This window comes from Pontibacter sp. HSC-14F20, assembly GCF_019599265.1.
Taxonomy (GTDB): domain Bacteria; phylum Bacteroidota; class Bacteroidia; order Cytophagales; family Hymenobacteraceae; genus Pontibacter.
Window position 1 is genome coordinate 1 of sequence record NZ_JAHZTC010000017.1, and the last position, 57,671, is coordinate 57,671.

Annotated in this window: 52 protein-coding genes and 2 tRNA genes (1 of these 54 running past the window's edge); 27 read left to right on the forward strand and 27 right to left on the reverse strand. The window is 49.1% G+C overall.

What is annotated here, in order from left to right:
• Nucleotides 1-161: 161 nt before the first annotated feature.
• Nucleotides 162-2,537, reverse strand: a complete 2,376-nt coding sequence (locus K3G39_RS15545; RefSeq protein WP_220627101.1) for a BamA/TamA family outer membrane protein — start codon at nucleotides 2,535-2,537, stop codon at nucleotides 162-164.
• 75 nt (nucleotides 2,538-2,612) lie between these two features.
• Between K3G39_RS15545 and K3G39_RS15550 the strand changes: the two genes are divergently transcribed.
• Entirely contained in the window at nucleotides 2,613-3,371 is a 759-nt protein-coding gene (locus tag K3G39_RS15550) for an RNA methyltransferase (protein WP_220627102.1), read from the forward strand.
• Nucleotides 3,372-3,431: 60 nt separating this feature from the next.
• Here the strand turns inward: K3G39_RS15550 and K3G39_RS15555 are convergent, their stop codons facing one another.
• Genes K3G39_RS15555 through K3G39_RS15565 form a run of 3 tightly spaced genes read right to left on the reverse strand, consistent with a single transcriptional unit; the run spans nucleotide 3,432 to nucleotide 6,008 of the window.
• Nucleotides 3,432-4,559 carry an outer membrane beta-barrel protein gene (locus tag K3G39_RS15555; RefSeq protein WP_220627103.1) on the reverse strand — a complete coding sequence of 376 codons (1,128 nt, stop codon included), beginning with the start codon at nucleotides 4,557-4,559 and terminating at the stop codon, nucleotides 3,432-3,434.
• A 12-nt stretch (nucleotides 4,560-4,571) separates the two neighbouring features.
• A complete protein-coding gene (locus tag K3G39_RS15560; protein ID WP_220627104.1) occupies nucleotides 4,572-5,456 on the reverse strand; it encodes a hypothetical protein in 885 nt (294 codons plus the stop codon).
• Nucleotides 5,457-5,471: 15 nt separating this feature from the next.
• Complete coding sequence (locus tag K3G39_RS15565) at nucleotides 5,472-6,008, reverse strand: sigma-70 family RNA polymerase sigma factor (protein ID WP_220627105.1); 537 nt, start codon at nucleotides 6,006-6,008, stop codon at nucleotides 5,472-5,474.
• 258 nt (nucleotides 6,009-6,266) lie between these two features.
• Between K3G39_RS15565 and K3G39_RS15570 the strand changes: the two genes are divergently transcribed.
• The 3 genes from K3G39_RS15570 (at nucleotide 6,267) to K3G39_RS15580 (ending at nucleotide 12,267) form a co-directional block, all read left to right on the forward strand.
• Nucleotides 6,267-6,590: a DUF6660 family protein gene (locus K3G39_RS15570; RefSeq protein WP_370627267.1), complete on the forward strand. Its 324-nt coding sequence runs from the start codon at nucleotides 6,267-6,269 to the stop codon at nucleotides 6,588-6,590.
• 105 nt (nucleotides 6,591-6,695) lie between these two features.
• Complete coding sequence (locus tag K3G39_RS15575; protein ID WP_220627107.1) at nucleotides 6,696-11,093, forward strand: CusA/CzcA family heavy metal efflux RND transporter; 4,398 nt, start codon at nucleotides 6,696-6,698, stop codon at nucleotides 11,091-11,093.
• Between the two features lies 1 nt (nucleotide 11,094).
• Nucleotides 11,095-12,267 carry an efflux RND transporter periplasmic adaptor subunit gene (locus K3G39_RS15580; RefSeq protein ID WP_220627108.1) on the forward strand — a complete coding sequence of 391 codons (1,173 nt, stop codon included), beginning with the start codon at nucleotides 11,095-11,097 and terminating at the stop codon, nucleotides 12,265-12,267.
• A gap of 185 nt (nucleotides 12,268-12,452) precedes the next feature.
• Here the strand turns inward: K3G39_RS15580 and K3G39_RS15585 are convergent, their stop codons facing one another.
• On the reverse strand, nucleotides 12,453-13,172 hold the full coding sequence (locus tag K3G39_RS15585; RefSeq protein ID WP_220627109.1) for an arylesterase: 720 nt from the start codon (nucleotides 13,170-13,172) through the stop codon (nucleotides 12,453-12,455).
• A 145-nt stretch (nucleotides 13,173-13,317) separates the two neighbouring features.
• Between K3G39_RS15585 and K3G39_RS15590 the strand changes: the two genes are divergently transcribed.
• The gene (locus K3G39_RS15590; RefSeq protein ID WP_220627110.1) at nucleotides 13,318-14,037 is read left to right on the forward strand and encodes an ABC transporter ATP-binding protein; all 720 of its coding nucleotides are present in this window, start codon (nucleotides 13,318-13,320) and stop codon (nucleotides 14,035-14,037) included.
• A 112-nt stretch (nucleotides 14,038-14,149) separates the two neighbouring features.
• Nucleotides 14,150-16,660, forward strand: coding sequence for an ABC transporter permease (locus K3G39_RS15595; protein ID WP_255594414.1), 2,511 nt, complete (start codon nucleotides 14,150-14,152; stop codon nucleotides 16,658-16,660).
• A gap of 143 nt (nucleotides 16,661-16,803) precedes the next feature.
• On the opposite strand, the gene K3G39_RS15600 is transcribed toward K3G39_RS15595, so the two are convergent.
• The 3 genes from K3G39_RS15600 to K3G39_RS15610 form a co-directional block, all read right to left on the reverse strand.
• Nucleotides 16,804-17,166, reverse strand: a complete 363-nt coding sequence (locus K3G39_RS15600) for a CoA-binding protein (RefSeq protein WP_220627112.1) — start codon at nucleotides 17,164-17,166, stop codon at nucleotides 16,804-16,806.
• A 91-nt stretch (nucleotides 17,167-17,257) separates the two neighbouring features.
• Nucleotides 17,258-18,835, reverse strand: coding sequence for an NAD(P)/FAD-dependent oxidoreductase (locus tag K3G39_RS15605; RefSeq protein WP_220627113.1), 1,578 nt, complete (start codon nucleotides 18,833-18,835; stop codon nucleotides 17,258-17,260).
• A gap of 224 nt (nucleotides 18,836-19,059) precedes the next feature.
• Nucleotides 19,060-20,028: a tryptophan 2,3-dioxygenase family protein gene (locus K3G39_RS15610; RefSeq protein WP_220627114.1), complete on the reverse strand. Its 969-nt coding sequence runs from the start codon at nucleotides 20,026-20,028 to the stop codon at nucleotides 19,060-19,062.
• A gap of 347 nt (nucleotides 20,029-20,375) precedes the next feature.
• Here K3G39_RS15610 and sdaAB point away from each other — a divergent pair, with 347 nt between their 5' ends.
• From sdaAB to K3G39_RS15645, 7 genes are all read left to right on the forward strand, one after another.
• Nucleotides 20,376-21,053, forward strand: coding sequence for an L-serine ammonia-lyase, iron-sulfur-dependent subunit beta (gene sdaAB / locus K3G39_RS15615; protein ID WP_220627115.1), 678 nt, complete (start codon nucleotides 20,376-20,378; stop codon nucleotides 21,051-21,053).
• A gap of 14 nt (nucleotides 21,054-21,067) precedes the next feature.
• Complete coding sequence (locus K3G39_RS15620; RefSeq protein WP_220627116.1) at nucleotides 21,068-22,546, forward strand: TolC family protein; 1,479 nt, start codon at nucleotides 21,068-21,070, stop codon at nucleotides 22,544-22,546.
• 9 nt (nucleotides 22,547-22,555) lie between these two features.
• Complete coding sequence (locus K3G39_RS15625; RefSeq protein WP_220627117.1) at nucleotides 22,556-23,941, forward strand: efflux RND transporter periplasmic adaptor subunit; 1,386 nt, start codon at nucleotides 22,556-22,558, stop codon at nucleotides 23,939-23,941.
• 9 nt (nucleotides 23,942-23,950) lie between these two features.
• Entirely contained in the window at nucleotides 23,951-24,940 is a 990-nt protein-coding gene (locus K3G39_RS15630) for an NAD(P)H-dependent glycerol-3-phosphate dehydrogenase (RefSeq protein WP_220627118.1), read from the forward strand.
• Between the two features lie 84 nt (nucleotides 24,941-25,024).
• The gene (locus K3G39_RS15635; RefSeq protein WP_220627119.1) at nucleotides 25,025-26,014 is read left to right on the forward strand and encodes an acyltransferase family protein; all 990 of its coding nucleotides are present in this window, start codon (nucleotides 25,025-25,027) and stop codon (nucleotides 26,012-26,014) included.
• Between the two features lie 35 nt (nucleotides 26,015-26,049).
• Nucleotides 26,050-26,454 (forward strand): (deoxy)nucleoside triphosphate pyrophosphohydrolase, encoded by a 405-nt coding sequence (locus K3G39_RS15640; protein ID WP_220627120.1) that lies wholly within the window; start codon nucleotides 26,050-26,052, stop codon nucleotides 26,452-26,454.
• 82 nt (nucleotides 26,455-26,536) lie between these two features.
• The gene (locus K3G39_RS15645; RefSeq protein ID WP_255594406.1) at nucleotides 26,537-27,916 is read left to right on the forward strand and encodes an rRNA methyltransferase; all 1,380 of its coding nucleotides are present in this window, start codon (nucleotides 26,537-26,539) and stop codon (nucleotides 27,914-27,916) included.
• Nucleotides 27,917-28,041: 125 nt separating this feature from the next.
• On the opposite strand, the gene K3G39_RS15650 is transcribed toward K3G39_RS15645, so the two are convergent.
• The 4 genes from K3G39_RS15650 to pdxH form a co-directional block, all read right to left on the reverse strand.
• Nucleotides 28,042-29,229 carry a class I SAM-dependent rRNA methyltransferase gene (locus tag K3G39_RS15650; RefSeq protein ID WP_220627122.1) on the reverse strand — a complete coding sequence of 396 codons (1,188 nt, stop codon included), beginning with the start codon at nucleotides 29,227-29,229 and terminating at the stop codon, nucleotides 28,042-28,044.
• A gap of 332 nt (nucleotides 29,230-29,561) precedes the next feature.
• Nucleotides 29,562-30,143, reverse strand: coding sequence for a Maf-like protein (locus tag K3G39_RS15655; RefSeq protein ID WP_220627123.1), 582 nt, complete (start codon nucleotides 30,141-30,143; stop codon nucleotides 29,562-29,564).
• A complete protein-coding gene (locus tag K3G39_RS15660; RefSeq protein WP_220627124.1) occupies nucleotides 30,109-31,407 on the reverse strand; it encodes a DUF1015 domain-containing protein in 1,299 nt (432 codons plus the stop codon). The genes K3G39_RS15655 and K3G39_RS15660 overlap by 35 nt, the downstream gene beginning before the upstream one ends.
• A gap of 29 nt (nucleotides 31,408-31,436) precedes the next feature.
• Complete coding sequence (gene pdxH / locus K3G39_RS15665) at nucleotides 31,437-32,087, reverse strand: pyridoxamine 5'-phosphate oxidase (protein ID WP_220627125.1); 651 nt, start codon at nucleotides 32,085-32,087, stop codon at nucleotides 31,437-31,439.
• Between the two features lie 277 nt (nucleotides 32,088-32,364).
• Here pdxH and K3G39_RS15670 point away from each other — a divergent pair, with 277 nt between their 5' ends.
• The 10 genes from K3G39_RS15670 (at nucleotide 32,365) to K3G39_RS15715 (ending at nucleotide 42,770) form a co-directional block, all read left to right on the forward strand.
• Complete coding sequence (locus K3G39_RS15670) at nucleotides 32,365-32,934, forward strand: YqgE/AlgH family protein (protein ID WP_220627126.1); 570 nt, start codon at nucleotides 32,365-32,367, stop codon at nucleotides 32,932-32,934.
• Between the two features lie 26 nt (nucleotides 32,935-32,960).
• The gene (locus K3G39_RS15675) at nucleotides 32,961-35,117 is read left to right on the forward strand and encodes a DUF349 domain-containing protein (protein ID WP_220627127.1); all 2,157 of its coding nucleotides are present in this window, start codon (nucleotides 32,961-32,963) and stop codon (nucleotides 35,115-35,117) included.
• 130 nt (nucleotides 35,118-35,247) lie between these two features.
• Nucleotides 35,248-35,320, forward strand: a tRNA-Thr gene (locus K3G39_RS15680).
• A gap of 23 nt (nucleotides 35,321-35,343) precedes the next feature.
• A tRNA-Thr gene (locus K3G39_RS15685) sits at nucleotides 35,344-35,416 on the forward strand.
• A gap of 167 nt (nucleotides 35,417-35,583) precedes the next feature.
• Complete coding sequence (locus tag K3G39_RS15690; protein ID WP_220627128.1) at nucleotides 35,584-36,750, forward strand: hypothetical protein; 1,167 nt, start codon at nucleotides 35,584-35,586, stop codon at nucleotides 36,748-36,750.
• Between the two features lie 8 nt (nucleotides 36,751-36,758).
• Nucleotides 36,759-37,787: a metal-dependent hydrolase gene (locus K3G39_RS15695; protein WP_220627129.1), complete on the forward strand. Its 1,029-nt coding sequence runs from the start codon at nucleotides 36,759-36,761 to the stop codon at nucleotides 37,785-37,787.
• On the forward strand, nucleotides 37,784-38,557 hold the full coding sequence (locus K3G39_RS15700; RefSeq protein WP_220627130.1) for an SDR family oxidoreductase: 774 nt from the start codon (nucleotides 37,784-37,786) through the stop codon (nucleotides 38,555-38,557). The genes K3G39_RS15695 and K3G39_RS15700 overlap by 4 nt, the downstream gene beginning before the upstream one ends.
• A 147-nt stretch (nucleotides 38,558-38,704) precedes the next feature.
• A complete protein-coding gene (locus tag K3G39_RS15705; protein WP_220627131.1) occupies nucleotides 38,705-38,947 on the forward strand; it encodes a hypothetical protein in 243 nt (80 codons plus the stop codon).
• A 67-nt stretch (nucleotides 38,948-39,014) separates the two neighbouring features.
• Entirely contained in the window at nucleotides 39,015-41,567 is a 2,553-nt protein-coding gene (gyrA, locus tag K3G39_RS15710) for a DNA gyrase subunit A (RefSeq protein ID WP_220627199.1), read from the forward strand.
• A 69-nt stretch (nucleotides 41,568-41,636) separates the two neighbouring features.
• Nucleotides 41,637-42,770 carry a lipopolysaccharide assembly protein LapB gene (locus tag K3G39_RS15715; RefSeq protein WP_220627132.1) on the forward strand — a complete coding sequence of 378 codons (1,134 nt, stop codon included), beginning with the start codon at nucleotides 41,637-41,639 and terminating at the stop codon, nucleotides 42,768-42,770.
• A 207-nt stretch (nucleotides 42,771-42,977) separates the two neighbouring features.
• On the opposite strand, the gene K3G39_RS15720 is transcribed toward K3G39_RS15715, so the two are convergent.
• From K3G39_RS15720 to K3G39_RS15740, 5 genes are all read right to left on the reverse strand, one after another.
• Complete coding sequence (locus K3G39_RS15720) at nucleotides 42,978-43,412, reverse strand: phage holin family protein (protein ID WP_220627133.1); 435 nt, start codon at nucleotides 43,410-43,412, stop codon at nucleotides 42,978-42,980.
• Between the two features lie 93 nt (nucleotides 43,413-43,505).
• Entirely contained in the window at nucleotides 43,506-44,138 is a 633-nt protein-coding gene (gene msrA, locus K3G39_RS15725) for a peptide-methionine (S)-S-oxide reductase MsrA (RefSeq protein ID WP_255594407.1), read from the reverse strand.
• Nucleotides 44,139-44,277: 139 nt separating this feature from the next.
• Nucleotides 44,278-45,291: a cation diffusion facilitator family transporter gene (locus tag K3G39_RS15730; RefSeq protein WP_220627135.1), complete on the reverse strand. Its 1,014-nt coding sequence runs from the start codon at nucleotides 45,289-45,291 to the stop codon at nucleotides 44,278-44,280.
• 117 nt (nucleotides 45,292-45,408) lie between these two features.
• A complete protein-coding gene (locus tag K3G39_RS15735; RefSeq protein ID WP_220627136.1) occupies nucleotides 45,409-45,690 on the reverse strand; it encodes an excinuclease ABC subunit C in 282 nt (93 codons plus the stop codon).
• Nucleotides 45,691-45,739: 49 nt separating this feature from the next.
• On the reverse strand, nucleotides 45,740-46,150 hold the full coding sequence (locus tag K3G39_RS15740; RefSeq protein WP_220627137.1) for a hypothetical protein: 411 nt from the start codon (nucleotides 46,148-46,150) through the stop codon (nucleotides 45,740-45,742).
• A gap of 179 nt (nucleotides 46,151-46,329) precedes the next feature.
• Between K3G39_RS15740 and K3G39_RS15745 the strand changes: the two genes are divergently transcribed.
• Together K3G39_RS15745 and K3G39_RS15750 are read left to right on the forward strand one after the other, a co-directional pair.
• On the forward strand, nucleotides 46,330-46,749 hold the full coding sequence (locus K3G39_RS15745) for a hypothetical protein (RefSeq protein ID WP_220627138.1): 420 nt from the start codon (nucleotides 46,330-46,332) through the stop codon (nucleotides 46,747-46,749).
• 21 nt (nucleotides 46,750-46,770) lie between these two features.
• Entirely contained in the window at nucleotides 46,771-47,034 is a 264-nt protein-coding gene (locus K3G39_RS15750) for a hypothetical protein (RefSeq protein WP_220627139.1), read from the forward strand.
• 2 nt (nucleotides 47,035-47,036) lie between these two features.
• Here the strand turns inward: K3G39_RS15750 and K3G39_RS15755 are convergent, their stop codons facing one another.
• The gene (locus tag K3G39_RS15755) at nucleotides 47,037-47,237 is read right to left on the reverse strand and encodes a hypothetical protein (RefSeq protein ID WP_220627140.1); all 201 of its coding nucleotides are present in this window, start codon (nucleotides 47,235-47,237) and stop codon (nucleotides 47,037-47,039) included.
• Between the two features lie 91 nt (nucleotides 47,238-47,328).
• Here K3G39_RS15755 and K3G39_RS15760 point away from each other — a divergent pair, with 91 nt between their 5' ends.
• The gene (locus K3G39_RS15760; RefSeq protein ID WP_220627141.1) at nucleotides 47,329-48,078 is read left to right on the forward strand and encodes a pseudouridine synthase; all 750 of its coding nucleotides are present in this window, start codon (nucleotides 47,329-47,331) and stop codon (nucleotides 48,076-48,078) included.
• Here K3G39_RS15760 and K3G39_RS15765 read toward each other — a convergent pair.
• The 7 genes from K3G39_RS15765 to K3G39_RS15795 form a co-directional block, all read right to left on the reverse strand.
• Nucleotides 48,064-48,420, reverse strand: a complete 357-nt coding sequence (locus tag K3G39_RS15765) for a hypothetical protein (RefSeq protein WP_255594408.1) — start codon at nucleotides 48,418-48,420, stop codon at nucleotides 48,064-48,066. The two genes, K3G39_RS15760 and K3G39_RS15765, sit on opposite strands and share 15 nt — an antisense overlap.
• A gap of 30 nt (nucleotides 48,421-48,450) precedes the next feature.
• The gene (locus K3G39_RS15770; protein ID WP_220627142.1) at nucleotides 48,451-49,386 is read right to left on the reverse strand and encodes a DnaJ C-terminal domain-containing protein; all 936 of its coding nucleotides are present in this window, start codon (nucleotides 49,384-49,386) and stop codon (nucleotides 48,451-48,453) included.
• Nucleotides 49,387-49,512: 126 nt separating this feature from the next.
• A complete protein-coding gene (locus K3G39_RS20960) occupies nucleotides 49,513-50,115 on the reverse strand; it encodes a YqaE/Pmp3 family membrane protein (RefSeq protein ID WP_255594409.1) in 603 nt (200 codons plus the stop codon).
• Between the two features lie 156 nt (nucleotides 50,116-50,271).
• The gene (locus K3G39_RS15780) at nucleotides 50,272-50,979 is read right to left on the reverse strand and encodes an N-formylglutamate amidohydrolase (protein WP_220627143.1); all 708 of its coding nucleotides are present in this window, start codon (nucleotides 50,977-50,979) and stop codon (nucleotides 50,272-50,274) included.
• Nucleotides 50,973-52,229, reverse strand: coding sequence for a glutamate-cysteine ligase family protein (locus tag K3G39_RS15785; protein WP_220627144.1), 1,257 nt, complete (start codon nucleotides 52,227-52,229; stop codon nucleotides 50,973-50,975). Before K3G39_RS15785 ends, K3G39_RS15780 begins: the two co-directional genes overlap by 7 nt.
• Nucleotides 52,219-53,697 (reverse strand): RimK family protein, encoded by a 1,479-nt coding sequence (locus K3G39_RS15790; RefSeq protein ID WP_220627145.1) that lies wholly within the window; start codon nucleotides 53,695-53,697, stop codon nucleotides 52,219-52,221. Before K3G39_RS15790 ends, K3G39_RS15785 begins: the two co-directional genes overlap by 11 nt.
• A gap of 3 nt (nucleotides 53,698-53,700) precedes the next feature.
• Nucleotides 53,701-54,423, reverse strand: coding sequence for a peptidase-C39 like family protein (locus K3G39_RS15795; RefSeq protein ID WP_220627146.1), 723 nt, complete (start codon nucleotides 54,421-54,423; stop codon nucleotides 53,701-53,703).
• A gap of 197 nt (nucleotides 54,424-54,620) precedes the next feature.
• Here K3G39_RS15795 and K3G39_RS15800 point away from each other — a divergent pair, with 197 nt between their 5' ends.
• Nucleotides 54,621-55,307, forward strand: a complete 687-nt coding sequence (locus tag K3G39_RS15800; RefSeq protein WP_220627147.1) for an MCP four helix bundle domain-containing protein — start codon at nucleotides 54,621-54,623, stop codon at nucleotides 55,305-55,307.
• A 93-nt stretch (nucleotides 55,308-55,400) separates the two neighbouring features.
• Here K3G39_RS15800 and argH read toward each other — a convergent pair whose 3' ends face one another.
• Together argH and K3G39_RS15810 are read right to left on the reverse strand one after the other, a co-directional pair.
• Entirely contained in the window at nucleotides 55,401-56,732 is a 1,332-nt protein-coding gene (argH, locus tag K3G39_RS15805) for an argininosuccinate lyase (RefSeq protein WP_220627148.1), read from the reverse strand.
• A gap of 139 nt (nucleotides 56,733-56,871) precedes the next feature.
• Nucleotides 56,872-57,671: the 3' portion of a M20 family metallo-hydrolase gene (locus tag K3G39_RS15810; protein WP_220627149.1), read on the reverse strand. It continues 265 nt past the right edge of the window; the window shows 800 of its 1,065 coding nt (coding positions 266-1,065); its start codon lies off the right edge, out of view — the gene reads right to left on this strand; its stop codon occupies nucleotides 56,872-56,874.

Here is a 57,671-nt window from a genome sequence, read left to right on the forward strand (position 1 = left end):
ATACAAGTGATCGTTCGGTTGGCCAGCACGACTTCTGATAATAAAAGAAGCGATCAGGTAAAAACATGGTTTTACCTGATCGCTTCTAAGGGTTGCTCCTAAATGAGGGACTTTTTCAGTGCCCTCCTGTTTCATGGCGGGGCTTTTTGGTGCATCAGGTTTTAGAAGGGATAACCGATGCCAATGTTCAGGTTCGTACGCCGCTCAGCAGGGTCCGTTTGACGGAAAACGTCAGAGAAGCGGAAGTCACGGATTACGAATTTGTTGCCGTTAACATCGCCTGCCGGATCGTATACCTGTGTGGCAATGTCAAAACGCAGGATTACGACAGAAAAGTTGAGACGCAGGCCAAAGCCGGTTCCGACAGCCAGCTCTTTGTAGAAGCGATTAAACTGAAACTCTGAGCCCGGGCGGTTATCGGGTTTAAGCATCCACACGTTGCCGGCATCGACAAAAACAGCCCCATTCAGGAAGCCGAACATGTTAAAACGATACTCCGCACTGGCTTCCAAAAGCACCTCGCCGGGCTGTTCTGTTACGTAAGGTCGCACGTTTCCTTCATCGGTACGCAAGGTACGGTAGGAGCCAGGACCCAAACGACGGGCTGTCCAGGCACGCACACTCGAAGCGCCGCCTGCAAAAAAATACTTGTCGTAAGGCAAAGCAGTCGATCCGAAAAGCGGGCTGCCCACACCCGCATTAACTCTATAAACAAAGTAACGCTGCCCACCCAACGGTATGTAGCGGCGATAATCCGGGTTAATCCTGGCGTATTGAAATTGACGCAGGTTGGCGAATTCCGGCATTATACCAAGCTTGGAAGAGAGCCCACCTACCTCGCTGAGCACACGTAGGTAACGGGCGTTGCGGGACTGAATAAAATCGTTGGTATTATAGATCAGGTTGAAGCCAATAAAAGAAACAAATCCACTCCGGAAACTTTCAATAAAAGAGCGGCTCATATCACTCAACTCTCTTAAATCAGCTTCGAAGGTAGAATCGAGGCGACCAACCTGGATCACATTCACGTTCACAGGTGAAAACACATACTGCACCGTAGGCGTTTGCAGCGGACGCGGGTATTTGAACCAGATATAGTCGAGTGAAGCCTCATGCAGCGTACGCTGAAATTCTAAACGGTTCACGTTGGTGTAACCGGCATAAAGACGGGTGCGCGGATTAAAATCCTGCAGTATGTTTTTGCCCCCGAATGGCAGAATGAATAACGGAAATGTCAGGGCAGCATCGCCACCAAATTCCCGTATCATCACTGTCTGCTCCGGATTAGAGAAGTTATATTGTCCTTCCAGGCCTCCGCGTATACCTAGCTCCAGGTTTTCGGCTCCCCCAAATACGTTTCTTATTTTTAATCGGACGGTGGAAAAAGGCCCCGGTCTGCGTTCGGAGTAAGTCAAACCCAACTCTGTCGTTTCCTGAAACTTCTTCGAAGGCACAGCATTGATATATGCGTCTAACCGGTTCCCAGCGAGTGTGTCAGTCGGGTCTGCTACCTTACTATAGCTAACGTTGTTGAACTGAAACACGTCCATTTCCGCCAACCGACGTTGCGTGAGAGAGGTCCTGAACTGGCTGTAGCGCTCACCAGGGTATACAGAAACTTTTTTGTCCAGGATGTTAGGAGAGAATTTCTGGTCGTAGGCCAGGTACTTCAAATTGTTGTACTCCAGGGTATCCCGCACCAGGCCAAAGCGGTCTGCGTCTGTTTTAAAATATACGTTCCGGATGGTATAAGCTTTGTGAGCAGCCCGATCCTCAGGATTCTGGATAATGGTATTTACCCTGACCGTATTGCCTCCAAAACTAGTGTCTACTTCAAACTCAATATAGGCACGGATAAAGTCAAAATAACCGTTGTGGCGAACCATTTCGTACAGCCGGTCTCGCTCCGCGCTAATCAACTGCTCGTCGTACACGTCACCGGCTTTGAGCAAAGACCTGCCTTCGTACCGCTTCACAACCTTCAATAGGGAATCGTCGGGTATAGTGTAGTTGAACTCGCTGTAGCGGTAGGGCTCATTTTCGTCGATATTGAGCGTGATGTATACCTTCTTGCCCTTTTCCTGCTTTTCGTAGCTTAGTTCGTGATTAAAAAAGCCTTTGGTATTCATGTAGATGTTCACCTGCTCCATGGTACGCTCCATCAAAAGTGAGTCGTAAATAGCAGGGGGCTCGCCGATCTGCATCAGCAGGTTACCTTTTTCCTTGCGATCGCGCTGGCGAGCGATGCGGCGGTCAAAGCGGTCCTGTATCCGGCGCGATTTGGTGGAGTCGCCGGCTTCGGCAACTTTATTCGCGCGCTTGGTGCGCAACTCTTCAATACGTTCGTCAATACGGGAGGGGCTGTAGAATCTTTTCCCGAAATTATAAATGGCCAGGTATGGGGTAGAGGCCAGAAAAGTGCGGTTGGGCTGTTGCTGGTAAACGGCCTCAATATCAGTCTGACTGACATTGCTTATCCCTTTGGGCTCTATACCTAGCAGGAGTTGCTCGTTCTCGCCCAGATTTTTGGTGGGCACACAGGCAGCTAAACTAATAATTGTAATTACCAGCCCGAATATGTAACATCGTGTTCTCAAACGATTCTCTGCTCTATGTTGTCGAAAGCAATTGTAAAGTACGTTAACGCTCTGCAAGTAAAAAAATACCGCAACCAACACCAAGCCTTTGTGGTGGAGGGTGCCAAAAGTGTACTTGAGCTACTCAACTCAGACTTTGAGCTGCAGCACCTGTTCATTACCGAAGAATTCTTGCAGGAACATGGTAACAGGCTAAACAAAGGTACACGATACGAACTTGTTACGGAACAGGATTTAACAAAGGCGGGCACTTTTTCAAGTAATAATGCCGGATTGGCTGTAGCCCGCATGCGCCAGCTCCCAAAACTGCCGTTTAAATCCGGAGATTTCACGATCGCACTGGATGATATACGCGATCCGGGCAACATGGGCACCATCATTCGTATTGCGGACTGGTATGGTATCCAGAATATTGTCTGCTCTGAATCATGCGCTGATTTCTACAACCCCAAAACCATTTCAGCTACTATGGGCTCTTTCACGCGTGTCAAAGCCTATTACCTGCCGCTGGCTGACTGGTTACACGACCTCCCTGAAAGCGTTGCGGTATACGGGGCTTCGCTGGAAGGGGTGAACCTGCACCGTATGCAGTTGCAGCCAAATGGCGTTGTGGTGATGGGAAACGAGGCCAACGGTATACGACCGGAGGTTGCCAGCGAAGTGACCCATCTGATCAAGATTCCGGCTTTCGGCAAAGCCGAGTCGCTGAACGTGGCTACTGCCACTGCCATTATCATCGATAACTTTATGCGCCACAAAGGGCATTTAAAATAGAAGTAGCCTCTTAATGGAGGCTTCTTCTGAAAACAATATAATCACCTAATTAACAGCTTATTAATTCAGTAGCCTTAAACCAAAGCTGATCACGTTGGCGTCCGGACCGCGGTTGTCTTTGAACAGGTCGTTCATGTTGTATTTCACGAACAGGTCCAGGTTGCCGTAGCCTACCACGCCGGTCAGGCCATACTGAAAGTCGCTCAGGTTATAGCTACTCCGTACTTTTTCTTTCTGGGTCTTGCCACCGTCTTCAAATTTAAACTTGGAGTGAGCGCCCAGGCGGTAGCCTACAAATGGACCGGCAGCAATCTTGAAGCCTTCCTTACCATTCTGACGCTTGAATTGCAACATTGGCATGAGCGGCACATTAACAGAGGAGTGAGTCAGCTTTGACTTATCAAAATCAATTTCCATTTCTCGTCTGAAAAAAGTCACGTCGTTTACATCCTCTTCAATCACGAAGTTGCGGTCAAACATGTAGTTGTTGAAGGCAAACTCCAGGCCCGACATCAGGTATAGCGGACTCTTACGACCACCGATCTGCGATTTAAGGTGCCAGTTGAGGCTTACATAGCGGGAACCGAGCGGCTTTAGATCCGGTACCTGCTGGTTGTCGGTGTTCAGGAAATTATTCAGACCCAGGTCGAGATCAAAATTAAAACGAGTGGCTTTATAAGGCTTCTCTTTGTTGCTGGTGCGTATGCTGTCGCGCTCAGCACGGTTCGGCACATTCACATCGACTTTGGTACTGCCATCCCTTTCTTCTATTTCTACATCAATCTTGATGTTCTTGTTGATGCGGATCTCGTGTTTTTCCTTGCTTATTTTGCCGTCCTGATCCGTTTCCTGCACCGTGATGGTTACCGTCTCGGGGTCACTGCTGTCTTTACCAAACACGACCGTCGTTTCCTGCGACTTCAGCTCCTTGTTGGCGCCGTCCATTCGGTCTACCTGGTCTACATATTTATTCAGGACCCGCATCAGGGAGTCGAGACTGTAATTTTCAAAAGCTTTGAGCTGCTCGATATTCTCCAGGTATAGCACCATTTTGGCGCCATTGGCCATTTTTACAACAATTGTATCTTGTTGACCGAGTCGATCGCCTATGGTTTGACCGCCTTTGGCAGACGCACCTGTGGCTGCAGCCATGATGATGGCTGTTACGAGAAGTAGTATCTTTTTCATGGTTTTAAAAGATTAGAGTTGAATGACTTTTGATATTTTCTGTTTCCCAATTTGAGTTTCTAGTGCAATTCTGTCTGTGTTGATGCCGAGTTCCGACAGTTCCACCCGCTCCCCGTTCGACAGGTTGCGAACCTGTTTGAAGATATTCTTGGCCAGTTTTTGCTTTTTCTCGAAGCCGCTGAGCTCCTCCGCTGCCTGGACCTCCTGCACAACGGCGGCACGCTTTATTATAATTTCTACTGGTTGCGCGTTCATATCAACTGTGTTAGCTGTTAAAACAACTGGCGCTGTTTCTCCTGTGTTATCACTAGCAACATTCTCAGTTGTGCCAGGTATAGCAGGCTGCTCAAGACGCGCTGTCAGCTGCTGCGCTGATTTGTAGTCTGATGTACTGCTTTTCGGACTGATCTTTTTTACTGCCGCTTTCGGCTCTGCTTTCGCGATTACTTGCCTGGCAGGTGCTTTAGGCTGCTTGGGTGTCGTACCGGAAGTCGAAGCAGCAGGTAAAGCCGTTTCAACCAATTCTTCATCTGCCGGTGAAGTAGGGTCTGTCTCCGTGACCTGGGCTAGCTGCTCGTCTGCAACATTCGGTTCAGGTATAACAAGTGGCTGCTCAGGTATCAGCACGTTATTGTTTGCCAGGTCGTCTCTGTCAACCGGCACAGTGCCGTTTTGCACGCTGTAGAACACAATGCCCACCGACAGTAGCAGCGTAATTGCTGCCGCAATGGAGTAGGAAAGCCACATAAAGCCGCGCGGTTTGGCTTTGCCTTTGTTCAAGGCAGGCATTTCTGTTTCGATCCGGTCCTGGAGCCTGTTCCAAAGGTCGGCAGGCGGGGTAGGAGACGAGGGTCCTAATCGCTCTTTGAATAATTTATCTATGTCTTCTGGTTTCATGATTGAACCTCCTTTTTAACAACTGGCGACTGCTTCCTGACCGGTTAGTCTTCGTTGCAGCATGGCGCGTGCTTTGCTCAACTGCGATTTCGAAGTGCCTTCCGTGATATGCAGCATATCGGCTATTTCTTTGTGAGAATATCCCTCAATTGCATACAGGTTAAAAACTGCCCTGTAGCCGGCAGGTAAAGTGCGTAACAACTCCAGCAGTTCGCCTTCCGCCAAATCGTGGTCGGCTCCCAGGCCGCCCGCCACTTGTACGTGGTCCTCTTCAATCGACAGGTATAGCGACTCCTTTTTTCTCAAAAATCCCAGCGCTTCATTCACCATGATGCGTCTTACCCAACCCTCGAAGCTGCCTTTGCCTTCAAACTTGTCTATGTGCTGGTATACCTTCATAAACCCGTTGAGTAAAGCCTCCTCTGCATCCATCTGGTTTTTGAGGTAACGCAGGCACACACCGTACATCGGCGAGGCAAAGCGCTCGTAAAGGCATTTCTGCGCTTTACTTTCGGCCTTCTGGCAACCTGCTATTAACTCCTGTTCTGTCACGCTGGGTAAAATTTTATCAAATAATGTCGCTTATCAGGCCATTGTCTGAGCTGTTTTGCTGCTCTTTACCTTTTAGATGTTGATACTCGCCCGGAGGTTGCCTAAGCAAAAATAAATTTCTAATATTTTTTTGAGATACAGGAATCATCTACTCTAAATTACAGCCCCTCAACCAGATTTTATTTCAGTTTCTTAAGAATAATTCTGAATTGAGGCTATTGGAGCCTCTTTAAAATAGAATGGCTTATATTTGTAGAGATGAAATTTGTGGCCATGCTTTTTTCTCTGTTCCTGTTCTGGACGGCCTGCCTGCCGTGCACAGACAAGATAATGGATAGTCACGAGCATCATCCAAATCTGACAGATGTAGCCGACACCACCGGCGAATCACCTTTCCACGAAGATACCTGCCCTTTATTTTGCAGTTGTGGCTGTTGTGCTACCTTTACTGTTGCAGTAGAGCCGGAGCTTATCGTCTTTCGCGTGCCTTTTATCCCACAGACCAAACCACTGATTTACCCGGAGTTGCGCGAAATTAAGATCGCCTCTACCTGGTGGCACCCACCCCGGCTCGTAGCCTGATTTCTTATCCTGATAATTTGCAGCCTGAAGTATAATCACAAGCCCGATATGGCGCTTGCGGCTTTGCTGCATACCTATATTCATTGATTCAAAATCAAGCATACCATGTTTAATAAAATCATCGATTTTTCGATACATAATAAACTGGTGATCGGGCTGATGGTGCTGGCATTGATCGTCTGGGGGACTTACTCTCTGACCCAACTGCCCGTTGACGCCGTTCCCGACATCACCAATAACCAGGTGCAGGTGGTCACCTCTTCACCTACACTGGCTGCTCAGGAAGTGGAACGTTTTATTACCACGCCCATTGAAATGGCGCTCGCCAACGTGCCGGATGTAATTGAGATGCGCTCCGTGTCTCGCTTCGGACTTTCTGTGATCACAGTCGTGTTCAAAGACGAAGTAGACCAGTACCTGGCCCGGCAAATGATAACAGAGCGCCTGGGTGATGCTGCCAGGCAGATACCCGCGGAAATGGGCACACCTGAATTGGCTCCTGTTACAACCGGCCTGGGCGAAATCTACCAGTATGTGCTGGTAACTGACCCGGAGAGCGATAAAAAATACAGCCCCACTGAGCTGCGTACTATACAGGACTGGATCGTGCGGCGGCAACTCCTGGGCACACCCGGTGTGGCCGATGTGAGTAGTTATGGCGGCTTTCTGAAAGAGTATGAAGTAGCTGTGAACCCGGCAAGCCTGCGTAGCATGAACCTGACCGTAACTGAGGTGATTGGGGCGCTGGAACAGAACAACGAAAATACCGGAGCCGCTTACATCGAGAAAAACCAAAATGCCTTCTTCATCCGTGGACTGGGACTGGTTAGTTCGCTGGAGGATATAGAAAAGATTGTCGTATCCAACCGAAATGGCCTGCCGGTGCTGGTGCGCGACGTGGCCAAGGTACAGTTTGGTCATCCGGTGCGTTACGGTGCGCTCACCCGCAATACCGAAGGTGAAGTTGTCGGCGGTATCGTGCTGATGCTGAAGGGTGCCAGCTCCTCTGAAGTAATCAAAAACGTACAGGACAAAGTAGCCACTATTCAGTCCTCTCTGCCGGAAGGACTCATAATCGAAGCCTATCTTGACCGCAGCGACCTGGTGGGGAAAGCGATCAACACGGTAGCCACTAACCTCATCGAAGGTGGCCTGATTGTTATTTTCGTGCTGGTGCTCCTGCTGGGTAATCTGCGGGCCGGACTGGTGGTGGCATCGGTTATACCTTTGTCGATGCTGTTTGCGCTAGGCATGATGAATGTATTTGGCGTATCGGGTAACCTGATGAGCTTGGGTGCTATCGACTTTGGTTTGATAGTAGACGGAGCCGTGATCATTGTAGAGGGCGTACTACACTTTATTGTCGTCAAGAACAAAGACCTGCCGCTCCGCCGCCTGACACAACAGGAAATGGACCTGGAAGTAAAAAGTGCTGCCTCTAATATCATGAACTCTGCGGCCTTTGGTATGCTCATCATCCTGATCGTATACCTGCCAATCATGGCTTTGGTGGGGATTGAAGGCAAGATGTTCAAACCGATGGCACAAACCGTGAGCTTTGCCATTCTGGGCGCTTTCATCCTGTCACTTACCTATGTACCGATGGTGTCGACGCTTCTGCTCAGCAAAACCACCAAACACAAACCAAACATTTCAGACAGACTTATGGGCTTCCTGGAGCGGGTATACCGTCCGGTGATCACCTTTGCCTTACGCAGCAAAGCGTTGGTGATAGGAGCCGCTCTGGTTTTGTTTGCCTTCAGTCTGTTTATTTTCAGCCGCATGGGGGGCGAATTCTTGCCTGATCTGGAAGAGGGCGACTTTGCAATGGACCTACGATTGGTACCGGGGGCATCGCTCAGCCAGACCATTGAAACAACCACCAAAGCCAGCGAAATTCTCCTGACACAGTTTCCGGAAGTGACCGAGGTGATTGGTAAAATTGGTACAGCTGAAATTCCGACTGACCCCATGCCAATTGAGGCAGCTGACGTGATGATCCTGCTCAAGGACAAAGACGAATGGACAAGCGCCAGCACGCGTCAGGAATTGGCCGCTAAAATGGACGAGGCGCTGAAAGTGCTGCCAGGTGTGAATTACGGCTTCCAGCAACCGATCCAGCTGCGCTTCAACGAACTAATGACCGGTGCACGGCAGGACGTGGCTATCAAGATTTTCGGCGAGGATCTGGACCAGCTTTCTGATCTGGCAGGCCAGGTAGACAAACTGATCGCTCCTGTGGAAGGTGTGCAGGATATCTATGTGGAGGAAGTGACAGGTCTGCCCCAGATCGTGGTGAACTACAACCGGGCCCGCATGTCGCAGTATGGCTTGCAGGTGGCAGATGTGAACGCGGTGCTGCGCACGGCTTTTGCCGGACAGACAGCAGGTGCCATTTACGAAGGCGACCGTCGCTTTGACCTGGTGGTGCGCATGGAAGGTGGTGCGCGCAATGACCTGAATGATATCGAAGACCTGTTTGTGTCGCTGCCACAGGGCGGGCAAATACCATTGCAACAAGTGGCTGACATTAAGTTTGAAGAAGGTCCGATGCAGATATCGCGTGAAGAAGGCCGCCGCCGCATTGTGGTGGGCTTTAACGTGCGGGAGCGCGATGTAGAGTCAATTGTGTCAGAAATTCAGGAAAAACTGAACCGCGAACTGCCACTTCCGGCGGGCTATTTCATTACATACGGTGGCCAGTTTGAGAACTTGGTACACGCCAAGCAACGCTTATCGGTTGCGGTTCCGGCAGCCCTTCTGCTGATCCTGTTGCTCTTATACTTCGCCTTTAAGTCAGTTAAGCAAAGTCTGCTCATTTTCACGGCTATACCTTTATCAGCCATCGGTGGAATCTTTGCGCTGTGGCTGCGCGATATGCCATTTAGTATATCAGCTGGTGTTGGCTTTATTGCCCTGTTTGGGGTGGCGGTGTTAAACGGCATCGTGCTGATTGGCTACTTCAACCAACTCAAGCGGGAAGGTATGACCAATGTATACGAGCGGGTTTTGCTTGGAACAAGCGTTCGCCTGAGACCAGTGCTCATGACGGCTTCTGTTGCAGCACTGGGCTTCCTGCCAATGGCCCTCTCCGGGTCAGAAGGAGCAGAAGTACAGCGTCCGTTGGCAACAGTCGTGATCGGTGGCTTGTTTACCTCTACTTTGCTGACGCTCGTTGTGTTACCGGTGCTTTACTATATCTTCTCTTCCAATGAAAAACCTACTGAAGAGGAAGTTCACCGCAAACCTATACCTGTACATCTTATCACGATTTTGTTGATGGTGAGCGGCGTGTTGTTTAGTGGACAAGGTATAGCACAATCAGCGCAGAGCCCGCTTAATCTGGAACAGAGTATAAACTACGCCCGGGAGCATAACCTGGGACTAAAAAGCGCTGCCTATAGTGTAGAGCGGGAACAGGCGTTGCGTGGCGCAGCAACTGATCTGCCCAAGACCAATGTGACCTATAGCCGTGGCCAGATTAGTACCGTGAACAAAGACGAGCATATTTCGGCATCCCAGCAGTTCGCTTTCCCGACGGTATACCGTGATCAGGCCAGACTGGCAGACGCCCATATCAAGCAGTCGGAGGCACAGAAAATGATTGTGGAGCAGGAATTGATCCGGGATGTAAAACTAGCCTGGTATTCACTGCAATATCAGAACGAACGACTACGCCTGCTGCAGCAGCAGGACAGTCTGTTTGGCCGCTTCACAAGGGCCGCTACGATTCGCTTTGAGACAGGCGAGACGGGATATCTGGAGCAGGCAACGGCCGAGACCCGCAGCTTAGGTATAAAAACAGCGCTGCAACAGGCGCTGGCTGACCAGCAGATTGCCGAACGCCAACTGCGCCAACTACTGCAGGCAGAAGAGCCCCTTCAGTTTGCAAGTGAAAAGCTGAGCAAGCGGGAATTGATTTTACAGGCTGACAGTACAGCCTTAGCGGCAAACCCATACCTGGCCTTTTTGCAAAGCACGACACAGGTAGCCGAACGCCAGAAACAGCTCGAACAATCGCGTTTGTTACCGGACTTTACAGTAGGTTACTTCAACCAGACCTTTATGGGTGAAACTCCTCCTGACAACCCGGGCAGGGTATATACCTCCGGCGACCGCTTTACCGGTTATGAAGTAGGTATAGCAGTTCCACTTTGGTTCGGAGCGCAGCGGTCGCGCATTAAGGCGGCCAGAATAAACGAAGAAGCCGTGAAAAGCCAGGTGCGCTACCAGCAGCAGGTACTATTGACCGAATTACAAAACCTGGCCCAAGAGCTCCAGAAGCACAGCAACACACTGGCCTATTTTGAACAAAGCGCACTGCGACAAGCCGAACAACTGAACAAGGCGGCTGAACTCAGTTTCCAAACCGGCGACATCGACTACGTGGAGTATGTGCAGGCCCTTGATCAGGCATTTCAATTGCGCAGCAATTACCTCAACGCGCTCCGCGAATACAACCAAACCATAATCAGCTTAGAATTCACAGCAGGAATCGAATAACATGACAGCATATAAAATCAAGATCATCACTCTTTGCGGACTTTTCAGTCTGGCAGCATGCTCCAAGCAGGCACCTGCCGAAGAACCAGCGTCCGCCACAACGGAAGCATCCGCAAGTACGTCCCCCTTTGTTGTTACTTTTACTGAAGCGCAGCAAAAAGTAGGGACTATTGAATTAGGAACGATAGAGAACAGACCACTATCAGCCCGTGTGACAGCTAACGGACAACTTCAGCTTCCACCACAGAACATAGCCAGTATCAACCCTTTAATGGGCGGTGTGGTGCGCAGTATACCTGTTAAGGAAGGAGAGTATGTGCAGAAGGGAAAAGTGCTGGCCACTATCCAGAACCCGGAACTGATCAAGCTGCAGGAAGAGTATCTGACAACCCGCAACCAACTGCGTTTTGCCGAACAGGATTACGAACGCCAACGCACGCTTAACGAAGAGCAAGTGGGCTCCCGCAAGCGTTTCGAACAGGCAGAGTCGGATGTGCAGGTACAGCGGGCACGCCTAAAAGCAATCGCTACGCATCTCTCTGCCATGGGTATTTCATCAAAGAACGTGGAAGCGGGGCAGATCACCTCGTCTGTGGCTATTACGGCACCTATCAGCGGTTATGTGCGTGTTATTAACGTGAACATGGGCACTTATGCGCAGCCGGGTCAGCAGATGTTTGAGTTAGTAGACAACCACCACCTGCACTTGGAGCTCAGTGTGTTCGAGCGTGATTTCAGCAAGATGAAAGAAGGGCAGAAGGTGCTGTTTACCTTGCCAAACGTGGCAGGAGAACCGCTGGAAGCCGAGATTTTTGCTTTGGGCAGAGCATTTGAGGGCGATTCGCGCATGGTGACGGTGCATGCTGAGCTCGAGAATAACAAAAACACAAACCTGCTACCAGGTATGTATGTAAATGCACAGATTCTGGCTGGAAAACAGGAGCTGCCCGCACTACCAGAAGAATCGGTGGTGCGCTACAAAGGCAAACATTATGTTTTTGTGAAGGAAGGCCCTACCACATTCCGCATGCACGAAGTGGAGACTGGCGTAGCTGAGGATGGCTTCACAGAGGTGAAAACGCTGATCGAATTCCCTGCGAAAGCTCAGGTAGTGACCAAAGGGGCTTATTATGTACTGGCTGAGAAGATGAAATCGGAAGTAGCTGAAGAATAACCAAATGTAGAAATGATTAAAAAAAATACAGCGCTGGCCCCAGATAAGGAGCCAGCGCTGTTATTTTTTGAAAGGATTAATTGTTAATTAAACTTTTCAACTTTTAGCCATGCTTTTATACGTGCTAAAGGTTGTGTTTGGTTACAAATCTTTGAAAATAAATTAATTATTTTTCAAAATAGGCCTTAGGAGGCTCGTTTGGCCATTAAAATTGGTTCCAGTACAGTCCACACATTTTCAGCCAGTATGCGTTGCCCTTCTATAGTGGGATGTATACCATCTCCCTGATTCAAGGCACGGTCACCAGCCACACCCTCCAGCAGGAATGGTATAAGCGTCACGTCTTTGTCTTTGGTCAGACGGGTAAACACCTGCTCAAATTCCTGGGTATAGCTTTGCCCCATGCTCGGCGGCATCTGCATACCTGCCAGAATAATCTCCGCGTCCGGATTTTTCTCTCTCACTTTGTCGATGATCGTGCCGAGGTTATCATAAGTAGAAGCCGGGTCTATACCTCGCAAGCCGTCATTGGCGCCCAGCTCCAGCACAAAAACATCGATCGGCTGTTTCAGCAACCAGTCGATGCGGCTTTTGCCACCAGCAGAAGTTTCGCCGCTCAATCCCGCATTTACAGCTTTGTAGGGCAAACCAAGCGAGTCGATGCGCTCCTGAATCAGGGCAGGGAAAGCCTGATCCGGCTCCAGTCCATACCCGGCGGTGAGGCTATTGCCGAAAAACACGATGGTCTTGGTCCGCTCGTTCTTTGAAGCTTCAGCAGTAGTGGTCGTATCGTTTTGTTTCTGTTGTTCTGACACTACCTGTTCCGGAGTGCTGGCCTGGTCGCAGCCCCATAAGGTGAGAAAGAAGGCGAAAGTGAAGGAGATATACTTGCTCTTATTGTTCATGTAGCTGATTTTTTCCTAAATTTAGTTTTATCAATCTTAAAACCTATAACGGCCGGTATTAGTTATTAGGTTCGGGAATGGCAATGCGCATAACTATACCTGCAACGCTTTACCTGTCGTTTAACGTCTCTAAAACACAAGCTACGTGTCTACTATACTAGAAATCAGTAACCTGAAGAAAACCTACGACACCGGTGACCGTCACCTGACTGTACTCGAAGGCATCAACTTTACACTGCATGCCGGCGATACCTGCGCCATCGTAGGCCCCTCTGGTAGCGGCAAAACTACACTGCTGGGCCTTTGCGCCGGCCTTGACCGGGCCAGCAGCGGTTCTGTGGTCCTGAACGGCGTGCGGCTCGACAAACTGAGTGAAGATGCCCGGGCGCAGGTACGCAACCAATACGTGGGCTTTATCTTTCAGAACTTTCAGCTTATACCTACGCTCACAGCCCTCGAAAATGTGATGGTGCCGCTTGAACTGCGTGGTGAACGCAACGTGCAGCGGCAGGCCATGGATTTACTGGCCCGCGTGGGACTCGCCGAACGCCACGATCACTATCCAACACAGCTATCAGGAGGCGAACAACAGCGGGTGTCGCTGGCAAGGGCTTTCTCCAACCGGCCTACCATCCTCTTTGCCGATGAACCTACTGGTAACTTGGACGAGGAAACCGGCGATAAGGTAGAAAAACTCTTGTTTGAGCTGAACCGTGAAGCAGGCACCACACTCGTACTCGTTACCCACGACCTCGAACTGGCAGAAAAAACACAGCGCATCATCCGCATCAAAGGGGGCCATGTAGTGTCCGATACGAGAACGCCTGAAAGAGTGCATCAGCCGGAAGACTCCAACCTTTCCTAAGGTATAAGCAACAAGATCATAAAGACTTATCTAACTTAACATTAAGTATACCTTGTCTGACAACAAGCCTAATCCGGAAAAACCGAAACTGAATATACCCTGGCTCCTCAAAATGGCGTGGCGCGATACCCGCCGTAGCCGGGGCAGGCTGTTGCTGTTCCTTTCCTCCATCGTGCTGGGTATAGCGGCCCTTGTGGCAATCAACTCATTCCGCGACAGTCTGCAGTTGGCCATCGATGAGAAAGCCCGATCCCTGATCGGCGCTGATCTGGTGATGGGCATGAACAAAGAGCCTGACTCGCTTTCCCTGGCCATCATCGACTCTGTGAGCACACTGGGCAAACGCTCCGACGAGAACCGCATGATGTCGATGGTCTATTTTGTGAAGAGCAATGAGACCCGCCTGGTACAGGTTCGCGCGCTGGAAGGTGAATTTCCTTACTTCGGAGCTATCGAGACTGCCCCGGTAGAGGCCAGCCGTAGTTTCCGGGAGGACAAACGCGCGTTGGTTGACCACAACCTGATGCTGCAATACGAAGCGCAGGTGGGTGACTCGATTCGGGTTGGCGCTGTGACCTTTGCTATAGAAGGAGCCCTGCACCGCATACCCGGGCAGACGGCCATGACCGCTGCCGTAGCGCCCGTGGTGTACATTCCCAGACAATATCTGCCTGAAACCGGCCTAATTCAGCGCGGCAGCCGTGTTTCCTATTATTATTACTACGACCTGGACCAAGCCGAGCAGCCGGATACGCTGGCCAATAAGCTGGATCCACGGTTCGAAGAGCTCGGCATGTTCTATGATACCGTAGAAACTAGGAAAGCGAGCATGGGACGCTCTTATGACGAGTTGGCCCGCTTTCTGGCGCTCGTAGGTTTTGTGGCGTTGTTGCTGGGTTGCGTAGGCGTGGCGAGTGCCGTGCACGTCTACATGCGAGATAAACTCTCCACTATCGGTATTCTGCGCTGCCTGGGTATGAGTGGCAAACAGGCCTTTTTGGTATACCTGTTTCAGGTGATGGGCATGGGCTTGATAGGCGGCTTAGCAGGGGCGGCACTGGGAAGCATCGTGCAACTGGTGCTGCCGGAGCTTTTCAAAACTTTTTTGCCTGTATCTGTGGATGCGTACTTTTCTGTAACAGCTGCCGCGCAGGGCGTGTTGATGGGTGTTATCGTTTCAGTTTTATTTGCGCTTTTGCCTTTACTGAGCATCCGGCAGGTATCTCCGCTGATAACATTGCGTGCTACCGTCGAGCACCTGACTAACCAGAAAGATCCGCTTCGATGGGCTGTATACGGCTTGCTATTAGGTTTTATTGTGGTCTTCTCGCGCTGGCAGATGGGCACGTGGTGGCAGGCGCTCTACTTTACCGGTGGGGTTATCGCTGCTTTCCTGGTGCTGGCTTTACTAGCCAAAGGCCTGTCCTGGACCGTCAAACGCTTTTTCCCGACCCACTGGGGCTATGTATGGCGCCAGGGGCTGGCTAACCTGTACCGCCCAAATAACCAGACTCTATTGCTGATGGTATCCATCGGTTTAGGTACCGCACTGATCGGGACGCTTTTCATGGTGCAGCGAACGTTGTTGAGCGAAGTGTCACTTTCCGGCACAGAAGATCAGCCTAATCTCGTACTCTTTGATATCCAGAACAGTCAACGGGACCAGGTTGCCAACTTAACCAAAGAAGAAGGGCTCCCAATCCTTTATTTTGACCCAATTGTGACGGTCAGGCTGGAACAAATCAATAACCTGACGCTGGCAGATGTGCGCAAAGACACGACCCTGGAGATCAGACCGAGAAATTTCACGCGGGAATACCGGGTAACATACCGCGACCGCTTGAGCGATTCTGAAAAGACGGAAGCCGGTACATGGAGTAATGGGCAATATAAAGAAGGCGAGAAAGTACCAGTTTCGCTGGAAGAGGGGTATGCCGAGCGCATCAAAGTGAAAGTAGGAGATTCGCTGATTTATAATGTGCAGGGTGCAACTATTCCTGCCCGCGTAGCCCACCTGCGCCGCGTGGATTGGAACCGGGTGCAGACTAACTTCCAAGTACTTTTCCCGGAAGGTGTGCTCGAAGATGCTCCCCAGTTTCATGTGCTGATGACCCGTAGTGACAACGAACAACAGGCAGCTCAGTTCCAGCGCCGTGTCGTGGAGGCTTTCCCGAACGTATCGGCTATTGGACTCGATTTGATTCTGAGAACTTTGGAGGAGGTAGTCAGTCAAATATCTTTTGTGATCCAGTTTATGGCGCTCTTCAGCATTTTTACCGGTTTGCTGGTGCTGGTCGGCTCTGTGAATGTGAGCAAATTTCAGCGTGTGCAGGAGAGTGTGCTGCTGCGGACACTGGGCGCTAACAAAAAACAGATTCTGGGTATAACCTTGATGGAGTACCTGATGCTAGGTATACTGGCCGCCGCTGTGGGTTGCGTGATTGCTTTTGGCGCCGCATGGGCCTTGGCTGTATTTAGTTTTGAGATGGAGTTTGTACCGGTACTCTGGCCATTGCTGGTTATTTTCGTGTTGGTTACTTTGCTGACAGTGGCCGTTGGCTTGCTCAACAGCCGTGGTGTATTAAACAGGCCGCCGCTGGAAGTGCTAAGACGGGAGGCATAAAAACAAAAAAGGGATCTCTTGAAAGATCCCTTTTTCTAAAGCTTCCATAGACAACAAATGCCATCTGCAAACTTTGATTATACTGGTTTATACGCCCGACTTTGTGGGAGGTTACAGCTCTAAATAAAATTTCCGGAAATTTTTCAGTAGGTACTCGAGGCCAGCATTACCAGCGTACAGTGGTGCATAGTTTCTATACCTGCATCTTCGGCCATTTGCTCTAATTCACGATTTTCCGTACCCGGGTTAAAGATGATGCGCTTCGGCTGCAGCGAGATAATGTAATCGTACCAGGTTGGCTGGTTCTGCGGTCCCACATAAAGCGTAACCGTATCAATCCCTTCAATTTTCTGCTCTTTATCTGTGATAATGGGCTGTCCGCCAACTTCTCCTTTTCGTATGCCCACCGGCACCACTTCGTGGCCGTGCTGTTGCAGCCGGTGAATGGCCTTGTAGGCAAAGCGGGAAGGATTATCGGTGGCACCCAGTACAAGTGTCTTTTTCATGGTTGAGATAATTTGATCACTCTATTTAACCGCTATCAGCATGGAAACGTTACAGGGCAATCAGGTATAAACTGAATACAATACAAGTTGGCTATACCTGTTGCAATACTTTTGCAGCAATCTTCTCAGCGCATCGCTCTCCATCCATCGCTGCCGACACGATTCCTCCTGCATAGCCTGCACCTTCTGCACATGGGTATAGATTTTTGATCTGCACATGCTCCAGTGTTTCTCTGTCACGCGGTATACGCACAGGGGAGGAGGTGCGGCTTTCCACCCCTATGATCTGGGCGTCATTGCTCAAGTAACCGCGCATTTTATTGCCAAATGCTTTAAAACCCTCCCGCAGACGATAGGCCATGGCTGGTGAGAACAGATCGTTCATGTCCACAGGAGTGAGGCCGGGCTGATAAGACGTTTCTAGCAAAGCGCCGCCGGTTTTCTGGCGTGTGAAGTCGAGGAGGAGCTGGGCAGGCGCTTTTTGGGTGCCACCAGCCATTTCGCAGGCTTTTCGTTCCAGAGCTTCCTGCATACGCAGTCCGGCCAGCGGACCATACTTGTCAAGCTCCATGTCTTCCAGTTCAATGGCGACCACTATACCTGAGTTGGCAAATTTAGAATCGCGACGGCTCGGTGACATACCGTTTACGACCACCTCGCCGGGAGCCGTTGCCGAGGGTACGATAAAACCGCCCGGGCACATACAGAACGAGAAAATACCGCGCTGTTTGTTGTCGTATACCGTCTGGTGCACCAAGGCGTAAGAGGAGGCTGGCAACCAGCAACCGCGGTCTTCGCACTTATACTGGATGCTGTCGATTAGTTTTTGCTGGTGCTCCACACGCACGCCCATAGCAAAAGGCTTAGCTTCGATGGTGATGCCTTTGTGATGCAACAACTCAAAAATATCGCGTGCACTGTGGCCGGTTGCCAGAATCACGGCTTCACCGTTGTATACCTGTCCGTCCTGCGTCACGACACCTTTCATTTCATCCCGTTCCAGGATAAAATCAGTCACGCGTTTGTCAAACAATACTTCACCGCCGGCAGCTACAATACTTTCACGGATGGCGGAGATGATGCGGGGCAGTTTGTTGGTGCCAATATGCGGGTGGGCATCAAACAGGATATCACGGGTGGCACCGTGCTGCACAAAAATCTCGAGGATACGCTGCAGATCACCACGTTTCTTGGAGCGGGTATAGAGTTTCCCATCCGAATAAGTACCGGCACCACCTTCACCGAAACAGTAGTTCGAGTCCGGATTCACGATGTGTTCCTTGTTAATGGCGGCCAAATCACGACGACGGGAACGAACATCTTTGCCGCGTTCCAGTACGATCGGTTTCAGCCCTAGTTCAATGCAACGCAGGGCCCCAAACAAACCGGCCGGACCGGCACCGACTATGATCACTTTTTTGGCATTGCTGACATTTGGATAGCTATACCTGGCCGAAAGGATATTGGAAGGAGGTGTGTCCAGGTATAGGTCGGCCCGCACACGGAGCAAAACCTGACGCCCCCGCGCATCAATCGAGCGCTTGATGCGGTGAATATGCGTGACATCTTCCGGCTTAAGACCGGCACTAACGATAAGCTCACGCTCCAACAGTTCGTCGTTGTATGCCACCTCCGGCGACAACACAACTTCAACTTCTTTCTTCTTCATTTACAAGTAGTAAGGTAGTTATCCTTAAATTTTTTAATTAAATGGTTGAATTGCTAAATGGTTAAATTGTTGCTTCGAATGAAGGCGAGTGGCTATTGAAAACACTCTCCTACACATACTTAATATTAGTCGTTCTATCATTCGACGATAGATTGCTATACCTTAAGCAACATCAAGTCTAAACACCCTAAAACAACCATTTAACCATCAACAAATAAACAATTCTAAATATCGCCATTCAGCACTTTCTCAACCCAGCCTTTGCCCCAGTTTCCGAGTTCTTCTTCAGTCCAAAGTTCCGGGTAAAAAATGCGCTTCTGGAACTTTGGAGGCAGGTATTTCTGCCAGTTGGTTCCGCCTGTGGCTGCGATCACCTCAGGGTCACGCTGCAGGTAACGCACGGCTGATTTATAGTGCATCAGCGGCCAGTTCACATTTACGTTGCTATCCAACTCGCGCATTTGGCGGATCAGCCGTGGGTTTTGCTGTTCTTCCTCTGACAAACGTTTATAGGCAGACCAAACGTTCATGTGCTCATACTGCCTTGCAAAGTGAATCAGCTGCTGGGTATATTTTTCTTCAAACCGAATAAGCGTGAGCGTTTTAGCACCTGACGAAACCTCGGTAGCTCCTTCTTTCCAGTAGATGCAGCCCATAAGCTCTTCGTGTGTACTCTGTAAACCAAGCGCTTTCCGTTTCTCTTTATCTGTCAGGTTACGCAGCTCTGTGGAGGCAATCTCGATCATGCGGTACTGTACCGACTGAAAACCGCTGGCCGGCATCAGCGCCATTCTGAACTGCAGGAATTGTTTCGGATCCATACCGTCCACCATCACATCAAACGAGTCGATCAGATTCTCGAAATAGCGGTTAATGCGCTTCAATCGTTTGTATAACACTTCACCAGTAAGCTCCTTATCTTCACCTATTTGTTTGTATTCTTCCAGGCAAAGCTTAAAGTAGAGCTCCGTGATCTGGTGATACATAATAAATATCTTTTCATCAGGTATAGAGGTGCGCGGATTCTGCAGACTCAACAGGGTATCGAGGTGAATATAATCCCAGTAGTTGATATAATCGGTGTAGTAAAGCCCTTCCAGATAGGCGGCCAGGTCTTGCCCGAGGGGCACATACTTAGCTTCCAGTCTTCTGAGTTGCTCCAGCACTTCCGGTTTAAAAGGTTGTTGCTCCATGGTATACAGATGGGGTTTGGTGAGACGCCATTTACCTACAAATTAAGTAAAACAAACGCACAGATTCCGGCAATGCACAAATATTTATCGCGCGCTATCTTTAAAACATAAAACAGTTAAAATAAATCCACAACTTGCAGGCAACCTTTCCTAATTACCAGGCATCCTGTGTACAGATAAGTTTGTTTAACTGATCGATGCAGTGAGAGGTTAGTGGGCCTGATGGCGATTTTAATAGAGTAAAAGCGACAGTTGGTAGAAATCAGCAGAATATAACGGTGAAAAAATGTTATAATAAGCCTTAATTGTTAAATTTGGGTTTTACGATATTTACCCGCTCATACCTCATGGCAGAAAAAAGCAGTGTCTTTGATATGATTGGACCTATCATGATTGGTCCTTCGAGCTCCCATACCGCTGGTGTTGTGCGCATTGCGCGGGCTGCCATCCGTGTGTTAGGTACCGCACCAGAAGAGGCCATTATTACCTTCTATAATTCTTTTGCCCAAACCTACGAAGGCCATGGTTCAGACCGCGCCATTGTAGCTGGTCTGTTGGATTTCAAAACAGATGACAAGCGCATTAAGGAAGCGTTTGACCATGCCAAAGAGCGTGGGTTGAAGTATACTTTCCGATCTGTTGGCAATGCCTCTACCATGCACCCCAACACCATCAAGCTGAATCTGAAGGCCGGAGAGCGTGAGGTCGAGGTAATCGGGCAGAGCCGGGGAGGTGGCGTCATCAATATTGTGGAGGTAGACGGGTTTACAGCTAGTTTTTCGGCTAATCTGCACACGCTGATCATAGACGCTGCCGACGTGAAAGGCAGTATTGCCTTTATCGCTACCGTGATTGCACACGATGATTGCAACATCGCCACGATGAATGTGTCGCGCAAGGGCAGAAACGAAATGGCCCGCCAGTTTATCGAAATGGACTCAGGCATCAAGCCGATCACGCTTGAGTACCTGAAGCAACTCAGCTGGGTAAAAAATGTGATCTATATCCCGAATATCGATCTATAAGAAGAAATCAAACGATGAAAAAAATGTCAAACAAAGTGCTTTTGTTGGCCCTGGGTTTAACCGTTGGAGGATTTAGCTCCGCTATGGCACAACAACAGGGAGCAGGAAGCGATGGCATCTGGTCGCTGCAGGAAGCAGTTGAATATGCCAAAGCAAATAACCTGAACGTGCGCCAGAATGCCCTGAGCCGTGAATCGGACAGAGCCAATCTGAATCAGTCGCGTGCGGCCCGACTGCCGAGTATCAATGCCAATGGAAACTACAGCTTTAACACAGGTTCTTTTCAGGACCCGGTAACGTTTAGCTTGCTGACACAAAACGCACGGACCTCTAACGTGTCGATTAACGCGTCATTGCCGTTATTTTCCGGTTTTCAGCAGGTGAATCAGATCAAGCAGAACAGCCTGAACCTGGAAGCTAGTGAGCAGGAATATCTTTCGGCTCAGAACGACATCACCATCCAGATTGTAACAGCCTATTTGAATACCTTGTTTGCTAACGAGCAAATGAACGTTTCTGACCTGCAACGCAATCTTACACAACAGCAGCTAACCCGAACACAGGCTCTTTTCAAAGCAGGTAGTGTAGCCGAAAACGCCGTGCTGGACCTCGAATCACAACTTTCTACAGACGAGCTCAACTACATCACAGCACAGAACCAGCGCGATATTTCAAGACTGACCCTGATGCAACTGCTCAATATACCTACTACAGAGGAGTTTCAGATCGAGATCCCTAACATCCCGGAACCAAACGAAAATCCGGTGATCGTAAATGGAAGCCAGGTATACGATGTAGCCATGCAGACCCAACCCTCCATCCGCGCCACAGAACTGCGTTTACGCAGCGCTGAAACGGGCATAAGTGTAGCAAGAGGCGCGTATTATCCCCGTCTGAGCCTTTTTGCCGGTGCAGGTAGCCGATACGCCAGCACCAGCCGCAGATTGGTAGATATTGAACGGGTCGTAAGTGGCCGCGTTCCTCAGGTGGTATACCTGAATGAGACTGGTACTGCATCGCAGACCCTCTGGTTTGAAAATGTGGAGACGCGCCGGATCGATGAATACTATGGCATGTTCCGTCAATGGGATGATAACCTGAACACTCAGGTTGGGCTTTCACTCCAGATTCCGATCCTGAACAGTCTGCAGGCTCGCACCAACGTGCAACGTGCCAAACTGCAGCAGCAAAACGCCCAGTTGAATGCCGATATCGCCAAGAACAACCTGCGCCAGACAATTGAGCAGGCTTATGTGGATGCCATCGCGGCGCAGCGTCGTTATGCGGCGGCCCAACAGCAGGTAAACGCCTCTGAAAAGAACTTCCGCAATGCTGAACTAAGACTGCAAGGTGGCGTGATTAACACAGTAGATTTCAATGTAGTAGCGAACACGTACCGCTCCGCCCAGTCCAGTTTGATACAGGCGAAATACGACTATACCTTTAAACTAAAAGTCTTGGACTTCTACCAAGGCAAGGACCTCTCTTTCTAATTTAAAATTATGGCTGCAAAAAAATCTAATAAGCTTATCTATACCCTGATAGGCGGACTGGTTCTGATTCTTGTACTGGCTCTGGTAGCTAAAAAGGCAGGCTGGATCGGCAAAGAAGAAGGAACCGAGGTCGTGCTGGCTGATGTCAAGCGCACTGAGATAGTTGAAAAAGTAAGTGCCTCGGGCAAAGTACAACCTGAAACCGAAGTTAAGATCAGCCCGGACGTATCCGGTGAGATCATCGAATTGACCGTGCAGGAAGGTGACTCCGTAGTGAAAGGCCAGTTGCTGGTGCGCATACGCCCTGATAACTACAAGTCGCTGGTAGACATGCAGACGGCTGGCGTAAACCAGGCCCGTGCTAACCTGGCGCAGTCCAAAGCGCGACTGGCACAATCGCGTGCTAACTTTACGCAAATTGAACAAAACTATAAGCGTAACAAAAGCCTTTTTGATCAGAAAGTGATCTCTGAGGCCGAGTATCAGCAGATCAAAGCCCAGTATGAAGCTGGTAAGCAGGAAATCGAATCACTGGCACAGAGCGTTCGTGCCGCCGAGTTCAGCATTCAAAATGCACAAGCTTCATTGAATGATGCCCGTGAGAACCTGAACAAAACGACCATTTATGCTCCTGTGAGTGGCACTGTTTCCAAGCTGAATGTGGAAAGAGGCGAACGTGTGGTAGGTACTTCTCAGATGGCTGGTACCGAAATTATGCGCATTGCCAACCTCAACAACATGGAAGTGCGTGTAAATGTGAATGAAAACGACATCATCCGGGTAGGTATGGGCGACTCCGTAATTGTGGAAGTTGACTCGTATACAAGCCGCGACGAGAAGTTCAAAGGTATTGTGACTTCTATTGCAAACACGGCCAAAGACGCTGCTTCGCTGGAGGCAGTAACGGAGTTTGAGGTACGTATCCGTCTTTTGAATGAGTCTTACAGCCACCTGGCAGATAAGAACGCCCGCCCTTTCCGCCCAGGTATGACTGCCTCGGTTGATATCATCACAGCACGTAAAAGCAACGTTTTATCTGTACCTTTGTCAGCAGTGACGACTCGTTCTAACAAGACAGACAAGACGGAAGGGGAAAATGGCAAAGAGGCTGAAAATAATCCGGAAGCTGCACCAGTAGCACCAGCCGGCCCGATTGAAGAAGTAGTATTTGTGCATGATGCCAACAACACAGTTAAATCCGTTAAAGTGAAAACTGGTATCAGCGACTTCGACAACATCGAAATTCTGAGCGGTTTGGAAGAAGGTCAGAAAGTGGTTTCTGGTCCTTTCAGAGCGGTGTCTAAAACCTTGAAAGACGGTGCCAAAGTGGCCGTGAAAGACGAGAAGTCACTAAACAAATCAGCTTTGGCTGATGCGAATGGTGAAGAAAAATAAACATCCGGTTTGGAAAAAATTGCAGTTATAGGAGGGGGGAGCTGGGCTTCGGCTTTGGTGAAGATCCTCTCAGAGAATAAATCACAGGTACACTGGTGGATGCGCAACGAGAACGATGTGCAGCACCTGATCAATTACCGCCACAATCCGCGCTACCTGAGTGGCGTGACCTACGACCTGAATTACGTAAAGCCCTCCACGGACCTGCGTAGTGTAGTAGCCGTGGCGGATTGGGTTATTCTAGCCGTTCCTGCCGCTTTTGTGCAGGAGGCCTTGAGCGGACTGGAGCAGCATGCTTTAAAAGATAAGGTGCTGGTATCGGCTATTAAAGGGATGATCCCGAAGCAGAACATCCTGATCACCGATTACCTGGGTCAACAGTACGATGTTCCGAACAGTCACCAGCTGGTGATTGCAGGTCCTTGTCATGCCGAGGAGGTCGCCATGGAAAAGCAGTCGTATCTGACCATTGGTTCGTATGACATGCCAACGGCGGAGCGTTTCTGTGAATTACTGCGGAATCGCTACGTTAAAGCCAATCCGCTGCAGGACTTGGATGGTGTTGAGTATTGTGCCGTGATCAAGAATATCATTGCGCTGGCCTGCGGTATAGCCCGCGGTCTGAACTATGGCGATAACTTTCAGGCCGTACTCGTGTCAAATGCGATGCAGGAGATCGAGCGTTTTCTGAATGCCGTCATGCCGATCCACCGCGATTTGAACGGCTCGGCCTACCTTGGTGACCTGCTCGTGACAGCCTATTCACAATTCAGCCGTAACCGTACTTTTGGCAACATGATTGGCCATGGCTATACCGTGAAATCTGCCCAGATCGAGATGAACATGGTGGCGGAAGGTTATTATGCTGTACAGAGTATTTACGAGCTCAACAAAAACCTTAATGTCAATATGCCCATCACCAAAGCAGTATACCTTATTTTATATGAGCGCATTGCACCGGCTGTAGAGTTCGAGATATTGAAGGAGAAGCTCACTTAAGCAGGTACTCCCAACTACGCAAAAGGCATACCTTGTGGTGTGCCTTTCGCGTTTAAAGCCCTAATCCCTTGGCCAGCCTTGTACATGAAACAGCATTTCCAGCAAATTGACATCTTAAAGGGACTGGCTATTATTGCTGTACTTCTGTTGCACTCACTCTCGCGGGAGCAGCTTGTAGCCAGCTATGCGGTGTTTCACATCTGGCAGGCTGTACCAGTCTTTATGGTGCTGATGGGATTGAACCTGGGAATGTCATACGGAAGCAAGACACTGCATTTTAATCAGCTCTATACTCCGCATTATTTTCAGAAGAAAGCGCTTCGCATCATTTTTCCGCTCCTGTTTATCTTTATCATTTCCTTGGTAGCAGGCTATTATTGGCAGCAGGTATACGGACTGGATGTCTATACCCTGGGCTGGAAAAACCTGATCGGTGTGTTGCCTGTCTCGGGCAAAGGCAATTACTTTATTACACTCTTGCTGCAGTCTCTGCTTGCGCTGCCGCTCATTGGCTATACCTTTCACCGCTGGCCTGTGCTAACCACTCTGGTACTGGTGCTGACTGAGATCGCCTTTCAGGTGGCAGCTTATCAGATCAGTTATTTTGGAGAGGACCGCTATCTTTATGATGCTGCACTTTTCCGGTACTTATCAGCTATTGCGCTAGGGCTCTGGCTTTCCAGCCTGGTCACTACTGCAAATAAAAGGTATAGCTGGTTACTGGTCTTTGCTGGAATTGCAAGCGGCGTATACCTGTATTTTTTCCAATACCACGACTGGAGTCTACCTTGTATCAGAACTGAGTGGCAGGCGCAGCTGTTTCTCACTTTCCCTTATGCCGCTTTGCTGATCTTTCTGGGGATGTTAGCTTTTCCGCAACAGTCAGATCATGCTGCGCCTCGCAGTATGGCTATTATAGGAAAGGCGTCTTACCACATTTTTCTGGTACAGGTGCTATACTTCGGATTGATTCAGAATGACTCGAACATCTCGCTTAATCTGGCGGTCTGCCTTCTCACCGGTCTCTTATTTTATTGGTTGGAATCCCAGTTAAGCAAAAGACTTTCCCCATAAAAAGTATTCTTTTACGCTATCTCACTACCTAGACTATGATTACAAAAGTAACCTGTGCCCTTATCGAGCAGTTTGGCTGTGTACTGATTACCCAGCGCAGCGAATCTATGTCGCAAGCCTTACTTTGGGAATTTCCAGGCGGAAAAATAGAAGATGGCGAAACTGAAGCGGGCTGTCTTATACGCGAGATTGAGGAAGAGTTGAGCCTCAGCGTCACCCCGATGCAACGTCTTACGCCTGTGGTGCAAGTATACGGCGACAAAACCATTGAGCTTATACCTTACATTTGCCAGTACAACAGTGGAACCATCAAACTCGCCGAACACCGTGCTTACCACTGGGTTTTACCGCAGGAACTGGCCAACTACTATTGGTGCCCGGCCGACATTCCTATTGTGCAGGAATATGTAGCGCTGGCAGGAGAACAATTTTCTTCGTAACAAGTAAAGCCAACCTTTTCACGAAAAGGTCAATTTGCCGTACCTTTGAGGTATGCAATTACCACCATCATTTGTTCAGCGCATGAAAAGCCAACTGGGTTCTGACTATACCCGTTTCGAGGAGGCTCTGCAACAACCGGCGCCTGTCAGCATCCGACTAAACAAGAACAAACTTCCAGGAGAGCCAACCCTGCCGCGAGTGCCCTGGACGCAAACAGGCTATTATCTGCCGGAGCGCCCGCAGTTTACCCTGGACCCGCGTCTGCATGCAGGCGCCTACTATGTGCAGGAGGCCAGTTCCATGTTTGTTGAGCAGGCCTTGCGCCAGCATGTGGACCTCAGTCAGTCGCTGCATGTACTGGACCTCTGCGGAGCACCCGGTGGTAAGTCAACGCACATCGCCAGCCTGATTTCACCTGACAGTCTGCTGGTATCTAACGAAGTAATTCGAAGCCGCGCCAGCATACTGGCCGAGAACGTGACCAAATGGGGGAGCGGCAACGTGGTAGTTACCAACAACGATCCCCGCGACTTTAGCCGCTTACCGGATTTTTTTGATGTGATGGTGGTGGATGCTCCCTGCAGTGGTGAAGGCATGTTCCGAAAAGACCCGCAGGCAGTAAACGAATGGTCAGATGAAAACGTGAACCTCTGCGCCCAGCGCCAGCAACGCATCCTGGTGGATGTATGGGAAGCACTGCGGCCGGGCGGCATCCTGATCTACAGTACCTGCACCTGGAATCTGGTTGAGAATGAGCAGAACATTGCCTGGCTGGCCGATCAGGAGAACGCACACTCACTTGCACTGGAACTGGACCCCGCATGGGGAGTAGAGGCTTCTTCACTGGATGGCGTTTCTGGTTATCGTTTCTATCCGCATCAGGTACAGGGTGAGGGCTTCTTTTTAGCAGCGGTCCGCAAAGCCGGGGATTTTGAAGCACCGACTGGAACAACCAAAAAGAAAAAGAATAAACTGACACTGGCGGGCAAAAAAGAACAGGCCCTGGTGAATGACTGGCTATTGGAACCGAGCCACTTTGCCTGGGTGCAGTATGGAGAAGTGATCTCGGCTATACCTGAAAATCTGTTTGAAGAAGTAGACCAGCTCTACCAAAACCTATACGTGATCTATGCCGGTACGGAAATAGCCGAAGCGAAAGGAAAAAAGCTGAAACCGCTGCAGGCACTGGCACTCTCACAGCAGCTTAACAAAGAGGCTTTCCGCACGGAAGTGCTTGATCTGGAATCAGCCCTTCGATATCTCCGCAAAGAAGACATCGGCATCAGCGGTATGAGCAATGACTGGATACTGCTCCAATTCGAAGGTCTGCCACTCGGTTGGGCGAAGCAGGTCGGCAGTCGTCTCAATAATTACTACCCCAAAGAATGGCGCATCCGCATGGAACTGCCACAAGTTTTAGAGTTTGAGAGTTGGGGAATTAGAGAGATAACTTCAAATTAGATTTAACTACTAATACAAAAGGCCCACCATCATTGGTAGGCCTTTTGTATTCTGAAGAAATAGGGAGTAAAGAATTATGACTCAGTAATTCTTTACTCCTCAACTCTCAAACTCTTTAACTGGCTTTATTCTACAAACAGCACCAGTCCCTTCAGGTATTCTCCTTCCGGATGGAAGATGGAAATTGGGTGATCGGCTGGCTGGGAGAGGTGGTGCATGATTTTGATGTTACGACCGGCCTCTATGGCCGCTGCCATCACGGTGTTGTTGAACAGGAACTTGTCTACCACTTGTGAGCACGAGAAAGTAAACAGAATGCCACCCGGCTTGATGCGCTTCATGGCTTCGGCATTCAGGCGCTTGTAACCCATTACCGCATTGTGGCGCACTTTCTGGCTTTTAGCGAAAGCAGGCGGATCAAGAATGATCACATCATAGCGATCTTCCTTGCCTTTCAGAAATTCGAATGTATCCACCGCAAAGGCTTCGTGTCGATCAGGAGCCTGACTCAGTTCACCGTTTCTGATCGTCAGTTCAATAGCTTTCTTAGACACATCAACCGAATGCACTTCTTTGGCGCCGGCATTCAGAGCGTATACCGAGAAACCTCCGGTATAGCAAAAAGTATTCAGCACCGATTTATCTTTCACGTAGCGGGCCAATAATTCCCGGTTCTCACGCTGGTCAATAAAGAAGCCCGTTTTCTGGCCGCTTTCCCAGTCCACGAAAAACCGGTTCTCATTCTCGGTCACGACTACGCCGCCGCTCGATTCACCAAACAGGTAACCATTCTCGGCCTGCACCGGCGACTTGGCTGGCAGCGACTCCGCGCTCTTGTCGTACACTGCTTTCAGGTGCGGACCGTAGATTTCCTGCAGGGCTTTGGCAACATGCTCGCGTACCGAATACATGCCCACAGAGTGTGTCTGAATAACAGCAGTGTCCTTATACATGTCCACGATCAGCCCGGGCACGCCATCGCCTTCAGCGTACACCAGACGGTATACATCCGTGTGCGGATTGTCGATCAGGCCGAGGCGCTTGCGGTAATCATAGGCTTGCTGCACTTTGCTTTTCCAGAAGGTATAGTCCGGCTCGACTTGCTCAAAAGAGAACACACGCACGGCAATAGAACCCGGCGCCCAGTGGCCCATACCCAGAAATTCGCGCTGGTTGGAGTATACCTCTACAGTGTCGCCTTCTTCCGGCTCAGTTCCTTCAATTCTTTTAATTGCGCCAGAAAAAACCCACGGGTGAAAACGTTTCAGTGAGTGTTCTTTACCTTTGGCCAGGTATAGTTTGGTGAGAGACATTAAGTTGATGTGCTGATTTTAAAATAAGAAAAACCCTGTTTAATGCAATGCACAAGGCACTGTGAAATTATGTTTTTGTGTTCTGTATAACGTTTTTGAGCGGATTCTATAACTTTTCCTGATTACAAGTGAAGGGGCCTGATAATGGTATCCCGGATGGCCTTATACCTTGCAGAACAGCTTACTATTTGAAATTTGCTGATTAAGACATTCGCTTCACCAGAAAATCGGTGTAGGGTATAAAGGCTGCTGATTAAGCAAATGGTTCCGTTTTAGGGGTAGTAATTTGGATTTGATTTACCTGTATTTTCTAAAATCACGGAAAAAATGGCTTATAAGGTGATCACCTGCAGGTCCCTGAGGTAGGTATAGAGTTTCTGGACCGGCAAGCCGACTACATTAAAATAAGATCCTTCAATCTGCTCGATCCCGATCTTTCCGATCCACTCCTGTATACCATATGCCCCCGCTTTGTCGAAAGGCTGGTAATGTTCGATATAGTAATTGATTTCCTCGTCGCTCAGCTTTTTAAAGTATACCTTGGTCACATCATGGAAGATGGTCTTGGAATTCCTTGTCAGGATACAGACACCGGTGATCACTTCATGATGGGTTCCGGACAAAGCGCGTAGCATATTAAAAGCTTCCGAAGCATCGGCAGGCTTGTTCAAAACACGTTCACCCAGACATACAATCGTATCGGCGGTGATCAGCACTTCATTTTGCAGGTCGGAGGTATAAGCATCAGCTTTGTGCCCAGCCAGAAACTCAGCCACTTGCTCGCGCTGCAAATGCTCAGGGTAATCCTCCTGCACGTCCTTTACACGCACCTCGAACGGGATGCCGAGCCCGGCCAGAAGTTCCTTGCGACGCGGGGAGTTAGAGGCAAGCAGTATCGGACGAGATAAATTCATTTTCTTTGATTGAGCTGAATAAGAATCCGCAGATTGTTTTCGGATAAAAGAAGGTGGATTTCTGTGGCATGATGGCACCACTATAGCATACCCGTTTCACCTGATCCATTGACACGTCGTTGGTGATCAGGGCCAGCCGTGCTTTGCCGGAGTCTACCTGACTGACACAGGCCGTGAAGTTGCGCACGTAACTCAGGCCCGGGTAATCACGCTGTGCTTCGCGTTCTATGCCCAGCACTTTCTCGAACACGAAGTAATGCAGCACGGTCAGGTCGAGGTCCTTTACTTCCTGGGGTACCGGCCAATCAATCAGGTGGTGCACCTCCGGCTTCAGGCGCAGCTTATAGGCGTTGCCGGACAGGTATAGCCCGAAGGCCCAGTTCTTTCCCACGATCACCTCATTGAGTTCATAAGCATCCTCTTTGGGTGTTACCACAAAGTAAGCCCCCAGACACGCCAGAAACTCTTCGTCTGTCAGGTCAATATTCTCCAGAACCCGATGTGTCGGCAGGATGCGCAGATCATCGGCTTCCGTATTGGTCAGGTACATCAGGTGGTAGTTGTAAGCTTCTGTACCGGAATGGTTAGGGTTGTCAGCCATGCGCTTCTTTCGGTACTCCAGCGAGCCCTCGTAGCGGTGGTGCCCGTCAGCCAGCAGTACCTGCCGCGATTCCAGAACTTCCAGAAAATGCTTGATCACCTTACTGTCGTGGATCACAGCCAGCACATCGCGTACCCCTTGGTAATCCTCCGTCACGTAGAGTGGCGACTGTATGCTCTCGTCCATGTAACGCTCCAGCACGAAATCAGGATCGGTGTAGAGGCCGTGGGTAGCACTGGTATTCATCAAAGTTTTGTCCAGCAGATTAATGCGATCGTTCACGGCACTTGGTATCGTGTTCTCGTGGCGGAGGAGTACACCTTCGTTCCAATCGTAGGCTTTGATGTGGCAGATAAAACCTTTGCGGCAGTACTCGCGCTCGTTGCCAGGAAGCCGGAAGTATTGATAGTATACATAGATGCCGGGCAGCGGGTCCTGCACAATCGTGCCGGCAGCTTTCCACTCCTGCAGCATGTCTGCTGCGGTATCGGCAGGCTTTTCGCCCCTAGGCACCGATAGATGTATGCTGTTGATCGGGTTCTGGTACAGCGCTTCCCGCTGTTTTGCCGACACCACATCAAACAGAGGAGAGGTTAGTTCTTCAATCGACTGGCTCAGCTCTTCTTTGTAGCGCCATGCTCTAATAGGTAATATCTCAGCCATGCGGTTTACTTACAGGTATAGGTATAGGATCAGGGTGCCAGTCTTTTGCGGGTCCATTGTGCATCGGCTCGTTCGAACTCGATGCGGTCGTGCAAGCGGTTCGGGCGCCCTTGCCAGAACTCGATGCGCTCCGGTTTCAGAACAAAGCCACCCCAGTGCTGCGGACGAGGCACTACATCCAGCCCGGCAAAATCATTTTCGTACTTCGCCTCGGCTTGTTCCAGTTCTTCGCGGCTGTTTATCTCGCGGCTTTGCGGCGATGCCCAGGCACCAACCTGGCTGCCACGCGGCCGACTGTTAAAGTAAGCATCCGAAACATTGGCTGCCACTTTCTCAACCGTTCCTTCGATACGCACCTGACGCTCCAGCTCAGCCCAGAAAAAGGTGATCGAACCATATGGACTCGCAATAAGTTCCTGCCCCTTGCGGCTCTCGTAATTGGTGAAAAACACGAAGCCATCTGAAGACACCTCTTTTAAAAGCACCACACGCGCCGAAGGACGGCAGTCAGCTGACACAGTAGACAGTACCAGCGCCGTCGGCTCCAGCACCTCCGAGCGGATAGCTTCGTTCAGCCATACCTTAAACTGGTCGAGCGGGTCATTGGAAACAGATATTTCCGTAAGTGCCTGTCTGGAATAATTCTTCCGGATGGAGGCAATGTCATGTTGGAGCGACATAGCGTAAACGATGATTTGCTCAAAATTATAAAATAATCGGTTGAGGGTTAAATTTTAATTAATATTGCAATAATTTAAAAATATTTTATAAAATTAGAAGACTTATATTCAGTGTTGTCGCACCGAATATTGTCCGTAGAAGTTAAAGGATAGCTTAGGCTATTTGACAGGATTTGTACCCTAATGTGTTGTTTCCGTAAGAAGGTATAAACAGCGATTGCCAGGCCTGCCAGGCCAGAAGTTTATGTAAGGTAATGCAATTAAACCCTGGAGAACAATGGAGGAAGAAAGCGAAAACAAGCCACAAAACGGCAGTATCCTGATATCGGAGCCATACCTGGGAGATCCCAATTTTGAGCGCACTGTGGTTCTAATCTGTAGCCACGTAGAAGGAGAGGGAACATTCGGGCTGGTACTTAACCGACAGTCAAACCTTAAGCTGTCTGATGTGGTTGATATATATAATGATACCTTTGAGGCTGAATTAGGTATAGGTGGACCGGTGCAATACAACACATTGCACTACGTACACCAGATAGCGACGCTGCCTCAGGCAGTGCAACTGAACGATAACCTGTATTGGGGTGGCGACTTTGAAGCACTCCGCACCTTGATCGGCACAGGGGAGGTGAAGCCGGAAGATATCAAGTTTTATCTTGGCTATTCCGGATGGACGCCTGGCCAGTTGCAGGAGGAGATCGACAAAAATGTTTGGATCGTGAACAACAATGCTGCAAATAAATTATTTAATTTGGAAGCAGATACGCTTTGGCGGAATATACTGCGCCAAATGGGTGGGAAATACAAGGTACTTTCAAACTACCCGGTAGACCCCCGCCTGAACTGACAAAACGTGGACTAAAAACTGAAGTCATGACAACTGATAAACAGCACACCGACACAAACGGAGCTGAGGCAAACAAGCCCCGGCCGCAAGACGAAGCACAAGCCAATGGGCAGCAGGCCTCGTCGCCGATGGACATTGTAGAACAACGCCTCGCCGAAATCAACGCACAAAAAGAAGGCGAACAGCACAAACCATTGGAAACAGGTGTGCCCAAAGAAGATCAGCCTGAAATAAAACCAGAACTGGCTTCGGAAGCAGAGACGACAGAAACTGATAAAATAACGGAAGCCTTTGCAGAGGCAAACCTTCCTGAGGCTGAAGCAAATACACCTGTGGCAGAAACAGCATTTCCTGACGAGACATCCAACGCTGCTTCAACTGATACAGCAGAGGCAGGTGCCCCTGAAGCAACCACACCGGTATCCACAACTGAAGACCACCACGACGACGAAGAGTTGGATGAGGATGATCATACAGATTACAGTGAGATGCCGTTGGAAGAGCTACGCCACCACTTGGCGCTCCTGCTGAAAGGGGCTGATGCGAAACGCAAGTATAAAAAAATACAGGAAATTCATCGCCAATACGAAGGCAAGTTCCAGGTAGAAAGAGGACAGGCGCTCGACCGTTTCCGTCTGGAGGGGGGCACCGAAGAAGACTTTGACTACCATGCACCTATGGAGCATACCGAACTGGAACAGCTCTATACCGCCTACCGCGAGGCACGCTACCAGGAGCGACAGCTTACTGAAGAACAGCGTGGCCGCAACCTGGAGCGAAAGCGTGAGTTGCTACAGCAGCTGCGTACCTTGGTGGAGTCAGCCGAAACAAAAAACAGCAGTGATGAACTGAAAAAACTTCAGGGGGAATGGAAGGGCATAGGACCTGTTCCGCCGGGAGAAGCGCAGGAGCTGTGGGATTCTTATCATGCCCTGCTCGACATCTTCTACAACAACCGCAGCATGTTCTTCGAAATGAAGGAGCTGGACCGGCGCCGTAACCTGGATGCAAAAGTGCAGCTGATTGAACGCGCAGAAGCTCTTCAAAACGAGCCTTCCATTAACAAAGCCCTGCAGGAGCTGCGCCATCTGCATGAAGAGTGGAAAAACATCGGTCCTGTACCGAATGAGCAGCGCGATGCGATCTGGGAACGCTTTATTCAGGCTTCTGAGAAAGTACACGAACAGCGACGTTCCTACATGGAAGAGCGCAAGACCGTTGAGTTGGCTAACCTGGAGAAGAAGCGTGGTCTACTGGCACGTTTGCAGGAGTTCCAGAGCTTCAATACAGACCGCATTAACGAGTGGCGTGACAAGACAGACGAGATCCAGAAACTAAAAGAAGAGTGGGACAGCGCCGGTCTTGTACCGAAAGAGTATGCGGAAGAAGTGAACAAGAATTTCTGGGGCAATTACAAAGCATTCTTCCAGCACAAGAACCAGTTTTTCAAAGGACTGGACGAGCAGAAAATGCAGAACCTGCGTCTGAAGACGGAACTGTGTGAACAAGCCGAGAGCATGAAGGAGAGCACAGACTGGAATGCAACCAAAGAGAAAATGATCCAGCTTCAGAAGAGGTGGAAGACCATCGGTCGCGTACCAGACAAACACTCCGATAAGATCTGGCAACGGTTCAGAGCGGCCTGTAACGAGTTCTTTGACCGCAAACAGGCGCAGGAGCAGCAGAAGGGTGCTGAAATGGAAAAGCTCTCTTCTGAGAAACTGGCCCTGTGCGACCGGATAACAGAGGAATTAGCACAACCCAACACGACAACCTCACTTGATGAGTATAATAGGATCGTGGCGGAATGGGACACTTTGGATGCTGGAAATAAGCGTGTAAGCACAAGAGTAGAGGAGAAGTTCCTATCACTGATGGAGCGGTACCTGGAGCGCGTTCCGGACCTGCATTACGATGATCGTGCAACCATGCTGGCGCAGTTGCAGGTAGACCGGCTTAAGAACAGTCCGGATGCTTCCCAGAAGCTATATCAGAAAGAGCAGACGCTCCGACGTGAAATTTCTCAACTCCAAAACGATATACAGACCCTGCGCAATAACCTCGACTTTTTTGCACGTTCTAAGAACGCCGATAAGCTGCGCGAGGAGTATGAAGGTCGAATAGAAGACACGCAGAAACGAATCGATATCCTGCAACGGCAGCTGGCTGCTTTCAGAAGATAAAAATTTCTGTTTGATACTCAAAAACTTATCGCAGAAGGGCAAAAAATCCTGCAACGGGTGTTTGTATATTAAAAACCTTATTATACCTTTGCAACGCTTTAGAACGATAGGGCAACACAAATAAAGTATCGCCTCCTTAGCTCAGCTGGTAGAGCAACTGACTTGTAATCAGTAGGTCGCTGGTTCGATCCCGGCAGGGGGCTCAGCTTTATCTGTACTAATTATTGCCTCCTTAGCTCAGCTGGTAGAGCAACTGACTTGTAATCAGTAGGTCGCTGGTTCGATCCCGGCAGGGGGCTCTTAAAAGCCTTCAGAGAAATCTGAAGGCTTTTTTGTTTTATACCTTTCCAGATCTCTCCCAAGCTGCATATCTCAACGTTTTTGGCCTCAGGCACCAGTGGCTATATATGCTTTTTCAAGTTTTATGACTTAATTTGAGGATTCATACAAGCATTGAACACATCCCATGCAGCTCATAGAAGTAAACACCCCTGAACTAGCCGAAGAGTTCGTTAAAATGCAGGTAAGGCTTTACCGCAAAGATCCCAACTACATCCGTCCGCTTGACAAGGATGTGCATCAGGTGTTCGACCCAAAGAAAAACAAACTGCTGCGTGACGGGGAGGCGATCCGTTGGATCCTGCGGGACGAGGACGGGGAAACGATCGGCAGGGTAGCCGCTTTCATCAATAAGAAAACAGCAGACTCCTATGACCAGCCAACTGGAGGTATGGGCTTCTTTGATTGTATCCATGATCAACAAGCGGCTAACACACTCTTCGATGCCTGCCGCAACTGGCTGCAGGAACGAGGTATGGAAGCGATGGACGGACCAATCAATTTTGGCGAGCGTGACAAGTGGTGGGGCTTGCTGGTAGAAGGCTACCATGAACCTACTTATTGTATGAACTATAACCATGCCTACTATCAGCAGTTGTTCGAGAACTATGGCTTTAAACTATATTTCAACCAGTATGTTTACTATCGTACCGTAGACGATCCGCTTACGCCGGAATACCAGGAAAAGGCACAGCGCGTGCTATCCGACCCAAATTATACCTTCCAGCACATCGATAAAAAAAATCTCGACAAATACGCCGAAGATTTCCGGATCGTTTATAACAAGGGCTGGGTGAAACACGAAGGCGTGAAAGCCATGAGTGAAGCACAGGCCAAATCCATCATGAAGTCGTTGAAACCTGTGCTGGACGAAAAGATTATCTGGTTCGCTTACCACAATGGAGAGCCTGCCGGATTCTTTATCGCTATACCTGAGTTGAACCAGCTGTTCAAACATGTGAACGGAAAATTAGATATGTGGGGGAAAATCAAATTTATCTACCACCGCTGGAGAGGGTCTTGCAAGACCATGTATGGCATTGTGTTCGGTATCATACCCGAATGCCAGGGCAAAGGAGTGGAGGCGGCTATGGTCGTGTCAGCGGCAAATCTGGTACAGGGTAACCCAAACATTCCGTATTATGATTTGCAAATGAACTGGATCGGGGATTTTAATCCTAAAATGATCAAACTGGTAGAACAACTGGGTAGCCGGGTTTACAAGACTTATACGACTTACCGGTTTCTTTTCGACCGTGGAAAAGAGTTTAAGCGAGCGCCAATTATCAAGTAAGGTATAAGATGGACTCTCTGACACAGATCGTATTGGGTGCCGCCGTAGGCGAGGCGGTGGCCGGACGCAAACTGGGTAATAAGGCGCTGCTTTGGGGTGCTATTGTCGGCACTATACCTGATCTGGATGTTCTTGTCAATCCACTGCTGGACATGGTGGGGCAACTAAGCTTTCACCGCTCCGTTACCCATTCTTTTTTCTTTGCGATTATAGCCTCGCCCTTGCTGGGCTGGATGCTTTGGCGACTCTACAAAAATGAACACGCCACCTTTCGGGACTGGACGCTGCTGTTCTTTCTGGGTTTTACAACACATGCCATTCTCGACAGCTTTACAACCTGGGGCACCCAGCTCTTTTGGCCATTCACTAATTACGGCGTAGCCTTTTACAACATCTTTGTCGTTGATCCGCTGTACACGGTTCCTTTCCTGATCTGCGTGATCGCCGTGATGTTTTATGACAGACGCAACCCCAAAAGACAGCGCTGGAATAATGCCGGCTTGATCATCAGCTCGCTATACCTTGTATTCTCATTCGGAGCACAGACTTATGCTAAAAGCGTGTTCAAGCAAAGCCTGGATGCGCAAGGTATACGTTACGAATCACAGATCGTGAAAGCAACTCCGATGAACACCTTGCTTTGGTCGGTCACGGCGGCAGCTGAGGACGGCTTTTATAACGGTTTCTATTCTTTGCTGGACCGGGATCAGAACATCAGGTATAACTTTGAGCCACGACAGGAACAATTACTGGAAACGTACCGCGGTCAACCGAAAATGGAGCGTCTGCTTCAGATTACCAAGGGCTACCACGCAGTAGAGAAAGCAACAGAGGGCGTTCATATCAAAGACCTGCGTTTTGGTCAGTTTGACGGCTGGCAGCAGGGCAAGGGACAATATGTGTTTGTATACCATGTATGGCACCATGACGATGGCACTCTGCGTTTTAAAGAGCTCAACAACCGCCCTAAAATAAATAGCGATTACCTGAAAGCGTATTTGCATCGTATTCTCGGAAATAAAGACCAAACCTTATGACAGCAGCAAGATGGTTACTCAGCGGTAAAAAAGCCGTTGTAACGGGCGGATCCAAAGGGATAGGCGCCGCCATTGTAGAAGAGTTTATCGGATTAGGCGCTGAGGTGATGGCGGTGGCACGCAAAGAAGCTGATTTGCAGCAGTTGCAGGCTAAGTTTCCGAAAGCAGGGCTGCATGCGCTGGTAGCAGATGTCAGCACTACAGAAGGCCGACAAAAGTTGCTGGACAGAGTGCAAACGCTTTGGGGTGCGCTTGACATTCTGGTAAATAACGTTGGGACGAACATACGCAAACCGGTAACAGACTATACACCGGAGGAGTATGATTTTGTGATGAGCACTAATCTGCGCTCAGCCTTCGAGCTCAGTCGTGACTTTTACCCGCTACTCAAAGCCTCGGCGCAAGGCAACATAATCCAGGTGACCTCCGTGGCAGGACTGACGCATGTGAGGACAGGTGCCATTTATGGAATGACCAAAGCGGCTCTGGTGCAGTTAACCAAAAATCTGGCAGGGGAGTGGGCCGAAGATGGAATTCGTGTGAACGCCGTAGCCCCCTGGTACATTAGCACACCGCTTGCGCAGACCGTGCTTCAGAACGAACAGTATCTGCATGAAGTAGTGACCAGAACGCCGATGCGGGTGATTGGGAAACCAGAAGATGTGGCAGGTGCCGTGGCCTTTCTGTGCATGCCGGCAGCGGCCTATATTACCGGCCAGACATTGGCAGTTGACGGTGGTTTGACGATCAATGGTTTTCACCCTGCCTGAGCTACCAAACAGGTATAGAACCGGCATTTCTGACTGCTAAACTATACCTTGAAACGCTGGTTTATTAATCCAAATTTTACTACTTTTGTATGATTAGGCTGTAAGAGCGAAATACAAATTCCCGACGCTCTTCATAACCCGACATGCATGGCAAAAATCCGACTGCTTTTACTCTTTAGCGCTGCTCTGCTGCTTCTGACCGTTTCATCCTGCAAACCCATGTGTCCGATCACTTCCTGCCAGGTGCGCATGGAGCACATACATGGCGAACAGGAGTTTCGTGGCCAACCCATTTACAAAAAGCAAAATCCTAAAATTGGTGAGAAACTACCAAAGCAAACAGGGGAGGTACACAAGCGCAAAAACGACAAGAGCCAGCGCAAGAATTAACGAATAATACAGGTTTCTGCCTGATCAGTAAATTATCCAACACAAAACTATTATTTAGACCTTGAACATGAACGAAGGCGAACGAATAATACCGATCAACATTGAAGACGAGATGCGCGGTGCATACATCGATTACTCAATGTCTGTTATCATTTCCAGAGCCTTACCTGATGTGAGAGACGGCCTGAAGCCAGTACACCGTCGTGTGCTGTACGGTATGTCTGAACTGGGGGTATCCTATAACAAATCCTACAAGAAATCAGCCCGTATCGTAGGAGAGGTGCTGGGTAAATATCACCCGCACGGTGACTCCTCGGTATACGAGACCATGGTGCGTATGGCACAGGAATGGTCGCTGCGCTACCCGCTGGTTGACGGACAGGGTAACTACGGCTCGATAGACGGCGACTCGCCGGCTGCGATGCGTTACACAGAGGCCCGCCTGAAGCGTATTGCTGATGAAATATTGGCTGACCTTGAGAAAAACACAGTGGACTTTGTGCCTAACTTCGACGACTCCCTGAAAGAGCCGTCCGTGATGCCGGCCAAGTTCCCGAACCTGCTTGTAAACGGCACATCCGGTATTGCAGTAGGTATGGCCACCAACATGGCACCGCACAACCTGACGGAGGTGATAAACGGAACGATCGCTTACATCGATAACAGGGAGATCACCGTAGCTGAACTGATGCACTATGTGACAGCCCCTGACTTCCCGACAGGTGGTATCATCCATGGTTACGATGGTGTGAAGGCTGCTTTCGAGACAGGCCGCGGTCGCGTGCTGATGCGTGCGCGCGCCAACTTTGAGACGAATTCAGCTGGTAAGGAACAGATCATTGTAACGGAAATTCCTTACATGGTCAACAAAGCTTCTCTGATCGAGAAGACTGCCGCCCTGATCAACGACAAGAAAATAGAAGGTATATCCGACCTACGAGACGAGTCAGACCGTGACGGCATGCGCATCGTGTATGACTTGAAGCGTGATGCTATACCGAACGTAGTACTCAATAACTTATACAAATACACTGCTTTACAATCATCGTTTGGCGTCAACAACGTGGCCCTGGTAAAAGGCCGTCCGATGACGCTGAATCTGAAAGAGCTGATTCATTACTTTGTAGAGCACAGACACGAAGTAGTAATCCGTAGAACACAGTTTGAACTGGACGAAGCCAAGAAGCGCGCTCACATCCTGGAAGGCCTGCTGATTGCTCTCGACAACCTCGACGAAGTGATCAACTTGATCCGTTCATCACGTGATCCGGAGATTGCCCGTAATGGCTTGATGGAACGCTTTGCACTGTCAGAGATCCAGGCACGCGCTATACTTGATATGCGTCTGCAGCGCCTGACCGGTCTGGAACGCGACAAGATTCAGGCAGAGTATGCTGAGATCATGAAACTGATCGATTACCTGACTTCTGTTCTGAACGACGAAGGCCTGCGTATGCAGATCATCAAAGACGAGCTAAACGAGATAAAAGAGCGTTACGGTGATGGGCGCCGCACCAGCATAGAGGCCTCCACCGGCGATATCTCTTACGAGGATATGATTCCGGAAGAGAGTATGGTGATTACCATTTCGCATGAAGGCTACATCAAGCGTACTTCGTTGAGTGAGTACCGCAGCCAGAGCCGTGGTGGTGTCGGCTCGAGAGGTGTGGCTGCCTCTAAAGAAAGTGATTTCACGGAGCACCTTTTTGTGGCCAGCACGCACCATCATATGCTGTTCTTCACGGAGTTTGGCCGTGTGTTCTGGATGAAGGTATACGAGATTCCGGAAGGAGGGAAGACCACCAAAGGACGCGCCATACAGAACCTGATGAACATTGAGAAAGACGACAAAATTAGAGCGGTAATCAATGTTCGTGACCTTAAAAATCAGGATTTCGTATTGAACCACAACCTGGTTTTCTGTACAGAGCATGGTACGATCAAGAAAACTGTGCTGGAGGCTTACTCAAGACCTCGAACCAATGGCATCAACGCGATTACAATTAACGAAGGTGACCGTTTGCTGGATGTGCAACTCACAACCGGGAACAGCGAAGTGATTATTGCGCTGGGTTCTGGTCGTGCCATTCGCTTTAACGAAAGCCAGGTTAGGCCGATGGGACGGAACGCAGCCGGTGTGCGTGGCGTAACACTAGCCGGACCAGATGATAAGGTTGTTGGTATGGTTTGTGTAGAAAACGAGGATACCGAACTGCTGGTTGTGTCCGAAAACGGATACGGCAAGCGCTCTTTGCTGGAAGAATACCGTATTACGAACCGCGGCGGAAAAGGAGTGAAGACCCTGAACGTGACGGACAAAACTGGTAAGCTGGTGGCGATTAAGGGCGTAGTAGATACAGATGACCTGATGATCATCAACCGCTCAGGCATAACGATTCGTCTGCGTGTAGCCGACATCCGTGTTATTGGCCGTGCTACCCAAGGTGTACGCCTGATCAAACTGACGGAAGGCGACCAGATTTCTTCTGTCGCAAAAGTAGAAATGGAGAACGAAGAGGAAGTTGCGGAAGCGTTAATGGAGCAGTCAGAATTGAAACCGGAAGACTCCTTGCAGCCTGATACTCAGATAGATCCTGAAGTGACAGAAGACGAAGTTTAATCTGTAAATGGAATTTAATTTTATTTATTAATCGTTTAACAAACAAACAAAAACCAATCACAGAATAGTATGAAAAAAATACTGATGACAGCCATGGCAGCCGTAAGCGTTCAGGTTGCTGTCGCTCAGAACTCGGCCGTGAATAGCGCCGTGCTGAACCACAAGAACGGCACGCTGGACAAAGCGCTGGCTGACATTAACAAAGCAACTGAGCATAAGAAAACTCAAGATAAAGCGAAAACCTGGTTTTACCACGGTGTAATCAATCAGGATCTGATCGGTCATCCGATTTATGGCAAACTGGCAACTGAGGAAACACCAGAAGTGGCGCTGACCTCGTTCAACAAAACACTTGAAATTGACGGTGAGAACGGTCAGTTCGGTAAACTGGTGCCAGAGCGTATGCAAATTCTTTATGGCCAGGTTCTGAACCAAGCGGTTGAATTCCACAACAACCAGGATTGGGACAATGCTATTGCTAAGTATGACATGGCTTCTAAGGTGAACCCAACCGATACAACAGCAGTGCTTTATGCTGCTTATGCTTCAACTGCCAAGCAGGACTATGCTACAGCGGTAAAGTATTATGATAAGTTGATCAGTATTGGTCACACAACGGAAGACGTATACAAAAACAAAATTCAATTACAGCAGGCCACCGAAGCAGCAGATGATGTGGTAATGGCTTCTATTGCAGCTGGTTTGGAGAAGCATCCGAACAGTGTATACCTGATGCAGGAAGAGCTGCGTTACTACCTGAAAAACGACCGTGCTGACGAGGCAATGGCTAAGCTTGACAAAGCGATCGAAGCCGACCCTAAAAATGCCAGCCTGTACGCCGTTCGTGGTAACCTGCAAGAGCGCAAAGGAAACATTGACGAAGCTTATACCAACTACAAGAAAGCTGTAGAAGTAGATCCAAACAACTTCGACGGATTCTTTAACCTGGGAGTACTGGAGTATAACAAGGGCAGTGAGTTCAACAACAAAGCTGCTAAAATGGACTATGCTACCTACAAAAAGAAAGGTCCTGCATTAGAGAAGCAAGCTGTGAAGCACTACGAAGCTTCATTGCCATACTTCGAAAAAGCACTTGAGATTCAGCCAGAAGATCAGGCTACATTAGCCAACCTGCAGCGTGTTTACACACGTTTGAAGCGTACTGCTGATGCGGAGAGAATCGGAAAGAAACTGAAAAACTAATCTGACCGGTTAGTTTCTAAGAGAAGAAAGGGAGTCCCAAATAGGCTCCCTTTCTTATTGCCACAAACACTACTTAACATAATATAAATTATAAGACTGATTATATACGAGTATTTATACTCTATAATAAGTGTCACTGATAACATACTTTATGTTAAGTAGCCGCATTTCGTTCCTGGCTACTTTTGTTATACCTGTTGTAGGTTTTTAAATAAACCGGATTGTATTAGCTTCAGTAGTCTCGGTTTGAGCGAAATACTGCTCCAGTCTTGGCTGGTTATCGAGCTTCGCATATTCTTCGTCACCACCTCTTGCCCAACCTACAAGCGCTAAGGCAATAGCTGTTGCAATGGCAATAATTAAGGCAGGCCACCAGCCGTCTACTTTAAAATTGCCCACCAGTTTGTCAACCAGTTTGATCATCAGAACAGTTACAATTAAGCCTATAATAGCCTCAAGCAAAAAGAACGATACCAGGTTAAGCACGCCCCGCAATAGCCATCCGATAGTTGCATTGAACAAACCAATCAGAAAAGCCACCCAAAGGGCTGTCATAAAACTTTTGACATGTACTTGTGGTAATGCATAGGCCAGCAGCATAATGACACCGGCGCTAACTAGTAAGGTGAGTATAAAGTCCATGGTCTGTAGTGATTTAGTGACATTTTTTTGTACTAATACGGATACAAACTTTAATGGATATTCTACACTACAACTTTCAGTACAAAAGGCCTGTTACTTCTGTTTCAAATAGCTGTCTTTTAGCTTACTACGAAAGGAACCTTCAAACTTTATTACCTTGGGCATAGCAATTGAACGGACATAAGGATCGTCTGGGTTGTTGTAATAATAATCCTGATGATAATCCTCGGCAATCCAAAATTTACCAGCCGGTTTAAGCTCTGTTACGATCTTGTTGCGGAATGTGCCGGCATCCTCCAGGGCGCGCATGTAGTTACTTGCCTGACTCCGCTGCTTGTCATCGTGAAAGTAGATGGCAGATCGATATTGTTTACCCACATCGGGACCCTGGCGATTTAAGGTTGTGGGATCGTGCGTGGCAAAAAACACTTCCAGCAGTTCCCTGTAAGTTATCACATCCGGTTTGAACCATATGCGCACAGCTTCCGCATGACTTGTTCTGCCGCTGCTCACCTGTTCATAGGTAGGCCGCTCCTCACGTCCACCGGTATAGCCAGATTCTACGCGGGTTACACCCTTCAGCCTTTCAAAGTAAGCCTCTGTACACCAGAAACAACCTCCGGCAAAAGTTGCTTTACTGAGTCCGAGTGTATCCGGACTATCGCCGTAACTGTAGGCACTTTGCTGCAAAACAGTACGCTGCTCCCCCCCGGATTCTGTGCACATCCAAAGCAAGAGTAAAAATGGGAATAAAAGATATGTGTATTTACGAACCATACGCCACTAGCCTTATTATTGGCTACGCTAATTTAACAGCTCAGGGTTAGTTTTTGTTAAAAAATCTGCACTCCCCCTACTCTATCGTTTATGATTTGTCCGGAGACTGAAAGGCATGCTTTTTATCGGCAATTACTTTGTCCAGATCCCACTCAACACGCTCCCTGAGCGGGGCTCTGCGAACGTTACAATCTGATTTAGTACAGATGGTGCATGATACTTCTATGCAAGGGTCGGTATGGATAAAAAGCTCAATATCTGGATCGATCTGTTCCCGAACCAGCGCGCCCACGGCTTCCACTTCTTTGTGTGCTTCTAACACGTTGAGGTACCAAGGCACGGTCAGGTGGCAGTCTATATGCAGTGTGTTGCCGTACTTGATCACGCGCAGGTTATGAATATCGATCCAGTTCTCGCGCCGGTTATCGTTCAGCACACGCACAATGCGCTTCAATAATTCATAGTCCGCCTCATCCATTATACCTGCCAGAGAAGCCCGCAAAATACGATAGCCTGTGTAACAGATGAAAGCGCCAAACAGGATAGCTACCACACTGTCCAGCCATACCTGACCGGTAAGGTATAGCAGCAGCAGACCGATTAGTATACCTGCTGTTGAATAAGCGTCAGTTTTGAGGTGCTTGCCTCCTGCCACCAGCACCATGGAATTGGCTTTGTTGCCCTGCCGCTCAGTTGCATAGCCTACTACAAAATTGATGACACCAGATATTGCCACCAGGTAGATACCTGCATCGAGCCGTGAAATGACCTGAGGCTCAAACAGGTTATAGAACGATTTGAGAATGATCGCCCCTCCTGCCACCAGAATCAGGGAACCCTCGAGGGTGGCCGCAACAAACTCTATCTTACCGTGTCCATAGGGGTGATTGAGATCTTTTGGCCGCGCAGAAAGAATAAGGCTATAGAGTGAAAAGCCACCGGCCACCACATTGATAATGGACTCTAAGGCATCTGTGAGTATAGCATTGGAATTGGTAAGATAATAGGCCAGGAATTTGGCAAACAGCAGCAATACACCCACAACCAGCACAAGTAGTTGCATGTGTATGTTCTCGCTTTGCTGTTGCAGCATTTTTTTCATTGTTATGGCCGAATTCCTGTAAGTGCATAGTGCACCATCCTATACCTGACCAGGTACAGTGTACAGTGGGTTGAGACAAACTTAATGAAAAATAGTGTGTAGAATGGGGGAATCCCCCTAGCTCAGGGTGTCTGTCAGGTCGAGCCAATTAGGATTCATGGACTCTACCAGGCGAAGATGATCTTCAGGCCCTGCCGATTTGATGCGATGTTCACGAACCCGGGCTATTTCTTCCAGATCATAGTGCTCGTAATACACTAGCTTGGTCTGTCCGGGTTGGCCACCTTCGCCAGCCATTTGCTGGAGCAGGTTTTCAGAAACGCCAATGCTCAGCTGCGGCTGGGACTGATTGCCCATGATATAAACATAAAAGTGATTTGCTTGCTGGTTCGGCTGCATACATAAAAGGTTATTTAGTAACAAGGTATACGGCTGAAACAAGTCCTGGTTAGAAATCCTGTAGCCATTGGCGGGCATCTTCCTGAAGAAAGAAAGTGCGCATGGAAATACCGGTACTTTGGTCCACTGTGTTGTCAATCTCGAGCTGTGTAAAGAATTCATGCGAATACACCCAGGCAAAATAATTTACGCCTGCTTCACGCAGACTGGGTATCCATACCTCTATCATCCACTTGGTATCTCCCGAATGGCCTGTCACTTTCGAGTTGTCATTCAGAATTTTAGTAATCTTGTACTCATTTACATAATTTAGAATTTTAACACAGCCTGAATGCCCTTTCGCGGTATCCAGCCACCCCTGCCAGATTGATACTAACATCTTGTCCTTCAGATTCACTTTGATATCCAGGTAATCACTTGTGTGCACTAACTGTTCTTTATTTTCATGTAAGTATAACATAACGATTCGTTGACTAATACTATTCTTGTATTTTTTACCTATTCAATAGACCTAATGTTACTCATGGTAAGCCATTCATTGAACTATCCTAATAATACCGCTTTAGATATAAGGTTTTTTGAACTATAGTACCCATAAATAGTATTGTATTAGCAGTGCCTACTTACTTGAAAACAAGCATGAAGCAATATAAAGACAATTATTGTCACATTAACTACAACTCTATCACCAATCAGGTATACCTGAAATGGCTTAACCCTCCAGACGAATCAGCCTTGCTTTGCAGCTATGACAGGGGGCTGGACATGGCAATATCGAACAAGGCTGTGAGCTGGGTCGCTGATAACTCCATAGGATTTTTATTGGATATTTCAATGCAGCGCGCATTGGCAAAACTGACAGCCAGCCGGCTAAAGCAAACGTCACTTAGACGGTTTGCGCGCGTAACACCCATTGATGTTTTTCAGGAACTGGTAACAAACAAGGTATTCAACCGTATCAATGATCAGACTGTGAACTGCCTTGAGTATGAAGTTTTTCATAATCCCAAAGATGCCCAGGCCTGGGGTACGGAAGCAAGCGTTTTAGCGGTTAATTAAAAGCAGACCAAAGTTCGACTCATGGCACTTGGACCGAAACTGATCGAAAAACTTGAAAAACTGTACGCACCCGACAGCAAACTTGACCAGCACTATAATGGCAAGGATCTAACTTTTATCACCAACGAAAATGGCGAAGCTGTTACCTTGTTCATCGGCAGGCGGCTGGAAGATGGTACCATTTCGGGAGAGCGCTATGTGCGTAAAATTGTGCGCGATAACAAAACCGGGAAAATGGTGCGCAGTCACTGGGATTTGAAAGGAAAAGTCACCAGAGGCAACTGACACTATAGTTCCTGCATATCGAAGTCTTTGCCACGGCCGTAGCGGATAAGATCGTTCAGTATGAACACATCCAGGGTATGCAGGTCCTTCACCAGATAGGTGCCTTCTTCGGGTATATCCATCACCTGAAACTCAAAGCGCTCGCCGTAATTCTCCATCACATAATTTTTACCTTTCCTCAGGTTGTCAAACGATATGGCCATGCTTTGTATTCTTCTTGAAATTTTCGACAAGTATAGGCAGCTTTCAGTTCAATTCTTAGTAGTTGGCTATCTTTGTAAAAAATAAGCGAAGGTGTTAGAGATTATATACGAAGACGAAAGCTATGTAGCGGTTAACAAACCCAATGGTTTGCTGGTGCACCGTACACGTATTGCCGAAGAGAAAAAAGAATTTGCCCTGCAAATGCTGCGCGACCAGTTAGGTTATCAGGTATACGCTGCTCACCGGCTGGATCGTGGTACTTCCGGCGTGCTGCTCTTTGCCAAAACACCCGGAGCCGTTGCACCCATTGTACAAGCCTTTGAAGAGAAAAGGGTCGACAAGATATACTACGCCATCGTTCGCGGCTATACCCCGGAAAAAGACACGATCGACAGCCCCATTCGTCCTGATAAAGACCACAAACACAAGGCGCCGCAAGATGCAGTGACGCATTACGAACAATTGGCAAAAGTGGAGCTGCCTATACCTGTCGGTCGCTACAGCACGGCTCGCTACTCGCTGGTGAAGGTGCAACCCGAAACCGGGCGTATGCACCAGATTCGAAAGCATTTTGCGCACATCAGGCATTATATTATAGGCGATAGGCGGCACGGCGACTGGCGCCACAACCAGATGTTTCGTGAGCAACTGGAATCGCCAATTATGCTATTACACTCAGCTTCGCTGACATTTGACCACCCTAACTACGGTTCTGTAATTGAGATAAAGGCTCCACTAGCACCTCATTTCGAACGCCTGTGTTTAAAGTTCGGCTGGGAGGATGTCTTACAAAATGAAGGGCTGACGCAAGTTTCGACGATTGATTCAGGTATGGCGTAGCGTCTGCTTTACCATCTCGAATTGCAGCTGCGCTACGAAGTTGTTTCGGGAATCGGCATTGAGGGCGGTGAGCAGGTATGCCATGCGTGACAGGCGCCAATCCTGCACCACTTCTCCGTTTCGTGACCGGTATACAACTTTAAAATTTTCCTGGAGCGGCACATGCATGCAATTACATACCTCTGTAGCCCGCTTCACGGCTTCGCTCAGGTCCTGCAGGTTTTGGCAGCCTTGCTGCTCCAGCAGGTCGCTGGCGTAGCAAGTCAGGTTACTATCTGCCAGGCTGTCGACAAAACTATCGATTGGATTGTGGATGCTGATATGGTCGAGGGTCATTAACATAGCATTCGGCTTAAAATTCTTCTCTTCTTTTTATACGCTGGCTGTCTTACGTTGATGCAGTTCTCTGAGTCGTTCCATCAGGCCCCGCTCCTCTTCCGAAAGATGAACCGGTAGCTGTACCTCTATCTTTACGTACAAATCACCGTGCTGGTCTGCTTTGCCGTATACAGGCATCCCTTTTCCGCGCAGGCGTAGGATCTTGCCATTCTGCGTGCCGGCTGGTATTTTAAGCTTAAGCTTACCGGTAAGTGTATATACCTGCATCTCGCCACCCAGTATAGCCGTGTACATATCGAGGTTCAGTTTCGTATGGAGATCGTTACCCTGCCGTTCAAAGTCCGGTAAAGACTGTACCTGCACTCGGATATACAGATCTCCGGCCGTACCACCCCCTACCGCCGGGCCACCTTTGCCTTGGATCTTGAGTACCTGGCCATCCGACACGCCAGGCTTGGTGGTGATCCGCAGTTGCTGGCCGTTGACGGTTAATAAACGGGAAGTGCCACTGTAAGCTTCCTGCAACGTTATGAGCATCTCTGCTTCGTAGTCCTGGCCTTTGGGTGCGCGGCGGCCTGCCCGGAAGCCACCACCCTGCTGCGAAAATCCTCCTCCGAAAAACTGCTCGAAGAAATCAGAAAAACCGCTCCCGCCTCCAAACATATCACCCATATCGCCCTGGTAGGATGTGCCGCCATAGCCCCCGCCGGGTCTGCCTTGGTACTGTCCGCCTTGTTGCTGGAATTGCCGCCAGTTGGCACCTAGTTCGTCGTACTGCCTTCGCTTCTGCTCATCTCCCAACACTTCGTAGGCTTCACTGATATCCTTGAACTTCTCTTCGGCCGCTTTGTCGCCTTTGGTCTTATCCGGATGATACTTTTTGGCTAAAGCACGGTAGGCCTTTTTGATATCGGCCTGGGAGGCAGATTTCTCAACGCCCAGTATCTTATAATAGTCCTTGTAGTCCATGCTTGTATAGGTATAAAGGTCAGTTACAGGTATAAAACGCAATCCTGCACCGGGGGTTAACAGGTATAAAACAAAAAGCACCGCCCCGGAGGACAGTGCTTTTTATGCTTGAGGAAAGCCTGTGCTTTAGATGGTATCTGTCACGACAAGTAGCGCGTAGATCACACCCGGAATCCAGAAGAGGAGCGTCAGGATGAGACTGATCCAGAACTGCGTGCCTATACCTACGTGCAGGAACACAGCCAATGGAGGAAGCAATACAGCCAGAATAATTTTGATGATACTCAGGTCGCCACCACGGTCTTGCTTCAGCGCTTCGCGAACCTCTCTCTTAAATTCTTTTTTCTCGGCCTTGGTCATACTGGCAAGGCGCTCTTTGGCCATAGCCAATGCCTCAGCTTCTGTCACTGTCACCTCTTCTGCAGCAACAGGGGCTATCGGGGCAACTTTCGGAGCAGGTGCAACCGGCGCGGCAGGTATAGCAGCACTAGCTTCCAGCTCAGGTTCGGCTACTGCTTTTTCTGTAGCTTTTTCTTCAGCTGCAGCCATAGCGACTTCACTCAATGAAATCTCAGGGGCAACCTCCTGCTTTGGCGCAGGCTTTTTCATGTCGTTATAAGGCGCCTGCTTGTGGCCGGCAAATTCATAGTATTTGGCTGAGCTACAGGCAAACATCAGTTGCGCGGCTACAAGAACAAATACCAGGTTAAGTAAACTTCTGATCTTCATAGTTTTAGATTTTAATTTATTAAAAATAAAAAGAGTGATCCCTGTAAGGGTATTAGCTAAATAAGAGATAGTGCTAAAGTTATATGCAAATCTCTTCATATATACCATACAGTACTGTATAACAAGATATTTTGTTCTCTAAATAGTATTCCCAGATTATAAAGTGCTGTTTTGGGCTACCAATTCCTGAAGCGTGCCAGCCAGCAAGGTCTGAATTTCCTGCCAGCGGGGATCACCTTGCTGCGGAAATTTCTGGTTTACTTCCAACTCTATGCCCACATATGCATCGGCGGTGAATTTGCGCCGCAGGTAAGTAGGAAAACCATCGGCTATACCTAAGTAAGGGTAATTGAAACGCACCAAGAGCTCATTATCGGCTTTGTTCAGCGCGACTTTCCATTGCCTGCTGAAAGCCTGTTCGTGTTTTCGTTTGGGATCGTAAAGCAAACCAATATCAGCTTTGCGCTCCTCACCATCCCGCACGGGCGTAAAGGTATGTACAGCCACATGCAGCACGCGTCTCCCAGCCGAAACAAAATCCGCAATCAGCTGCTCTACCTGCTCCCGGTAAGGCTTGAAGTGTTTTTCAAGCAGGCGCTCTTTTTCAGCAGGAGGCAGTACCTGGGTAAATTCTGAGAACAGTTTGGCATGATGCAACGACCGGTTCAGCTCTACCAATAAACGACTTGTTTCCGAGTAGAAACCTATATCAGCCACTGGTCTGAGGGTATTATACAGTTCGAGTGCGCCGATGTCGTAGCCCCGGTGTGTTTTCAGTACTTCCTGCTGCCCCTGAAAGAGTGGTGCATAGGCAGAAGGTATGAGGTTTCCTCCGTGTTCGCAGGTCAACAGTAATCTCAGCATGGCTTTTCAGGTATATATACACCGCCCTGCGCCAGGCAACGGGCCAGACTCAGGTATACGCGCCGAATATCCTGCTCGCCAGGTTGCTCGCCCAGTGCCTCCACGATGCGTTTGGAAAGGCAGCCGCGCGACAAGATTACATTCAGTGCATAGGCAACATGGGGCTGCTCTTCCAGATTAAGCGTTTCAGCTACGATGTGCTTCCACAACTCGCCAACCGTGCAATTGTCTTTGCAGTCGAAGCCAAAACAAGCAATAAAATCACGATCAGTGATCACAACTTCCTGCCCGCTGCGCACCACCTGCAGGAAAAGGTCAGACAGCCGGTATTCATCCCAGTTTTTCAGTTTGTCTATACCTACCCAACGCTCACCAACCAGCGCCTGTATGGCAGCCACCACAGCCTGCAGTACGGCCAGGTCAGCCACCGGGCTCTCCTGAATATCAATGAGGCGGATTTCGATGGCGTTGCGGTCGAAGCGGGCAATGGCACCGCGCGAATTCAGGAATTCCTCCTGCAGCACGCCTTGCGGATCGTGAGGTGCCACGGCCTCATACATGCGGTTCAGGATCTGCTCCTGGTAGTCCTTTTTTGTAAACACAGCTTCAGGCACCACCTTGCCGGCAATGGCTGGAATTTTGCTCTGGTTGTGGCGGTATACCTCCAGGCGGGTGTCCAGCAAACCAGAAACTTTACCGTCCAACACAGGGGAAGACGCAGCAAGGGCAGGTATAAGCGGCAGCACCATCCGGATGGCCGAATGCAGTTTGCCAAACTCTTCGTCGTTGCCAAAGGGCAGGTTCAGGTGCGTGCTTTGCAAATTGGCCCAGCCATGCCCGCGACAGTCAAAAATTCTATTGTAGGCTTCGTATACTGCATTGTGCTCGTGCGGCCAGAGTTTGGTTTCCTTAAAAGGGTCCATGACCGGGTGCGCACCTGTCGGCAGCAGCATGGCGTTGTGCTTTTCGAGCAGCTGGTTTATCTTCCGGACATGCTCCTGAAAATCGTTTTCCAGACCGAGCAAGGTATGAGCGGGCGACTGTGTTTTCAGTTCCACTACGTGCAGGACCAATTCATTGGACCAGGCCATTTTCCCGAACTCCACATCCGACACATAGGCACCGACCTGGTCATAGATCAGCTGATCCGTGATGGGCCGTACCTGCAGGGTGTCTCTGTCCACGATCATATACTCCATCTCCACACCATAGCCTTCAAACAGGTGCAGCGTAGCGGGTTTAGTACTCATCTGTTCTAACGTTCTTGTTGTCATCTATGCGTTTCTTAATGGATTTAAGGATAGAAGTATAAAGCTCTTTTTTAAGTATCTCGTCTTCGCAGCCGGCGTCTATGCTGGGGTTATCATTTACCTCAATCACGTAGGCTTTTCCGTCTATCTCCTTAATATCCACTCCATAAAGCCCGTTGCCAATCAGGTTTGCCGCCTTCATAGCTGTGTGCAACACCACGAAAGGCACCTCTTCAAACGGCACCGTTTCGTGGTCGCCCTCGGTATCATTTTTCTTTTTACCGTTCCAGTTATAGATCTGCCAGTGCCCTTTGGCCATAAAGTACTTGCAGGCATATAGCGGCTGCTTGTCCATGATGCCGATACGCCAGTCGAAGTCGGTTGGGGTGAATTCCTGGCCGATAATCAGCTCTGAATCTAGCAGCATCTCGTCCAGTTCCCGCTGCAGTCCTTCGCTGTCTTTGGCTTTCACAACCCCCTGCGAAAAAGAACTGTCCGGCTTCTTTAGCACACAAGGTATACCGAGTTCCTGCTCCACCAGTTCGCGGTTGTCTTTGTGAATGATCATCGTCTTAGGTATAGGCACTTTGGCTTTGGTCAGCAATTCGGCCAGGTATACCTTGTTGGTACAGCGCAGGATGGAAATCGGATCGTCGATCACAACCAGCCCGTCGGCATATGCTTTACGGGCAAATTTGTAGGTATGGTGGTTGACGGAAGTGGTCTCCCGGATAAAAAGTGCATCGAACTCCGGCAGTCTGCGGTAATCGTCTTTGGTGATCATCTCGACATAAAAGCCCATGCTCTCACCAGCCTCTACAAAGTGCTGCAGGGCTTTTTTATTGGAAGGCGGCTCACTTTCGTCCGGATCAACCAGTATGGCCAGGTCATAGATTTTGTTACGCCCGATTTTAGCGCCCGAAAAGCGGTGCCTGGCAAAATAGGCCTTCGCAAAGCGCAACAAGTAGCGCCAGTGGTGCTCGGGTACGTCGTTGATAGGTATAGCCGAGATGCTCTGCAGCACCCATTCATCTTTATATACGAACTGCGCGCGTAAGAGCGGCGCCTGGAACAGGTCATGCAAGTGCTTGCAAAGCTTCTCGTACTTCTGCGCCACATTCTGCCCGAAATAAATACTCAGAGTAAAGGACTTGGAGCGCAGACTGCCCAGCGTTTTCTGGATCAGGTCGTTTAGCTCCACGGTAATGGCTCGCACAATGGTCGGGCTTTTAAGGTCCTGCATGGTGGCCACGCTCGGTATAGGTTTGTGCCCCCGCGCCTCGGCCAGCAACGACACATAGTAACCTGCACTCTGGTATTTGTAAGAACGGCACAGGTTAAAAATCCGGGCATTTTTGATATCCGTGTAGGCGGCATCCGTCAGGTATGTCTGCACATCCACCACTTCCACGTCTTCAATCGCCACATCCCAGTCTTTGGGGTAATCCACTACAACTATTTTTCGCATGGTTTATTCGTCGATGGGTTCAGAGTCTACCGGCTTTATGGCCAGTAGGTTAGCATCAAAAGTAGCCATACCCAACATGATAGAGTTGAGCAGACGCGATGCCTTTACCTCGTAGTAATTGTTCTGAAAAAAAGGGTTCTCCTGGTAGGGATCCGCCACTACAATCTGCTTCTGGTCGTCTGCAAAGCCACACAGCACTACAAAGTGCCCCATGGGGTAGCCGCGCACATCGTCGTAAAGAGAGTTGCCTTCCTCATCGCTGAACTCCCGGGCGCTCTGGTACAGGTACGTGGCGCTTAGCCCGGTGAGCAGCGGAATGCCCTTTTCAAAGTACTCCCGTAGCAGGCCTTTGGTCAGGTCGGTGCAGCGTAACTCCCCGCCCCTTTGCAGAAAATCGATGTAGGCCAGGGTAGCCCGCTTGAATTTATTGCCTTTTTTAAAGGCTAGCTGTTCCTCCAGTTTTACGATAATTTCCTCGTTGCTGAGCTGAAACCAGGTCGGATCGAAAATGTGCAGGTTGTAGGTATAGATACGGGCTTTATAACCTCTTTTAAGCGCATGGCAGGCCAGTAATACCTCCAAAGTACCGCCTTCATCCAGGTATGGTACTTCTTTGATAACCTCACTTAGGGAGATAGGATCTTTGAAATAACGGTATACGGCATGCAGACTGGTAGGTCCGCAAGTGGAATCATCGGGTTGCGTATGGATCTTGATCGGAATCACAGGCAGCTTTTTTGTGTTGCACTAAATAACAGTGTGCCTGTTATACGCGGACGATGAAAGAAGTTATCTGTATTTTAGTTAGAAGAAGTAACAATTTGCCGCAGGTATAGCACCATTTTTGTGTTCAGGAATTGCGGTTTTTATTGGGTAATACAAGCCGAAAACGTATATTGTCTTTAACTTAAATCTTGTTTATTATGAACTGGGCCTATCGGATTACAAAACGTGATAAAGTGGCATTTGCGCTGGGTTCAGTGTTTGCTATCATTATTCTGGCGAACTGGTTTGCCAGCTACAGCATTGGGCGGGTAAGTAATCAGTTCAGCGAAGTGTACCACGACCGGTTAGTGCCTTCCCTGGTTATTTCGGATGTGATGGAACGCTACTATCAGAATCGCCTGACGTTGGAAGATCATATTCTTTCAACCTCAGCGGCAGAGCACGACAGTTTAAACCAGCTTGTGGTGGCAAATACAGAAGCGATTGAAGCACTGGTTCTACAATTCGAGAAAACATACCTGATCGAGCGCGAAAGTGCCGGTCTGGCTACCTATAAGAAAGAGTTTGGAAAGCTCGTAACAGTGCAGGACCGCATCCTGGAATTGAGTAGCAATGGTGAAAAAGCAGAAGCGGAGAACCTATACCGTACAGAGGGGCATCAGGCTTTCCTGCACTTACTGGAGCCGCTGCATGAGCTGATTAAACTGCAGGGGGAAGTGGGACAGGAATTGTACCAGTCAGCTGACAGACAGGTGAAAACATTGAAAATACTCTCATACCTGGTGATTGGCATGTCGGTATTTATAGGTTTGTTGGTGGTCACACTTCTGCAAGCCACCCGAAAACTGAATAACATCAAGCCTCAGAATTATCATCTGAACTAAGGTATAGTAGGGAAATAAAAATCCTGAAGGAATAGCTTGCTTAGTAATACTTTGTCAGGAGCCTTGTACTCTAAAAAGTACAAGGCTCCTGATTTATTTAACCAACTCCTGCAGGGCCGTATCAGCTTTCTCGAAATTGAATCCAGCAATTGCCTGATTCATTAAGGTGGCGATTTCCGGGTTGCACAAATTGCCGATGCTGCCTTCATGGGTATGGGTAACGGTCTCCGGAACAGTGAAGGTGCCTGCTTCAATTTTTTCGCCTATTGCTTTGTAAGCATCCCGAAAAGGCAATCCGGCCAGTACTTCGGCATTAACGGCATCTACGCTGAACGCATACTTATATTTTTCTTCGTCCATGATCTGATCGCGCACCTGCAGTTGCGGCAACATAAAGGTCATCATCTGCAGACAATCTTTCAGTTCAGTTATAGCCGGGAAAAGCGATTCTTTCAGCAGCTGCAACTCGCGGTGGTAGCCAGAAGGTAAGTTGACAAGCAGCATCGAGATTTCGGTAGGAAGTGCCTGCATTTTATTGCATTTACCGCGCATGATCTCAAACACATCCGGGTTCTTCTTGTGCGGCATGATGCTCGAACCCGTAGTCAGGTTATCCGGCAGACTTACGAAGGCAAAATTCTGACTCATGTACAGGCAAAGGTCCATGGACATACGTGCCAGCGTGGCCGCTACCGACGCCATGGCTGTGCTCACCAGCCGTTCGGTTTTACCACGCCCCATCTGCGCATACACCACGTTATAGTTCATGGTGCCAAAGCCGAGCAAATCCGTTGTCAGCTGGCGGTTGAGCGGAAAGGAAGAGCCGTATCCTGCTGCTGAGCCCAGTGGATTTTTGTCCGTAATTTTATAAGCCGCCTGCAGCAGCAATACGTCATCAACCAGACTTTCGGCGTAGGCACCGAACCACAGGCCGAAAGAAGAAGGCATGGCCACCTGCAGGTGGGTATAGCCGGGCAGTAGCTTGTCCTTGTGGCGCTCGCTCTGCTCCTGCATCACATCAAACAAAACTTTTACATCCTGTACCAGTTGCTGCAGTTCGTAGCGCAGGTATAGCTTCAGATCCACCAGCACCTGGTCGTTTCGTGAGCGACCACTGTGAATTTTCTTACCAGCCTCACCCAACTTGCGCGTCAGCTCCAACTCTACCTGGGAGTGGATGTCCTCCACGCCTGACTCAATCTCAAAATTACCGGCCATAATACGATGGTAAATGGCTTTCATCTCCTGCTGTAAAGCGTTCAGATCATCCTTCTCCAGCAAACCCACCTGCTCCAGCATACGTGTGTGCGCCAGAGAGCCCAATACATCGAAAGCAGCCAACTGCATATCAAATTCCGGATCGCGACCCACCGTAAATTGCTCGATTTCCTTTTTAACGTTGGTGTTCTTTTGCCAGAGTTTCATGTTTTGATTTATTGAGTGAATGAGTGATTTTACTTTCTGTCATTTCAAAAACTGGAGAGAAATCTGAATCCAGTTATTACAGCCAGATTGCTCATTGCATCCGAAATGACAGGTAGCGGATTCGATTCCCGCCCTGGTTCTACTTTACTACCCTTTCGAGGATATCAATATAAAGCGCTATACTTTGTTCTATCTCGTGCAGGTAAATAAATTCGTCTGCCATGTGCGAACGGGCCGAGTCACCGGGTCCGAGTTTGAGCGAAGGTATGGAGAGCAGTGCTTGGTCGGATGTGGTCGGAGAGCCATAGGTGTTACGGCCAAGTGCTATACCTGCTTTTACCAGGGGATGCTGTAAAGATATAGAGGATGGCTTGAGTCGCATGGAACGTGGCGAAACTTCTGATTTTACGTTTTGACGGATCACTTCTAATACTTCGTCCATGGAGTAGGCATCGGTCAGGCGCACGTCTACTGTAAAGTGACATTGATCGGGCACTACGTTGTGCTGCGTGCCTGCCTGCACCATGGTCACTGACATCTTCACCGGGCCCAGATGGTCGGAAACTTCCGGGAAACGGAAATTCTGGAACCACATGATATCCGGCAGTGCCTCATAAATCGCATTCAACCCTTCTTCGCGGGCCGCATGCCCGGAACGGCCTTTAGCAACACAATCCAGTACCAGCAAGCCTTTTTCGGCCACGGCTAGTTGCATGAGCGTTGGTTCACCCACAATGGCTGCCTCCAACTCGCCTAGTCCAGGCAGGATCAGTTCCAATCCGTCTTTACCTGAAATTTCTTCCTCTGCCGTAGCCGCAAAAACCAGATTATACTTAAGTCCGGACTGCTCATAAAAGTAGAGGAATGTTGCGAGCAGCGACACCAGGCAACCACCTGCATCATTGCTTCCCAGTCCATAGAGTTTATCGTCTGCTACGG

Bases quoted from the DNA above. Each gene is read 5' to 3' on its own strand.
- K3G39_RS15770 (WP_220627142.1), bottom strand. From the start codon at position 49,386: ATGGACTACAAGGACTATTATAAGATACTGGGCGTTGAGAAATCTGCC.
- K3G39_RS15715 (WP_220627132.1), top strand. From the start codon at position 41,637: ATGAAAAAAATACTGATGACAGCCATGGCAGCCGTAAGCGTTCAGGTT.
- sdaAB (WP_220627115.1), top strand. From the start codon at position 20,376: ATGGCAGAAAAAAGCAGTGTCTTTGATATGATTGGACCTATCATGATT.
- K3G39_RS15755 (WP_220627140.1), bottom strand. From the start codon at position 47,237: ATGGCCATATCGTTTGACAACCTGAGGAAAGGTAAAAATTATGTGATG.
- argH (WP_220627148.1), bottom strand. From the start codon at position 56,732: ATGAAACTCTGGCAAAAGAACACCAACGTTAAAAAGGAAATCGAGCAA.
- K3G39_RS15570 (WP_370627267.1), top strand. From the start codon at position 6,267: ATGAAATTTGTGGCCATGCTTTTTTCTCTGTTCCTGTTCTGGACGGCC.
- K3G39_RS15635 (WP_220627119.1), top strand. From the start codon at position 25,025: ATGAAACAGCATTTCCAGCAAATTGACATCTTAAAGGGACTGGCTATT.
- K3G39_RS15675 (WP_220627127.1), top strand. From the start codon at position 32,961: ATGACAACTGATAAACAGCACACCGACACAAACGGAGCTGAGGCAAAC.
- K3G39_RS15550 (WP_220627102.1), top strand. From the start codon at position 2,613: ATGTTGTCGAAAGCAATTGTAAAGTACGTTAACGCTCTGCAAGTAAAA.
- K3G39_RS15560 (WP_220627104.1), bottom strand. From the start codon at position 5,456: ATGAAACCAGAAGACATAGATAAATTATTCAAAGAGCGATTAGGACCC.
- K3G39_RS15585 (WP_220627109.1), bottom strand. From the start codon at position 13,172: ATGAACAATAAGAGCAAGTATATCTCCTTCACTTTCGCCTTCTTTCTC.
- K3G39_RS15765 (WP_255594408.1), bottom strand. From the start codon at position 48,420: ATGTTAATGACCCTCGACCATATCAGCATCCACAATCCAATCGATAGT.
- K3G39_RS15670 (WP_220627126.1), top strand. From the start codon at position 32,365: ATGGAGGAAGAAAGCGAAAACAAGCCACAAAACGGCAGTATCCTGATA.
- gyrA (WP_220627199.1), top strand. From the start codon at position 39,015: ATGAACGAAGGCGAACGAATAATACCGATCAACATTGAAGACGAGATG.
- K3G39_RS15745 (WP_220627138.1), top strand. From the start codon at position 46,330: ATGAAGCAATATAAAGACAATTATTGTCACATTAACTACAACTCTATC.
- K3G39_RS15720 (WP_220627133.1), bottom strand. From the start codon at position 43,412: ATGGACTTTATACTCACCTTACTAGTTAGCGCCGGTGTCATTATGCTG.
- K3G39_RS15700 (WP_220627130.1), top strand. From the start codon at position 37,784: ATGACAGCAGCAAGATGGTTACTCAGCGGTAAAAAAGCCGTTGTAACG.
- K3G39_RS20960 (WP_255594409.1), bottom strand. From the start codon at position 50,115: ATGAAGATCAGAAGTTTACTTAACCTGGTATTTGTTCTTGTAGCCGCG.
- K3G39_RS15695 (WP_220627129.1), top strand. From the start codon at position 36,759: ATGGACTCTCTGACACAGATCGTATTGGGTGCCGCCGTAGGCGAGGCG.
- K3G39_RS15600 (WP_220627112.1), bottom strand. From the start codon at position 17,166: ATGAAAAAGACACTTGTACTGGGTGCCACCGATAATCCTTCCCGCTTT.
- K3G39_RS15575 (WP_220627107.1), top strand. From the start codon at position 6,696: ATGTTTAATAAAATCATCGATTTTTCGATACATAATAAACTGGTGATC.
- K3G39_RS15605 (WP_220627113.1), bottom strand. From the start codon at position 18,835: ATGAAGAAGAAAGAAGTTGAAGTTGTGTTGTCGCCGGAGGTGGCATAC.
- K3G39_RS15620 (WP_220627116.1), top strand. From the start codon at position 21,068: ATGAAAAAAATGTCAAACAAAGTGCTTTTGTTGGCCCTGGGTTTAACC.
- K3G39_RS15660 (WP_220627124.1), bottom strand. From the start codon at position 31,407: ATGGCTGAGATATTACCTATTAGAGCATGGCGCTACAAAGAAGAGCTG.
- K3G39_RS15555 (WP_220627103.1), bottom strand. From the start codon at position 4,559: ATGAAAAAGATACTACTTCTCGTAACAGCCATCATCATGGCTGCAGCC.
- pdxH (WP_220627125.1), bottom strand. From the start codon at position 32,087: ATGTCGCTCCAACATGACATTGCCTCCATCCGGAAGAATTATTCCAGA.
- K3G39_RS15785 (WP_220627144.1), bottom strand. From the start codon at position 52,229: ATGAGTACTAAACCCGCTACGCTGCACCTGTTTGAAGGCTATGGTGTG.
- K3G39_RS15640 (WP_220627120.1), top strand. From the start codon at position 26,050: ATGATTACAAAAGTAACCTGTGCCCTTATCGAGCAGTTTGGCTGTGTA.
- K3G39_RS15645 (WP_255594406.1), top strand. From the start codon at position 26,537: ATGAAAAGCCAACTGGGTTCTGACTATACCCGTTTCGAGGAGGCTCTG.
- K3G39_RS15655 (WP_220627123.1), bottom strand. From the start codon at position 30,143: ATGAATTTATCTCGTCCGATACTGCTTGCCTCTAACTCCCCGCGTCGC.
- K3G39_RS15750 (WP_220627139.1), top strand. From the start codon at position 46,771: ATGGCACTTGGACCGAAACTGATCGAAAAACTTGAAAAACTGTACGCA.
- K3G39_RS15580 (WP_220627108.1), top strand. From the start codon at position 11,095: ATGACAGCATATAAAATCAAGATCATCACTCTTTGCGGACTTTTCAGT.
- K3G39_RS15705 (WP_220627131.1), top strand. From the start codon at position 38,705: ATGGCAAAAATCCGACTGCTTTTACTCTTTAGCGCTGCTCTGCTGCTT.
- K3G39_RS15690 (WP_220627128.1), top strand. From the start codon at position 35,584: ATGCAGCTCATAGAAGTAAACACCCCTGAACTAGCCGAAGAGTTCGTT.
- K3G39_RS15595 (WP_255594414.1), top strand. From the start codon at position 14,150: ATGGCGTGGCGCGATACCCGCCGTAGCCGGGGCAGGCTGTTGCTGTTC.
- msrA (WP_255594407.1), bottom strand. From the start codon at position 44,138: ATGTGCACAGAATCCGGGGGGGAGCAGCGTACTGTTTTGCAGCAAAGT.
- K3G39_RS15610 (WP_220627114.1), bottom strand. From the start codon at position 20,028: ATGGAGCAACAACCTTTTAAACCGGAAGTGCTGGAGCAACTCAGAAGA.
- K3G39_RS15735 (WP_220627136.1), bottom strand. From the start codon at position 45,690: ATGCAGCCGAACCAGCAAGCAAATCACTTTTATGTTTATATCATGGGC.
- K3G39_RS15730 (WP_220627135.1), bottom strand. From the start codon at position 45,291: ATGAAAAAAATGCTGCAACAGCAAAGCGAGAACATACACATGCAACTA.
- K3G39_RS15790 (WP_220627145.1), bottom strand. From the start codon at position 53,697: ATGCGAAAAATAGTTGTAGTGGATTACCCCAAAGACTGGGATGTGGCG.
- K3G39_RS15780 (WP_220627143.1), bottom strand. From the start codon at position 50,979: ATGCTGAGATTACTGTTGACCTGCGAACACGGAGGAAACCTCATACCT.
- K3G39_RS15625 (WP_220627117.1), top strand. From the start codon at position 22,556: ATGGCTGCAAAAAAATCTAATAAGCTTATCTATACCCTGATAGGCGGA.
- K3G39_RS15800 (WP_220627147.1), top strand. From the start codon at position 54,621: ATGAACTGGGCCTATCGGATTACAAAACGTGATAAAGTGGCATTTGCG.
- K3G39_RS15740 (WP_220627137.1), bottom strand. From the start codon at position 46,150: ATGTTATACTTACATGAAAATAAAGAACAGTTAGTGCACACAAGTGAT.
- K3G39_RS15650 (WP_220627122.1), bottom strand. From the start codon at position 29,229: ATGTCTCTCACCAAACTATACCTGGCCAAAGGTAAAGAACACTCACTG.